Here is a 56,992-nt window from a genome sequence, read left to right as displayed (position 1 = left end):
GGGGACGGGCGCATGGCACCTCCGTGCGCGACGTGCGCGGTCAGCCGCTCGGAGCGTAGCGCGCGGAGGGGCCGGACAGCAGAGGGCGTACCGGGAGCTTGGACTACGGGGACGGCGGTTCCGGGGGCGTTCCCGGTGTCGCCTGCCGCGCCGCCGCGCGGGCCTGCATCAACGCGGCGGCCGCCGTGACACAGCCGCTGACCGCTGTCAGAAGACCGCCCATGGCAGTGATCAACGCTGCCGAGTCCGCGCCGTCGTCCTTGGAGGTGGGAGCCGTGGCGGCGACCGGCGGGACGGGCTGTACGGGCACGATCGGCGAGGGGACGGTGACGGGGGTGGGGGCGAGGCCGGGAGAAGAGGCGCCAGTCGCGTCCGGCGGCGTGGCGCCCGGCTGGGGCGCTTTCGTGAGGGGCGGACCGGTGCGGTCCGCAGGGGGCGTCTCCGTTACCGGGGCGCCCGTCGCCGGGGGTATGGGAGCCCCTTTCCCGGGGCTCGTGTTGCGGGGATTGACCAAGGCCACCCAGACGGCGGCGATCAGCAGCGTCCCCGCCAGCATGACCGCTGTCAGCGGCATCGCACGCGAGCGGGGCGGTGGCCCCGGCTGGGGTGCCGGTGCCGGCCCGTACGGCCCAGGGGGCTGTGGGGGCTGTGGGGGCGGTGCGGGCGCCGCGGGTGCCGCACGCGTCATGGCCGGCCGGGCCGGCCCGGGTAAGGCGCGCTCCAGCAGCAAAGCCACCGTCCCCGCTCCCACCGCCATCCCCGCCACCCACGCGGGAGCTCCCGGAGAGGCGTCCGGGTCCGCCCACGCGCCCACCGCGAGCGCGCCGCAGGAGACGACCGCCCCGGACAACGCGGATATCCGGCCCAGCCGGAGGCGCCGCCGTTGCCCTTCCAGGGCCGGTTCGCGTCTCATGGGCCAAGGCTAGAACGTGCCGTCACCGCTGCCCAGATACGCGGGGAACGTAGGGGAACGTAAAGGAGCGGAGCCTCACTTGGCCGTCGAGTAGATCATCCCCGCGAACTCGGCGACCTGGTTGTCCGGCAGGTGCCGGGCCACGTCCGCCTCGCTGATCATGCCCACCAGCCGCTTGTTCTCGATCACCGGCAGTCGGCGGATCTTGTGGCTCTCCATCTCGTGGAGGACGTCCTCGACATCGGCTCCGGCGTCGATCCAGCGCGGCGTCCCCTCGCAGAGGTCGCCCGCCGTGGCCTTGGCCGGGTCCTTTCCCCGGGCGAGGCACTTCACCACGATGTCGCGGTCGGTGATGATGCCGCACAGCCGCCCGTTGTCGTCGCTGACGGGCAGGGCGCCCACGTCGAGCATCTGCATCACCTGGGCGGCCCGGGACAGCGTCTCGTCACGCGTGATCCACTGGGCACCCTCGTGCATGATGTCCTTGGCTCTGGTCATGCTGACCCGCCTCCATCGACTTCCCTGTGCTTGCGCGGGCCCGGTCAGGGGGCCGCGTAGACCCGGCCCGCGAACTCCGCGATCTGCTCGTCCGTGAGGTTCTTGGCGAGCTCCGACTCGCTGATCATGCCGATCAGACGGTGGCCGTCCGCCACGTCGATCACCGGCAGTCGCTTGATCCGGTGGATCTCCATGGACTCCAGTGCCTCGGCGGCGTTCGCGTCCGCGTCGATCCAGTGCAGCGCGCCGCCCAGGGCCCCGGCCTCGACGGACGCCGGGTCGCGGCCCGTGGCCACGCACTCCACGACGATGTCACGGTCGGTGACCAGGCCCTTCAGTCGGTTGTCGTCGCCGCAGACGGGCAGCGAACCGACACCCAGCTCGCGCATCAGCTTCGCGGCCGTGAAGAGGGACTCGTGCGCCCCGACGCACCGGACACCCTCGTGCATGATGTCGCGGCACTTGAGCGGTCGTTCGCCGGCGGTACGGGCCATGGTCGGACTCCCTTCGTCGCTCTTCGTCGCTCCGGGCACGATGGGCACGACCGGCCGGTGTGCCCGGCACCTCCATCGTCTCCCTCCCCGCGCCGCCCGGCGATCGGAGGGCTGCTCCGTTCGGGTGACGCCCGGACCTGCCGCCGCTCCCCGGGCGAGTGTCAGCGGCCGGTGCGAGACTGGGATCCGGCCGGGGAAACCCGGCGGAGGTCTCGCGGAGTCCCGAAGGAGCACGCCACCATGCTCACCACGAACTTTGTCACCGGCGCCCCCAACTGGCTGGACCTCGGCAGCCCCGACACGGATGCGGCCGCCGCCTACTACGGCCGTGTCTTCGACTGGGCCTTCGAATCGGCCGGCCCCGATTCCGGGGGATACGGCTTCTTCAAGCTCGGCGGCAGGACCGTCGCCGCCCTCGGCCCCCTCACCGACGAGGCCGCGAGCTCCGCCTGGACGGTCTACTTCCTGACGCCCGACGCCGATGCCACGGCCCAGGCCGTCGAGAAGGGCGGCGGCACGGTCCGCGTGGCGCCGTTCGACGTGATGGAGGCCGGGCGGATGGGCTGTTTCACGGACCCGGGCGGCGCGGAGTTCGCCGTCTGGCAGCCCGCGGCCGTCGCCGGCCTGGAGGCGGCCTCCGACGAGGGCGCCCTGTGCTGGGCCGAGCTCCACACCGGCGACCCCACCGCCGCCAAGGCCTTCTACCGGGGCCTCTTCGGCTGGCGTTCCGAGGACATGAAGGTCCCCGGCATGACGTACACGGTCCTGTCCACGGCGGAGGGCGAGCTCCAGGACGCCTCCTTCGGCGGCGTCGTCCCCCTGCGGGACGAGTCGGAAGTCCCGCGCTGGATCCCGTACTTCGCGGTCACCGACGTCGACGAGGTCGTCACCAACACCCAGGGCGCCGGCGGCACGGTGCTGATGCCCGCCTCCGACGTCCCCGACGTCGGCCGCATGGCCTGGCTCGCGGACCCCTTCGGGGCGCCCTACGCCGTCATCAAGCCCAACCCGCCGGTCCAGGTGGCGGGCTAGAGGCCGCGCCCCGTACGTCTCCGGGGGGCCTTACACCTCCTCCCTCAGCAGCCGTACGTACACCGTCGCGAACAGCGCCCCCACCACCAGCAGCAACAGCGCCACCGCCGTGCCATAGCCGATCAGCGACTTCAGGAACGCCTGGTCGTACATGAACACCGGCAGTGTCTGGCTGCGGTTCCCCGGGCCGCCGCGCGTCATCGCCCAGATCAGCCCGAAGACCGACAGCGTCTGCAAGGTGTTGAGCATGAGGTTCGTGCCGATCGAGCGTCGCAGCAGCGGCAGGGTGATGTGCCAGAAGCGGCGGAGGCCGCGCGCGCCGTCGACCTCCGCCGCCTCCGTCACGTCCTGCGGGATCTCCGCCAGCGCCGCCGAGTAGACCAGCATCGAGAACGCCGTGCCGCGCCAGACGTTCGCGAACGACACCGCCAGGATCGGCAGGGTGAACAGCCAGTTCTGCTGCGGGAGATGGAGCAGTTCCAGCACCGCGTTGAGCGTGCCGCGCCGGTTGAAGAACGTGTACAGCAGGAAGCCCGCGACGATCTCCGGCACGACCCAGGACGCGACGACGACCGTGCCCGTCGCCGTCCGTACGGCTTTCGACGCATGCCGCATCAGAGCCGCCAGCGCGAATCCCAAGGAGTTCTGCCCGAGAAGGGAGGAAACCACGGTGAAGACCAGCGTCAGCACCACCGCGTTAAGGAAGTCCGGATCCCCGAACGCCCGGCGGAAGTTGGCGAGGCCCACGAAGGACGCGGTGGCCTGACCCGTCAGCTGGGTGTCGGTGAAGGCGAGCCACACGCAGTACGCGACCGGACCCGCCAGGAAGAGGAGCAGTAGGGCAGTGGCCGGGGCGAGGGGCAGCCAGCGCGCCGCGCGGTGCATCCGGTGCGTGGAGGCGGTCATCGCGTTGTCACACCCTGCCCGCCGCCCACGATCGACCGCAGCCGCTCGTCGTAGGTCCGCGCCGCCTTCGCCGCGTCGGCGTCGCCCGTCGTGACGGACTCCATCGCCTCCTGGACGGCGTTCGACACCCGGGGGTAGACGGGGAGGGCGGGGCGCCAGTGGGTGTCCTTGACCAGGTCGGTGAAGAATTCGATGCCCGGCATGGACGCCCGGTACTTCGCGGAGGCGGCCACGTCGTCCCGGACGGCGATCCCGCCGTCGCGCACGGTCCACTCCGTCGCGTTCTCCGGCGTCTGCATGAACGAGATCGCCCGCCAGGCGAGATCCGCTTTCGTGGACTTCGCGCTGATCGACCACGTCCAGCCGCCGGACAGGCTCACCCGGCCCGGGGCGCCGCCGTCCTGGGTGGGGAAGGCGGCGCGCCCCATGACCGACGTCCAGCGCGGCCAGGGCTTCGCCCCGGAGGCGATCCAGTACTTGCCGAGCCAGTTGCCGTCGAGGTCGATGGCGAGCCTGCCGGCGGGAAGCCACTCGGTGGTGACATGGGTGGAGATGTTGGGGTCGAGGGCGTCGGAGGGATCCGGGCCGAGCTTCTCGGCGTAGACGGTGCGGACGAAGTCCAGGGAATCCCGGAAGCCCTTGCTCCCCACGACCCATTTCCGGCTCGCCGGTACGTACAGCGGGTCCGGGCCCGTGCCGTACAGCAGCATCTCGAAGCCCTGCATCGTCGCGGCCTCGCCAGCGCCCTTGCCGGTGTAGACGTTGAGGGGGATGACCCCGGGGACGGCGCGTTTGACGGCGCGGGCGGCGTCGAGGACGTCGTTCCAGGTCCGGGGCCGCCAGTCGGCGGGGAGTCCGGCCTTGGCGAAGATCTCCTTGTTGAACCACAGGGCGCGGGTGTCGGTGCCGTCCGGCACCCCGTACGTCTTCCCGTCCGCGCCCCGCGCCGATGCCTTGGCGGACGGCACGAAGCGGTCCCAGTCCTTCCAGCCGGCCAGCTTGTCGTCCAGGGGTCTGAGATAGCCGCTGGTGATGTCGGAGTTGATGAGGAAGGTGTCCTCGCGGACGACGTCCGGGGCGGTCTTCGCGGACCGCATCATCTGCTGGATCTTGGTGAAGTAGTCCTCCTGGGAGGCCTGGACGGGCAGCAGCCGCAGCTTCTTCCCGGGGTTCTCCTGCTCGAACCGCTTCTTGATCATGGCGAGGTAGTCGTCCATGATCCGGACCTTGTTGTCCGTGCTGCGCTGGTAGGCGACCTTGACCGTGTTCGGGTCGTCGTCACCGGAACCGCTCCCGCACGACACCACGGAGGCGGCGGCGAGAGCGGTGAGGGCGACGAGGAGTACGGGGGTATGGGCGGGGGTGGTGGGGCGCACGGCTCGACCTCCTGCACCTGCGGCACCGGCACCTTCGGCGCCTGTCGAGTCGTACGTTCCCCGGCCCGCCGCGCGGCACGCGCACACGGCGGGCCCGTACGGGACGTCAGCGGCAGACCGGGCAGGGCCTCAGCGCGGCGTGGACGTCAGCCAGCGGTAGCGCAGTTCGGGCCGGCCGATCTGGCCGTACTGCGGGGCGCGGGCGGCGCGGCCGGTCTCCACGAGGTGCTCCAGATAACGCCGGGCGGTGATCCGCGAGACGCCCACGGCGTCGGCGGTCTGGCCCGAGGAGACGCCTTCGGGACCGGCGGCCCGGACGCTGTCGATGACCGCCTGAAGGGTGTCCCCGGCCAGCCCCTTCGGCAGCGCGGCGGGCTGTGGGGCACGCAGGGCGGCGAGGGCGCGGTCCACCTCCTCCTGACCGCTCGCCTCGCCGGCGGCGGCGCGGAACTCCGCGTACCGGGTGAGGCGGTCGCGGAGGGTGGCGAAGGTGAAGGGCTTGAGCACGTACTGGACGACGCCCAGCGAGACGCCCTCCCGGACGACCGCGAGGTCGCGCGCGGACGTCACCGCGATGACGTCCGCCGTGTGCCCGGCGGCGCGCAGCGACCGCAGCAGCTGAAGGCCGTGGCCGTCGGGGAGGTAGAGGTCGAGCAGCAGCAGATCGACCGGCGTCCGCTTGAGGAACTGCGAGGCGTCCCCGCGCGAGTGCGTCACCCCCGCGACCTTGAACCCCGGCACCCGGCCCACGTACAGCGCGTGCGCGTCGGCGGCGACGGGATCGTCCTCGACGACCAGCACACGGATCGCCTGCGGCGGGCTCACGGGGTCTGCCGGGCCCATTGAACCCATCGAACCCATCGGACCCGGGCTCACGGTGGTCATACGGGGACTCCTTCGGTGGTGCGGACGTGCTGAAGCGGCAGCCGGACGGTGAACTCGGCGCCGCCGGCGGGGGCGTCGGCCAGGGCGACGGTGCCGCCGTTGCGGCGGGCGGCCTGGCGGACGAGGGCGAGGCCGAGGCCGCGGCCGTGGGGGAGGGGGGTGCCGTGGTCCGGGCCCCCGGGCCCCCGGACCGCGCTTCGGGCGGTGTCCTCGAACGCCGGACGGGCCGATTTCACCGCCTTCGTCGACCAGCCGCGGCGGAAGATCTCGTCCACCGCCTCCGGCGGTACGCCCGGGCCCGTGTCGGCGACGCGCAGGAGCAGTTCGGCGCCGGACGCCCGGACCGTGACGGTGACCCGGGGCGGCCGGGTGCCGCTCGCGCCGGACGCGTCCACCGCGTTGTCGATCAGGTTGCCCAGCATCGTCACCAGGTCGCGGGCGGACAGGTCGGGCGGCAGCAGCCCGTCGTCGACGTGGCTGTCGTCGGTGAGGACGAGCTCCACGCCGTGCTCGTTGGCCTGGGCCGCCTTGCCCAGCAGCAGCGCGGCGAGGACCGGCTCGGCCACGGCGGCGACGACCCGGTCGGTGAGGGCCTGGGCGAGCTCGAGTTCGGCGGTGGCGAACTCCACGGCCTCCTCCGCGCGGCCCAGTTCGATCAGGGAGACCACGGCGTGCAGCCGGTTGGCGGCCTCGTGCGCCTGCGAGCGCAGCGCCTCGGTGAATCCGCGCACGGAGTCCAGCTCGCCCGCGAGCGCCTGGAGTTCGGTGTGGTCGCGCAGGGTGACCACCGTGCCGTGCCGCTCCCCGCCGGCCACCGGCTTGGTGTTGAGGACGACGACCCGTTCGTCGGTCAGGTGCACCTCGTCGACGCGTGGCCCGGGGGCGAGCAGCGCCTCGGTCAGCCCCGGTGGCAGCCCCAGCGCGGTGACGGGCAGGCCGATCACGTCCCCGCGCAGGCCGAGGAGTTCCCGGCCGCCGTCATTGACGAGTGCGACCCGGTGCCGCCCGTCGAGCATCAGCAGCCCCTCGCGGACCGCGTGCAGCGCGGCCTCGTGGTAGTCGCGCATCCGGCCGAGTTCGGCGGCGTTCATGCCGTGGGTGTGCCGGCGCAGCCGGGCGATCAGCAGATACGTGCCCGTGCCGCCGAACGCCAGCACGGTCAGGGCCACGCCGACGAACACCAGGACCTGGCGGCGCACCTGGGCGCTGATCGCGTCGACGGTGATGCCCGCGCTGACGAGCCCGGCGACCCGGCCGTCCTCGTCCCGTACGGGCGCGACGGTCCGCACGGACGGTCCCAGCGTGCCCGTGAACGTCTCCGAGAACGTGTGGCCCTCCAGGGCGGGCTCGGTGTGGCCGAGGTAGCGCTCGCCGATGAGGAGGGGGTCGCGGTGGGTCCAGCGGACGCCGTCGGGACTCATGATGGTCACGAAGTCGACGCTCGTGTCCCTGCGGACCTGCTCGGCGTACGGCTGGAGACGTACGGCCGGGTCCCGCTCCCGTACGGCCTCCCGTACGGAGGGGGAGGCGGCGACGGCGACGGCGGCCGCCGTCACCTGGCGGCGGGCGGACTCCACGGCCTGGTCCCGGTCGGCGAGGTACGCGAAGGTCGCGCACCCGGCCACCACGGCGGCGACCAGCGCGATCTGCGTCGCGAAGAGCCGGCCGGCCAGGCTGTGGGGGAGACGGATGCGAGGTCTGCGCATGGCCGACAGTGTGCCTGTTGGCCGGTTCATGAACGTAATGCACATAAGCGTGACCACCGTCACAGGGCCGTGCATAGTCTCCGCGACCCCACTTTTTCCTCGGGAGAACCCCACGATCCCTTTGAGGAGACCACCATGACCACCGTGAGAGCGCAGTCACCCCCGCCACCGGATGACGCGGACGGCCCGGACGGCCCGTCCGGCACCGGCGAGCAGCCGGGCGCCCGCCCGGACCGGAGCCACTATCTGTATCTCGCGGTGATCGGCGCGGTGCTCGTCGGTGTCGTGGTCGGCTTCGCCGCGCCGGGCACGGCCGTGGAGCTCAAGCCGCTGGGCACGGGCTTTGTGAACCTCATCAAGATGATGATCGCGCCGGTCGTCTTCTGCACGATCGTGCTCGGCATTGGATCGGTGCGGAAGGCCGCCAAGGTCGGCGCGGTCGGCGGACTGGCGCTGGGGTACTTCCTGCTGATGTCCACGGTGGCCCTGGCCATCGGCCTGGTGGTCGGCAACATCCTGGAGCCCGGCAGCGGACTCCACCTCACGGACGCGCTGCGGCACGCGGGCGAGGCCCAGGCCAAGGGCGCGCACGAGTCCACGTCGGACTTCCTGCTCGGCATCATCCCCACCACAATCGTCTCCGCCTTCACCGGCGGTCAGGTGCTCCAGACGCTCCTCGTGGCCCTGCTCACGGGCTTCGCGCTCCAGGCGATGGGCCCGGTCGGCGAGCCGGTGCTGCGGGGGATCGGGCACATCCAGAAGCTGGTCTTCCGGATCCTCTCCATGATCATGTGGGCGGCGCCGGTCGGCGCGTTCGGTGCGATCGCCGCGCTGGTCGGGGCGACGGGCGTGGACGCGCTGAAGTCCCTGGCCGTCATCATGCTCGGCTTTTACGTCACGTGTCTGATCTTCGTGGTCGTGGTGCTCGGGAGCCTGCTGCGGCTGGTGGCGGGGGTGAACGTGTTCGCCCTGCTGAAGTACCTGGGGCGGGAGTTCCTGCTGATCCTGTCCACGTCGTCGTCGGAGTCGGCGCTGCCGCGCCTGATCGCGAAGATGGAGCACCTGGGCGTCAGCAGGCCGGTGGTCGGCATCACGGTGCCCACGGGTTACTCGTTCAACCTGGACGGGACGGCCATCTACCTCACGATGTCCTCGATTTTCGTGGCCGAGGCGATGGGGAATCCGCTGTCACTGAGCCAGCAGATCTCCCTGCTGCTTTTCATGATCGTCGCCTCCAAGGGCGCGGCGGGCGTCACGGGCGCCGGCCTCGCCACCCTCGCGGGCGGCCTCCAGTCCCACCGCCCGGATCTCGTCGACGGGGTCGGCCTGATCGTCGGCATCGACCGCTTCATGAGCGAGGCCCGGGCCATGACCAATTTCGCGGGCAACGCGGTGGCGACCGTCCTCATCGGCACGTGGACGAAGGAGATCGACGCGGCCCGCGCCCACGAGGTCCTGGCGGGGAGGCTGCCGTTCGACGAGGCGGCCCTTGCCGACGACGGCCACGGCACGGCGCCGGAGGCGCCTGAGCCGGGGCCGGGGCCGAAGGAGGCCGTCACGGCCGCCTGACCCACAGACCACCCCCACGGCGTGGCCGCCACTCCCCAACCCGGCGGCCCCAGGCCCGGAACGGCACCGCCGGGCGCGCCGTGGGGGTTCCCCGCCGTCGCGGCGGGAGGAGGGCCCCGGGCCCGCCCGGGGCAACCCCCACCCCCCACCCTCCTCCCGCCGCGTCGGTGAGCGCCGAAGTCCTGACGCCGGTCGTCACAGCGGTTTCCTCGCTTTGCGGGCGGGATCCATGGGGATCAGCGCTGACGGCTGACGACCTCCCGACCCCGCCCCTCACGCAGTCAGCGTGATGCCCCCGCCGCCTCCGCCCTCGCGGAGTTCGAACCAGACCTGCTTGCCCACGATGTGGAGGTCGTCCCAGACCAGCGCCACGCCGGAGGCGGACGCCAGGTCACGCACCAGGGCCAGGCCCCTGCCGCGCTCGTCGCCGGCGGGGGCCTGGCCCTGTCGGCGGTACGGCCGCCGCACCGGGTCGTCGTCGCGCACGGCGACGACGACCCGGTCACCGTGCACGGTCACCTCGACGGACAGCACGGGCACGCGGGCGTGCTGCACGACGTTGGCGACGGTGTCGGACACGCAGATCCGCGCGTTCTCGATCAGCGGGTATCGCTCCACCGCGATCAGCACGGCGGTCACGAATTCGCGTGCGACGCGGGCGGTTGTGGCGGTGGCCGGGGCGGTGAACTCGTAGCGTTCGGCGGGGTGGGGATCGATCCCCGTTCGGGGGGCGAGGAGTGATGCGGTGGCCATGGTTTACCTCCAGGCGGGAGTGCGCAACTGCCGGTACGGCAGGCGCCTTTGAGTCTTCGACGGTAGGGCATGAGGTACAACGTGTGTAACTCATTCCGTCCAATCACTGGAACGAGTGGACCGCCGTCCGGACACGGGCCACACTGAGTCCCGACAGGAGGGGAACGGATGCCACCGAGAAAGGCCCCAACCGCCCGTCAGCAGCGGCTGGGTACGGAACTCCGCAGGATGCGTGAGCAGGCGGGCATGTCGCTTGTGCAGGCCTCCACCCTGCTGGGCACCGACCGCACCAACATCAGCAACGCCGAATCCGGCCGCCACGGCGTGAGCGGCGAGCGGGTCCGGGCGTGGGCCTCGCACTACGGCTGCCCGGACGCGGCCTACGTCGACGCGCTGGTCGCCATGACCGAGGAGCGCGGCAAGGGGTGGTGGGAGGAGTATCGCGACACGCTACCGGCCACCGCGCTGGACCTTGCCGAGCTGGAGCACCACGCCACCGCGTTCCGGGCGGTGCAGATTATGCACCTGCCGGGGCTGCTGCAAACCGAGGAATACGCCAGAGCAGTCTTCAGCCACGCGGTGCCAGCCCTCAGCCCTCAGATCCTTCGACGCAGGCTCTCGCACCGGATGCGACGGCGCGACGTCCTCGACCGGCCACAACCTCCGGTGTGTACGTACCTCATCCACGAAGCGGCACTCCGTCTTCGGTTCGGGAGCCAAGGCGTTCAGCGCGCACAACTCGACCACCTGTTGAAGGAATCGGAGCGCGACAACATCACGATCAAGGTGATCCCCTTCTCCGTCGGCGGCTTTCCCAGTGCCGGCAGTTCGCCGCTCTACGTGTCGGGAGTGGTGCGACAACTCGATACCGTGCACATCGACACGCCGACTGGGTCGGCCTTCCTGGGCGGGGAATCGCGGCTCACTAATTACCGGTCCGTTCTCGACCACGTCGAGGGGCTGACGCTCGGCCCGGGACAGTCCCGTGATTTCATCCGCAAGATGGCAGCGCAAGCGTAGAGGCATACAGACCATGCGACTCCAATGGCAGAAGTCATCGTTTTCCTCAGACACTCAGGGCGACTGCATCGAGCTCGCCCGCAGCGGTGGCGGCATAGTCATCCGCGAGAGCGACGCGTCGGCGGTGGTCTTACAAACCCGCAGGCGGAGCGTCGCGGCGCTCATCGAGTGGCAGAAGTCGTCATTCTCGACCGACTCGGAAGGGAACTGCGTCGAACTCCGCAGGCAGGGCGACCGCATAGCTATCCGCGAGAGCGACGCCCCCACCACCGTCCTCGCAACAACCCCGCCCCGCCTGCGGGCGCTCCTGGCCGCCCTCAAGGTCGCTGACAGCGCGCAGCCGTAGGCGCAGCCCCGGAAGACGGTGAATCCTGCTGTCCCGACCCTCACCACGGGCGGGACCGGGCTGCCCAACGGCGGCGTGGAACACCGCCCCAACCATCCGAGTGAAGGCCCACAAAACCGAGACGGCCAACTGATCGACAGGGAACGATGCCACCATGCTGGATCGCCCTCCGCTCATGCGCTGCAACCGGTGTCGCAACCCCTTGTGATGGGATGTGACGCCAGGGCAGCCACCAGGCTGGTACTGCTCAGTGTGCAACGATCCGCCGGAGCGGAAGGTCAATCAAGCCGCCGTGCCGCCGCCGTGTCCCGCAGGGTGTCCTTCCCCGGTCTTCGAGATCCGGGACGGTGTAAAGCGGCACATCTGTCACTGAGCCGGCTCCGCCCCGTCAGCCCGTGGCCTACCCGCCGCAGAACACCGCCCTGACGAGCGCGTCCAGCGCCTTCGGGAACTCTGCCGCCGGGTCGATCGCCGCATCCCCCGTGTTCACCGAAGCGGTCAGCGTCCGGCTGCCGTCGGGCGTGCTGTACATGAGCGCCCCGTAGCCCCCGGGCGGGGCGCCGTTGTGGTGGTAGACGGTGCCGTGGTCCGGGCCCAGGTCCTGGACGAACAGCCCGAGGCCGTAGTGGAAGTCGCCGCTCTTGGGGTGCGGGGTGCGCATCTCGTCCAGCAGCGGGTCCGGCAGGAGCCGGCCGCCCATCAGCGCGGAGAAGAACGTGTGGAGATCCTCGGTGGTCGAGATCATGTCACCGGCGGCGGCCAGCAAGGAGAGGTTCTGACGGGCGACGTCGACGATCTTCCACTCGCCCGCGTCCTGGTAGCGGTAGTAGCCGTGGGAGTTCGGCCCGGGGAGCTCCGTCCGGTTGCCCGGAACCATGGTGCCGCTCAGGCCGAGCGGCCGGAGGATCCGCTGCCGCATCTCCTCGGCGTACGAGTGGCCCGTGAGCCTCTCGATCAGTAGCTGGGCCAGCGTGTAGTTGGTGTTGGAGTAGCTCCAGTCCGTCCCCGGCTCGAACCGCGCGGGCTTGGACAGTGCCAGCCGTACCAGTTCCTCCGGCCGGTAGGAGTGGAACCGGTTGTCCACCCACTCCTTGCCCGTGGCGGGTATCCCCAGCACGATCATCCCGTCGGGGTAGTACTCGCCGGTGTAGTTGAACAACCCGCTGGTGTGTTGCAACAGCATCCGCACGGTGATCCGCCGGTCCAGCCCGAGCTCGGGCAGGTGGTCGGCCACCGGGGCGTCCAGCCCGATTCTGTCCTCGGCCACCAGTTGCAGTACCAGGGTCGCGGTGAAGGCCTTGGTGGAACTGCCCGTCCAGAACGAGCCGTTCACCGGCGGCTTGGCGGTCTCGCCCAGCTTGCGCACTCCGGCGCTGCCGACCCACTCGCCCCGCTCGTCGTGCACGCGCATCTGCACCCCGGCGAAGCCGGAATCGACGAACTCCTGGATGGCCTTCTGCAACTCCGGGCGGTCCTGCCCGGCAGCGGTCTCGCTGGTCATGATGGGGATCCTTTCCGGGGGTTTCAGAGGCTGCGGGCGGTGATGTCGCCGTGGGAGGTCGTGGCGCGGATGTCCAGGACGGTGGTGCCGTCGTTCTTGAGGGCGTTGCTGATGCTGCCGTAGTCGGTGCGGGCGTCCAGGGCGGCCGACGCGCCGGAGGCGACCGAGATGCTGCCGGACTGGGTGCGGAGCACGACCGTGCCGAGCATGGCCTCGGCGATGCGGATGTCGCCCCGCGTGGTGCTGATCTCCGCGGGGCCGTTGAGGCGGCCGACCTCGACGTCGCCGTCGACCGCGGTGAGGTGGAGGCTCGCGGCCTCGTCGATCTTGATCTGGCGGTACGCGCCCTCGAAGGTGACGTCGCCGAGCCGTCCGACGCCCCGGAGTTCGGCGGCGGCCGTCTTCGCGTCGACGCGGGAGCCGGCGGGCAGCTGGACCGTGACCTCGATGGCTCCGGAGGGGCCGAAGTACTGGTTCTTCGGCGCCCGGGTCTCGATCCGCAGGACGCCGTCGACGTAGGTGACCTCCGTCTGCTCCGCCGCCTTCACGTCGCGGCTCTTGGAGACGTTCGCGGGCAGGACCTCGACCGTGGTGACGGCCCGGTCGGCGGCGATGAACTGCACGCGCCCGGCGGGGATGTCGAGGACGGCGAAGACGGGGGCGGGGGTGTCGAACTTCTGCATCGTGCGCTCCTTGAGCTCGTTGTTTCCGATGACGGAAAAGCTACGTTGCGTTCAAGGATCTGGCAACGACTTCGTTGCGCAGTAACGCTATCTATGCAGGTCAAGGCATCAATTTCGTTGCAACGGTTTTGAATCTAACGCAACAACAGGCATCTCCGTCCGTTGCAATGGATTGGGAGTGAACGCTATGCTGGAGTCATCACGGACGGACCACGAAGGAGAGCCCGATGCCCGGAGGCAGACTCACCCAGCAGGAACGCCAGCAGATCGCGCTGGGGGTGGCCGACGGACTCGCCTACGCGGAGATCGCCAGGCGTCTCGACCGTCCCACCTCGACGGTCACACGCGAGGTGATGCGCAACGGCGGCCCCACCGCCTACCGCGCCGACCTGGCCCACCGCGCCACCGAACGCCGCGCCCACCGGCGCAGGCAGGCCGCGCCCCGAGGGACGGAGGTGCCGCCGCAGGCCCACGGACGCGACACCGAAGCCGTGCGGGAGTACGAGGAGGCGTTCACGACCCTCCTGATGCAACAGGGCCTGCCCAAGATGGTGTCCCGCGTGCTGACCTGCCTCTACACCACCGACGCGGGCAGCCTCACCGCGTCCGAGCTCGCCCAGCGCCTCCAGGTCAGCCCCGCGTCCGTCTCCAAAGCGGTGACGCTCCTCGACAGCCAGGGCCTCATCCGCCGGGAACGCGACGAGCGCCGCCGCGAGCGCTACCTCGTCGACAACGACGTCTTCTACACGGGGATGATCGCGGCCGCCCGCTCCAACGCCCTGCTCGCCGAGACCGCACGGCAGGGCGTCGGCATCCTCGGCCGCGACACCCAAGCCGGCGTCCGCCTCGAGAACATCGCCCGCTTCGTCGACTTCGTCAGCGAGAACATGGCCCGCGCCGCCGAGCAGGCCCGCGAGATCCTCTACATGAAGCCCGAAACGACCGCGGGCAGCGCTGCCGAGCAGCCGCAGCCGGCGGGGCCCGCGTCGGATCCTTCGACCTGATCCGACGGGCCCCACCGGCCCCACCCGGCACCGCGCCCCGCGCGCTACCGCATCAGCACCCCCGCCGCCTCACCCGTCCCCTCCGACGACGGCACCGCCACCAGCCCCAGCTCAGCCCCATCAGCCAACAACCGGTGCGCGGGCAGGATCCGCACGGTGTACCCGAACGGGCCCGTCCGGTCCAGCGTCAATGGCCCCTCGTACAGGCGCCGCCCGTCCAGCCCAACCGCCCCCGTCGCCTTCAGCGGAAACGCCGCCGCCCGGTCCAGCCGGTCGGCCGAGTCCACCCGGCCCGCGACGGCCTGCACCTCGACGTCCGAGGGGTCGAGCTCGCCCAGTGTCACGCTCACCCGCAGCGAGACCGTGGAGCCCAGCTCGGCCGTGCCGTTCAGCGGGCCGTCCGAGACGGCCTCCACATGGTCCACGGCGACGGCCGGCCACGCCGCCCGCACCCGTGCCTTCCACGCGGCCAGCTCCTGGGCCGCGATCGGGTCCAGGGACCGGTGGGCCTCGGCCGCGGGCGCGTAGAGCCGCTCGACGTACTCGCGGACCATCCGCCCGGCGAGCACCTTCGGCCCGAGCGTCGCCAGCGTCCGCCGGACCATCTCGATCCAGCGGCCCGGCAGTCCGCCCGCCGCCCGGTCGTAGAAGCGCGGGGCCACCCGCTGGGCCAGCAGGTCGTAGAGCGCGGCCGCCTCCAGGTCGTCGCGGCGGTCGTCGTCCATGGCCGCGCCGTCGGCGGTGGGGATGGCCCAGCCGAAGTCCGGCTCGTACCACTCGTCCCACCAGCCGTCCAGAACGGAGAGATTGAGACAGCCGTTCAACGCCGCCTTCATCCCGGACGTACCGCAGGCCTCCAGCGGCCGCAGGGGGTTGTTCAGCCAGACATCGCAGCCGGGATAGAGCTTCTGGGCCATCGCCATGCCGTAGTCCGGCAGGAAGACGATGCGATGGCGTACGCGCGGGTCGTCGGCGAAGCGGACGAGCTCCTGCACCAGCCGCTTGCCGCTGTCGTCCGCCGGGTGCGCCTTGCCCGCTACGACGATCTGCACCGGCCGCTCCGGGTGCAGCAGCAGCTCGGTCAGCCGCTCGCGGTCGCGCAGCATCAGCGTCAGCCGCTTGTACGACGGCACGCGCCGGGCGAAGCCGATGGTGAGGACGTCGGGGTCCAGCACCCCGTCGATCCATCCCAACTCGGCCGTCCCGGCGCCGCGCTCCCGCCAGGAGGCCCGCAGCCGCTCCCGCACCTCCTCCACCAGCTGTTCGCGCAGGGTGCGCCGCAGCTCCCAGACGGCGGCGTCGGAGATGTCGGCGACGGTGTCCCAGCGCTGGGAGCCGCCGACGGCCAGGGCGTCCTCGGCGCGTCCGGCGCCGATCTGCCGGGCGCCGAGCCGGAAGACCTCGGGGGCCACCCAGGTGGGGGCGTGCACCCCGTTGGTGACCGAGGCGATGGGCACTTCCTCCGGGTCGAAGCCGGGCCACAGCCCGGCGAACATCTCCCGGCTGACCCTGCCGTGCAGCGTGGAGACGCCGTTGGCGCGCTGGGCCAGCCGCAGGCCCATCACGGCCATGTTGAAGAGGTTGGGCTCGCCGCCGGGATAGTCCTCCCGGCCCAGCGCCAGTACTCGCTCGACGTCGATGCCGGGCAGCTCCGCGCCGTCGGCGAAGTGCCGGGAGACGAGCGCGGCCTCGAAACGGTCGATGCCGGCGGGCACGGGGGTGTGGGTGGTGAAGACCGCGCCGGCGCGGACGCACTCCAGTGCCGCGTCGAAGTCGGCGCCCTGCTCGGTCAGTTCACGGATCCGCTCCAGCCCCAGGAAGCCCGCGTGCCCCTCGTTGGTGTGGAAGACCTCCGGTTCGGGATGCCCGGTGATCCGGCAGTACGCCCGTACGGCGCGCACCCCGCCGATGCCCAGCAGCATCTCCTGGAGCAGCCGGTGCTCGCTGCCGCCGCCGTAGAGCCGGTCGGTCACCTCCCGTTCCCCGGAGCCGTTGTCCTCCACGTCCGAGTCGAGGAGCAGCAGCGGCACCCGGCCGACCTGCGCCTGCCAGACGTACGCGTGCAGACAGCGGCCGCCGGGAAGGGCGAGGGTGACCCGGGCGGGGGTGCCGTCGGGCTCGCGGAGCAGGGACAGCGGGAGCTCGTTGGGGTCGAGCAGGGGATAGTGCTCCTGCTGCCAGCCCTCGCGGGAGAGCGACTGGCGGAAATAGCCGTGGCGGTAGAGGAGTCCGACGCCGATGAGGGGAACGCCCAGGTCGCTGGCGGACTTCAGATGGTCGCCGGCGAGGATGCCCAAGCCCCCGCTGTACTGGGGGAGGGCGGCGGTGATGCCGAACTCGGGGGAGAAATAGGCGACGGCGGCCGGCAGCCCGGCGGGCTGGTCCTGGTACCAGCGCCGGCCGGTGACGTAGTCGTGGAGATCGTCGGCGGCCGCCGCCAGCCGCCGCCGGAACCGGCGGTCCTCGGCCAGGGCGGCCAGCCGGTCGGCGGAGACGGAACCCAGCAGCCGCAGCGGGTCGCCCCCGGCGGCCCGCCAGCCCTCGGGGTCGACGGACTGGAACAGTTCGCGGGTCTCGGGGTGCCAGGACCAGCGCAGATTGCGCGCCAGTTCGCTGAGCGGTCGTAGGGGTTCCGGAAGGACGGGACGCACGCTGAATCGACGAATGGCCTTCACGGATTCGACGGTAGCGGCAGGCGTCGGCACGGGAGGGGGCAATGGACCGGTTCCACCGCACCGGGGCGAGCCCGCGCGCAGACCGACTGATGTCTTCGCACTAGACGATAAGTACTAGGCGGATTTACGCCCCGCGTACAGCAGCACTGTCCAAGGCCAAAAGCCGCTACGGCCTTCGAAGGCCTTGCCCGGCGCCCGTTCCCCCGTCCGGCCCTCAACGGCGCCGTTTCGCCACATTGCACGCGATCGGACCATCGAGCAGACTCCCTACGGGTGACGGGGGAACGGCCGCCCTCCGTGCGCGGGGTCAGGGGAACTACGCACGAGTAGTTCATACAGTCCGGGCATGCCCGGGCGGACCCGGTGGGAAAGCTCACCCGGTGTACCGGGACGACCGTCCGTCGCCCTGCTGACGGCCGCCGTCCCTTCTTCCGCCCGCCCGAGTGAACGCGGACAGGAGCAGCCATGCCCGCACCCTCCCGACCGCCGACGGACCAGATAGAACAGACGGAACCCTCGCCCAAGACCCCTGAGACTCTCCAGGTGATCCCATGATCGGTCGCATCCCCGTCCTGGACCCCGGCCCGCTCGTCGACTGCGGCCGAAGGCCCGTCAAGGCCGTGGTGGGCGAGGAGTTCGAGGTCTCCGCCACGGTCTTCCGGGAAGGGCACGACGCGGTCGGGGCGAACGTGGTGCTGCGCGGGCCCGCCGGCCGGTGCGGTCCCTGGACGCCGATGCGGGAGCTGACCCCCGGCACCGACCGCTGGGGGGCGACGGTCACCCCGGACGCCACGGGCCGCTGGACCTACGCGGTGGAGGCCTGGAGCGATCCGGTCACCACCTGGCGGGAGCACGCCTCCATCAAGATCCCGGCGGGCATCGACACCGAGCTGGTCCTGGAGGAGGGCGCCCGGCTCCATGAGCGGGCGGCCTCGGGCGTCCCCAAGAACGACGGCAGGGAGGCCGTGCTGGCCGCCGTCGACGCCCTGCGCGACGCCTCGCGCCCGGCAGCGGCCCGGCTCGCCGCCGCCCTGACCCCCGAGGCCGTGGCCGCCCTGGCCCGCCATCCGCTGCGGGAGCTGGTCACCGGCTCCCGCCCGGTGCCGGTGCTGGTGGAGCGCGAACGGGCCCTCTTCGGCTCCTGGTACGAGATGTTCCCCCGCTCGGAGGGCGCGCGGCTGATTTCCGGCCGACCACCCCGGAGCGGCACCTTCCGCACGGCGGCCCGCCGCCTTCCCGCCATCGCGGCGATGGGCTTCGACGTCGTCTACCTCCCCCCGGTCCACCCCATCGGCACCACTCACCGCAAGGGCCCCAATAACGCGCTGAGCGCGGGCTCCTACGACGTGGGCAGCCCCTGGGCCATCGGCTCCCCGGAGGGTGGCCACGACGCGATCCACCCCGATCTGGGCACGCTGGAGGACTTCGACCACTTCGTTCGCCGGGCGCACGACCTGCGCCTGGAGGTGGCCCTCGACTTCGCCCTCCAGTGCTCCCCGGACCATCCCTGGGTCGGCAAACACCCCGAGTGGTTCCACCACCGCGCGGACGGCTCCGTCGCGTACGCCGAGAACCCGCCGAAGAAGTACCAGGACATCTACCCCCTGGCCTTCGACGCGGACTTCGACGGCCTCGTCACGGAAACCCTGCGCGTCCTGCGCTTCTGGATGGCCCACGACGTACGGATCTTCCGCGTCGACAACCCCCACACCAAACCGGTCGTCTTCTGGGAGAAGGTGATCTCCGAGATCGGCCGCACCGACCCGGACGTGATCTTCCTGGCCGAGGCCTTCACCCGCCCCGCGATGATGGGCACCCTCGGGGCGATCGGCTTCCAGCAGTCGTACACGTACTTCACCTGGCGCAACACCAAACAGGAACTCACCGACTATCTGACCGAGCTGTCGGGCCCCTCCGCCGCGCACATGCGCCCCAACCTCTTCGTCAACACCCCGGACATCCTCCACGCGTACCTCCAGGAGGGCGGCCGCCCGGCCTTCGAGGCACGCGCGATCCTGGCCGCGACGCTGGCCCCCGCCTGGGGGATGTACGCCGGCTACGAACTCTGCGAGAACCTCCCGGCCCACGTGGGCAGCGAGGAGTACCTGAACTCGGAGAAGTACGAACTCCGGCCCAGGGACTGGGAGTCCGCGGAGCGCGAGGGACGGAGCATCGCCCCCCTGATCACCACCCTCAACCGGCTCAGAAGGCGCCACCCGGCCCTCCGGCACCTCCGCAATCTGCGGTTCCACCACGCGGACAACGACGCGGTCATCGCCTACTCCAAGCGCTCGGGCCCCTCCTGCGTCCTCACGGTCGTCAACCTCGACCCCCACCACACCCAGGAGGCCACGGTCTCGTTGGACATGCCGGAGCTCGGCCTCGGCTGGCACGAGACCGCCCCGGTGCGCGATGAGCTCACCGGGGAGACCTATCACTGGGGCAGGGACAACTATGTGCGCCTGGAGCCGGACCGCCCGCCCGCGCACGTGTTCTCGCTGCGACCGTCCTCACAGATCGGAGGGTCACCCACACCATGATCGTCAATGAGCCCGTCCAGGACACCTTCGAGGACACTCCGGCCAAGGACCTGGATCCCGACTGGTTCAAGCGGGCCGTCTTCTACGAAGTGCTCGTCCGCTCGTTCCAGGACAGCGACGGCGACGGCATCGGCGACCTCAAGGGACTGACCGCGAAACTGGACTATCTCCAGTGGCTCGGCGTCGACTGCCTGTGGCTCCCGCCGTTCTTCCAGTCACCGCTCCGGGACGGCGGCTACGACGTCTCCGACTACACCGCGGTGCTGCCGGAATTCGGCGACCTGGCCGACTTCGTCGAGTTCGTGGACGCCGCCCACACCCGTGGCATGCGCGTCATCATCGACTTTGTCATGAACCATACGAGCGATCAGCACGACTGGTTCCAGCAGTCCCGCGCCGACCCCGACGGCCCCTACGGCGACTACTACGTCTGGGCCGACGACGACAAGCAGTACCAGGGCGCGCGGATCATCTTCGTGGACACGGAGACGTCGAACTGGACCTTCGACCCGGTGCGCAAGCAGTACTACTGGCACCGTTTCTTCTCCCACCAGCCGGACCTCAACTACGAGAACCCGGCCGTCCAGGAGGAGATCCTGGCCTCCCTCCGCTTCTGGCTGGACCTGGGCATCGACGGCTTCCGCCTGGACGCCGTGCCGTACCTCTTCGCGGAAGAGGGCACGAACTGCGAGAACCTCCCCCGGACGCATGAATTCCTCAAGCGTGTCCGCGCGGAGATCGACGCCCACTACCCGGACACGGTCGTGCTGGCCGAGGCCAATCAGTGGCCGGAGGACGTGGTCGACTACTTCGGCTCGTACGAGAACGGCGGGGACGAATGCCATATGGCGTTCCACTTCCCGGTCATGCCGCGCATCTTCATGGCCGTCCGCCGCGAGTCCCGCTACCCGGTCTCGGAAATCCTGGCGAAGACGCCGGAGATCCCGTCCCGCTGCCAGTGGGGGATCTTCCTCCGCAACCACGACGAGCTCACGCTCGAGATGGTGACGGACGAAGAGCGCGACTACATGTGGGCGGAGTACGCCAAGGACCCCCGCATGCGGGCGAACATCGGCATCCGCCGCCGCCTGGCGCCCCTGCTCGACAACGACCGAAACCAGATCGAACTCTTCACAGCCCTCCTCCTCTCGCTCCCAGGCAGCCCGATCCTCTACTACGGGGACGAGATCGGCATGGGGGACAACATCTGGCTGGGAGACCGGGACGCGGTCCGGACGCCGATGCAATGGACCCCCGACCGCAACGCGGGCTTCTCCTCCTGTGACCCGGGAAGGCTGTACCTTCCCACGATCATGGACCCGGTCTACGGCTACCAGGTCACGAACGTGGAAGCGGCGATGAGCAGTCCATCGTCACTCCTCCACTGGACCCGCCGAATGATCGAGATCCGCAAGCAGAACCCGGCATTCGGCCTGGGCTCGTACACGGAACTGCCCTCAAGCAACCCAGCGGTACTCGCCTTCCTCCGTGAACACGGCGACGACCTGGTCCTCTGCGTGAACAACTTCTCACGGTTCGCACAGCCGACCGAGCTGGATCTGCGAGCGTTCAGCGGCCGCCACCCGGTAGAGCTGATCGGCGGGGTCCGCTTCCCGGCGATCGGAGAACTCCCGTACCTGCTCACCCTGGCGGGCCACGGCTTCTACTGGTTCCGCCTGCGCCGAACGGCGCCATCTGTCTGACGGCGTCGTTTCCCGGCCGACTGGCGGGGCAGGCGCCAAGCAGGAACCGGCCCGCACCCGCGAACGAACGGGAGGGGCCGGGGTGGGACGGGCCCCGACAGGGGGCCTGGGGGCACCTCCCAGCGGTAGCTGGGGGAGTTATTTGCGGCGGCGTTCCGGGTTCGCCGCTCAGGTCACCTGGGCCGTAAATAATGCAGCCCCCAGAGGGGTCCGTCCCACCCCGGCCCCGCTCCATCGAGCACCGCACAGCGCACCAAGACGGACGATTCCGCCCGACACGTCCCGCACCACACCCTGGCCAAAGCCGTCATCCGGGACACTTTGCCCCATCCGTCGTGTGCCCCGGGGAAAGGACGCGACGCATGTCGGAAGCCGCACCGCTGCTCGCCTCGCTCGCCCCCCTGCTCACGGAATGGCTGCCCCGGCAGCGCTGGTTCGCCGGCAAGGGCCGTCCCATCGACGGATTCACGCTCGTCGCGGCGACGGAGATCCTGCCCAAGCCGCCCACCGGCACCGCCCCGGGCCTCCTCCACCTGCTCGTAAGGGCCCGCCAGCCCACCCAGGACAGCACCACCCACCCCACCGCCACCGACGACTGCTATCAACTGCTGCTCGGCGTCCAGGACGTCCTCCCGCCCCAGCTCGCCCCCGTCCGCATCGGCCGCCCGGCGGGCGGCCCCCTGCACGGCCGCACCGTCTACGAGGGCCTGGCCGACCCCCGCCTCGCGGCGCTGCTCCTGGAGCGGCTGAGGGTCCCGGGCCGCCTGGGCCCGCTCCGCTTCAGCCGCGAACCGGAGGCGAAGATCCCGCCGGACCTGACGCCCCGCCTCCTGGGGGCCGAGCAGTCCAACTCCTCGGCGGTCTACGGCGAAACGTATATCCTCAAGCTCTTCCGTCGCGTGGGCCCCGGCACCAACCCCGATCTCGAACTGCCGCGCGCGCTGGCGAAGACCGGCTGCGCCCGCGTCCCGGCACCGGCGGCCTGGTTCGAGGCGGAGCTCCACGGCGCCATGCCCATGACGCTGGGCGTGCTGCAGCCCTTCCTGCCCGGCTCCGCCGACGGCTGGCAGCTGGCGCTGGGCGCCCTCTCCGTCCAGGCCGACTTCACCGCCTCCGCACGCGCCCTCGGCCACGCCGTCGCCGAGGTGCACCTGGCCCTGGCCGAGGCGCTGCCCACGGTCGTCCTGCGCCGCCCCCAGCTGGAGCGGCTCGCGGAGGTGATGACCCGGCGCCTGGAGGCGACGGCCGAGGCCGTTCCGGCACTGCGCCCGTACCGGTGGGCGCTGGGCGAGGCCTACGACGAGCTGGCGGCGCTGGGCCGGGACGGGCACACCCGCCGCGCCCAGCGCGTCCACGGCGACCTCCACCTGGGGCAGGCGCTGCGCACGGCCGCCGACGGCCGCTGGTCGCTCATCGACTTCGAGGGGGAGCCGGCCCGCCCGCTGCCGGAGCGGTGCCGTCCACAGCCGGTCGCGCAGGACATCGCGGGGATGCTGCGTTCGTTCGACTACGCGGCGGCGGTGGGCCGCGCGGCCGGCACCGACTGGGCCGAGCGCTCCCGGGCGGCGTTCTGTGAGGGCTACGCCACCGTCCACCAGGACCCGCGCGAGGATCCCCGGCTGCTGCGGGCGCACGAGACGGAAAAGGCCGTCTACGAGGTGCTGTACGAGGCCCGGCACCGCCCCGACTGGCTGTCCGTGCCGATGTCCGCGATCCACCGCCTGGCCGGAGGCCACCGTGCGACCGGCGTTCACGCCGGCTTGACCCGTCCGCCCCGTACGCCCCCGGAGGACCACCTGTGACCGCACGACCGCCGATCCCGGCAACGTTCCTGCCGGCGCCGACACCAGCCCACAACACACCCCCCGAAACCCCCGGCAAGGGAAACGGCAAGGGAAGCAGCAGGGGAAACGGAAAGGGAAACGGAAAGGGAAGTGGAATCCGCCCCGCACCCCCCCTCGACGACCCCACCCGCGACCGCCTTCTCCACGGCACCCATCACGACCCGCACGGCGTGCTGGGCGCGCACCACGTGCCCGGCGGGATCGTCGTGCGCGCCCTGCGCCCGTGGGCGAAGGGCGTGGCGGTCGTCGCGAAGGGCCTGCGCGCGGAGCTCCTCGACGAGGGCGACGGCCTGTTCGCCGCGACCCTCCCCCTCCACAGGATCCCGCCCGACCACCGCATCCTCGTCACGTACGAGGACACGGAGCTGACGCTCGACGACCCGTACCGTTTCCTGCCCGCGCTGGGGGAGCTGGATCTCCACCTCATCGGGGAGGGGCGGCACGAGGAGCTGTGGCGGGCGCTGGGCGCCCGCCCGATGACGCACCAGGGCGTGGCGGGCACCCGGTTCACGGTGTGGGCGCCGAACGCACAGGGCGTCCGCGTCGTGGGCGACTTCAACGTATGGGACGGCACGGTCCACCCGATGCGCTCGCTGGGCGGCACGGGGGTGTGGGAGGTGTTCCTCCCGGGTGTCGGCGAGGGCGCGCTGTACAAGTTCGAGATCACCCGCCCCGACGGCTCGCGCACGCTGCGGGCGGACCCGATGGCGCGGCGCGCCGAGGTGCCGCCCGCGAACGCGTCGATCGTGGACGGGTCGCACCACGTGTGGCGGGACGCCGACTGGATGGCGCGGCGCGGGGCGCGTCCCGTCCACGAGGCGCCGTTCTCGGTGTACGAAGTACACCTCGCCTCCTGGCGTCCGGGGCTGTCCTACCGGCAGCTGGCAGAACAACTCCCGGCCTACGTAAAGGACCTCGGCTTCACGCACGTGGAGCTGATGCCGGTGGCCGAGCACCCCTTCGGGGGCTCGTGGGGCTATCAGGTGACGGGCTTCTACGCCCCCACCGCCCGCCTCGGCACCCCCGACGACTTCAAGCACCTCGTCGACGCCCTCCACCGGGCCGGCATCGGCGTGATCATGGACTGGGTGCCGGCGCACTTCCCGAGGGACGACTGGGCGCTGGCGGAGTTCGACGGGCGGCCGCTGTACGAGCACCAGGACCCCCTCCGGGCCGCCCACCCCGACTGGGGGACGCTGGAGTTCGACTACGGCCGCAAGGAGGTGCGCAACTTCCTGGTGGCGAACGCGGTGTACTGGTGCGAGGAGTTCCACATCGACGGGCTGCGCGTGGACGCCGTCGCCTCCATGCTCTACCTCGACTACTCGCGCGAGGCGGGCCAGTGGGCGCCGAACGAGCACGGCGGCCGCGAGAACCTCGACGCGGTGGCCTTCCTCCAGGAGATGAACGCGACGGTCTACCGACGCTGTCCGGGTGTCGTGACCATCGCGGAGGAGTCCACCGCCTGGGACGGCGTCACGCGCGCCACCCACCACACGGGCCCGGGCGGCTTCGGCGGGCTGGGCTTCGGCCTGAAGTGGAACATGGGGTGGATGCACGACTCGCTGGAGTACATGACGAAGGAGCCGGTGCACCGCAAGTACCACCACGGCGACATGACCTTCGCGATGGTCTACGCGTACAGCGAGAACTACGTCCTGCCGATCTCGCACGACGAGGTGGTGCACGGCAAGCGGGCGCTGGTCTCCAAGATGCCGGGGGACTGGTGGCAGCAGCGCGCGAACCACCGGGCGTTCCTCGGCTTCATGTGGGCCCACCCGGGCAAACAACTCCTCTTCATGGGGCAGGAGTTCGCGCAGGGCGCGGAGTGGTCCGAGGCCCATGGCCCCGACTGGTGGCTGCTGGACCCCTCGTACTCGGCCGAGCCCGACCACCGGGGCGTACGGGATCTGGTCCGCGACCTCAACGCCCGCTACCGGGCGACACCGGCGCTGTGGCAGCGGGACATCGTGCCGGAGGGCTTCGAGTGGATCGTCGGCGACGCGGCGGACGACAACGTCCTGGCGTTCGCCCGCTACGACGCGCAGGGCCGGCCGCTGCTGGCGGTCTGCAACTTCTCCCCGGTGGTGCGGCACGGCTACCGGCTGGGGGTGCCGGCCGGCGAGCCGGTGTGGCAGGAGGTCCTCAACACCGACGCCTCCGGCTACGGCGGCAGCGGCGTCGGCAACCCGGACCCGCTGAAGGCGGAGCCGACGCCGTGGCACGGGCGGCGGTCGAGTGTGCCGGCGGTGCTGCCGCCGCTGGCGACGGTGTGGCTGCGACCGGGGTAGGACGGATCGGGGCAGGACGGATCAGGGGCGTGCCGCGCATGAGTAAGGCGCCGTCCGGGGGAGTCGGAGCTCACCCCGGACGGCGCCTGGCCGGTGGAAGACGGCCGGAGGCTAGAAGCTGAGCTTCCAGCTGTTGACGGTGCCCTCGTCATTGGCGTACAGGTCCTGGACCTGGAGCTTCCAGGTGCCGGTGGCCGAGACGGCGGACGCGTCGACCGTGTAGGTCTCCTTGATGTCCGCCGCGGAGTCCCACGAGTCGGCGTCCTTCAGGCGCCACGTCTTGCCGTCGGGGGCGACCAGGTCGATCTGGACGTCACCGCGGTAGGTGTGGGTGATGTTGACGTCGACCTTCAGGGCCGAGGAGCCGTTGCCGCTGCGGGTCACGACGATCGGCGAGGTCACGGCCGGGCCCGCGTCCGGGATGGCCACGGGGGTGGTGTTCTCGAAGACGCTGCCGCCGCCCGAGGTGTTCACGGTCCACTTGAAGGAGGCGGTGCCGGTCTTGCCGCCCGCGTCCTTGACCGTCACCGTCACATTGCTGGAGCCGGTGGTGGTCGGGGTGCCGGAGATCAGCCCGGTCGAGGAGTTGATCGTCAGGCCGGCGGGCAGGCCGGTGGCCGAGTAGGTCAGGGCGCCGGTGGTGGAGCTCGACGCCTTGATCTGGAGGGAGACGGCCGTGTTCACGATGGACGTCTGGTCGCCGGGGGTGGTGACGGAGACGCCGGTGGAGAGCCGGCTGCCGACGTTGATGGCCGCCCAGGCATTGGCCGCGTTGTTGTACGTCTCGCTGCCGACGCCGAAGAGCTCACCGGCGGCCCACAGCGTGGCGTCGCGCGCGCCCGCGTAGTTGGTGTTGGACTGCATGCGCTGGGACAGCGCCTTGAACCAGATCTTCGCGGCGTTGTCCCGGCCGATGCCGGTGACCGGCAGCCCGTCGGAGGTGGGGCTGTCGTAGTGGACGCCGTTGATGTCCTTGGGGCCGCTGCCCTCGGAGGCCAGGTAGAACCAGTGGTTGGCCGGGCCCGACGAGTAGTGGACGTCGAGGCCGCCCAGGCCGGAGTACCACGCGTCCTTGGACCGGCCGTCGCGGCTGGGCTTGTCCTGGTAGCGCAGCGGGGTCCCGTTGCCGTTGATGTCGATCTTCTCGCCGATGAGGTAGTCACCCGGGTCGCTGGGGTTGTTCGCCCAGAACTCCACGGCGGTGGCCATGATGTCCGAGGTGGCCTCGTTCAGGCCGCCGGACTCCCCGCTGTAGGTGAGGTTGGCGGTGGCGGCGGTGACGCCGTGCGTCATCTCGTGCGCGGCCACGTCGATCGCGGTCAGCGGCTTGGCGTTGCCCGAGCCGTCGCCATAGGTCATGCAGAAGCAGGCGTCGGACCAGAAGGCGTTCACATAGCTGTTGCCGTAGTGGACGCGGCTGTACGCGCCTTGGCCGTCACCCTTGATGCCGGTGCGCCCGTGGACGTTCTTGTAGTAGTCCCAGGTGAGCTGTGCGCCGTACGCGGCGTCCACGCCCGCGGTGGCCGGGTCGTTGGTGGTGCCGTTGCCCCAGACGTCGCTGGAGTTGGTGAACAGCGTGCCGGTGCCGGACGAGCCGTGGTTGAGGTTGTACGTCTTGTGGCCGCCCCGCCCGGTGTCGGTCATCTGGTACGAGCCGGCCGAGCCGGAGGTGCCGATGGTGACCTGGCCGCTGTACTGGCTGTTGCCGGTGCCCTGCTTGACGCCCTGGAACTCGAAGAGCTTCTTGCCGCTCTTCGCGTCGGTGATGACGTGCAGCTCGTTGGGCGTGCCGTCCTCCTGGAGGCCGCCGACGACCGTCTCGTAGGCCAGCACGGGGGTGCCGTCGGCGGCCCAGATCACCTTGCGCGGGGCGCGGTCGGCCTTGGTGTCCTTCGAGCCCTTGGCCTGGGCGGACTTCACGGCGTCCTTCTCGGCGGTGGCGGCCGCGAACGAGGGGGCGGTCGTGGCGACGGCCAGCTTCGCCTTGTTCGCCTTGGCGACGGACTTGACGGTGCCGCTCCTGGCCGCGTCGACGACGAGGTCGCCGCCGAGGACGGGCAGGCCCTCGTAGGTGCGCTCGTAGCGGGTGTGCACGGTGCCGTCGGCGTCCTTGGTGACGTCGCGGACGACCAGCTGCTCCTGGGTGCCGAGGCCCAGCTTCTTGGCCGTCTGCGCCTTGGTGGCGTTGGCCTCGCGGATCAGTTCCGCGCGCTGGGAGGGCGTGAGTCTGGCCGGCTGGGCGCCGGGGGCGGCCTTGGCGATGATCTGCCGGGGCTGGCCGGTGGCGGCCGAGTCGTCGGGGCGGGCGTTGGCGGTGCCCGTCTGGGCCCCGACGGCGAGCATCGCCGTGACGGCGACGAGCGCGCCGGTGGCGACGGCGCGGCGATGGGGGGTGGGTCTCACTCTGACTCCTTCTGCGGGGCCACCACGGGGTGGGTGGGCCGATGGAACGACCGGACGGCGAACCGGCCGTCCGGGCGGAGCGCGGCAGAACACGTGGAGAGAGGGGGGAGATCGCCGTCGCGGAGGGGGTGGGGATGTGGGGGTGCTCCGCGCCAGTTGTGGTGAAGAGTGCCACCGCCCCCCGTGGCGTGTCAGGGGCGCGTCAACAAGTTGGCCGGAAACTGTTCGTTGGCCAAAGATCGGTGTCCGTATACCGGGCGTTCAGACCAGGCTGTCCCGCCAGGCCCGGTGCAGTACGGCGAAGTGGCCGCCACCCCTGGCGAGTTCGGCCGGAACGCCGTCCTCCACCACCCTGCCGCCGGCCATCACCAGCACCCGGTCCGCGATCTCCACGGTCGACAGCCGGTGGGCGATCACCACGGCCGTCCGCCCGCGCAGCACCGTGCGCATGGCCCGCTGCACCGCCCGCTCGCCCGGGATGTCCAGGGAGGACGTCGCCTCGTCGAGGATCAGCACCGCCGGGTCGGCCAGCAGGGCGCGGGCGAAGGCCACGAGCTGCCGCTGGCCGGCGGAGATCCGGCCGCCGCGCTTGCGGACGTCCGTGTCGTAGCCGTCGGGCAGGGCGGTGATGAAGTCGTGGGCGCCGATGGCCTTGGCCGCGCGCTCGATCTCCGCGCGGCTCGCGTCGGGGCGGCCGACGGCGATGTTGCCGGCGACCGTGCCGGAGAAGAGGAACGCCTCCTGCGTCACCATCACCACCCCGCGCCGCAGCTCCGGCACGGCCAGGGAGGACAGCGGGACGCCGTCGAGCAGGACCCGGCCCTCGGTGGGGTCGTAGAACCGGGCCAGCAGCTTGGCCAGGGTGGACTTCCCCGCCCCCGTGGAGCCGACGACCGCGACCGTCTCCCCGGCGCGGAGGGTCAGATCGAGACGGGGCAGCACCTCGATGCCCGCGCGGTAGGCGAAGCGCACCCCGTCGAAGACCACCTCGCGGCCCGGGCGCCCGGCCGCACGGGCGGGCAGCGCCAGGGGCGCCTCCGGCTCGCGGACGGACGGGCGCCGGGCCAGCAGGCCCGCGATCTTCTCCAGGGAGGCGGCCGCCGACTGGTAGGTGTTGAGGAACATCCCCAGCCGGTCGATCGGGTCGTACAGTCGCCGCAGATACAGCACGGAGGCGGCCAGCACCCCCAGGGCCAGGCTGCCGTCGGCGACCCGGTAGGCGCCCCACACCACGATCGCGGCCACCATGCCGTTGGCCACCAGCCGCGAGCGGACCACGTAGTGGGCCATGGCCAGCGCGGTGGCGGTGTTGGTCTCCTGGTGGACGCGGTTGAGCCCGTCGAAATGGGCGTCGTTGGCACGCTCGCGACGGAAGGCCTGCACGGGCCGGATGCCGTTCATGGTCTCGGTGAACTTCACGATGACCGCCGCGATCGCCGTGGACCGCCTGCGGTGGGCGATCAGCGAGCGGCGTCGGTAGGACCGGACGAGCAGGGACAACGGCAGGAAGGACAGCAGCGCCGCGCCCCCGGTGGCGGGGTCGAGCCAGAGCAGCATGGCGGAGACATAGAGCACGGACAGGGCGACGCCGATGAGCTCCTGGAGGCCGTCGTTGAGCAGCTCGCGGATCGACTCGACGTCGGTGGTGGCGCGGGAGATCAGCCGCCCGGAGGTATAGCGCTCGTGGAAGTCGAGGCTGAGCGCCTGGGAGTGGCGGAAGATCCGGCCGCGCAGCTCCAGCAGCGCGTCCTGGCCCACCCGGGCCGCCAGCCGGACGAACGCCATCTGGAGCAGCCCGGAGGTCAGGGCGCAGACGAGGTAGCCGACGGCGACGGCCGTGAGCGGGCCGTAGTCCTGCCGGCGGACGGCGGGCACGCCCGAGTCGATGGCGTAGGCGACGAGCAGCGGGCCCGCCTGCACGGCGGCCTGCTGGAGCAGCAGCAGGACGGCCGTGAGCCGCACCCGCCCCCGGGCGGGGGCGAGCAGGGACCGCAGCAGCTCCCGGGAGGCGCCCTTGGGGGTGGGCAGGACGTCCCGGTCGAAGGGGTCGCCGGACGGCTCCTCCGGCCGGTCGTCCTCCGCGGCCGGCCGGCCGGAGACGGTGGTGGTCATCGTGGATCGCCCCCTTCGGGCCCCGCCGGGCCGGACATCAGCGACGTGTACTCCTCATTGGTGTGGAGCAGTTCGTGGTGGGTGCCCACCGCGGCGATGCGCCCCCGGGACAGCAGGGCGACCCGGTCGGCGAGCAGCACCGTGGAGGGACGGTGGGCGACGACCAGGGCCGTCGTCGTGGCCAGCACCTCCCGCAGCGCGGCCTCGACGAGGGCCTCGGTGTGGACGTCGAGCGCGGAGAGCGGGTCGTCCAGGACGAGGAAACGGGGGTCGCCGATCACCGCGCGGGCCAGCGCGAGGCGCTGCCGCTGCCCGCCGGAAAGGCTCAGGCCCTGTTCCCCGAGCCGGGTGCGCCGCCCCTGGGGGAGCTCGTGGACGAAGTCCGCCTGGGCGACGGCCAGGGCCCGCAGGAGCCGGGCCTCCCCGGCGTCGGGCGCGCCCATCAGGACGTTCTCCGCGGCGCCGGCGGAGAACAGGGTCGGCTCCTCGAAGGCCACCGCCACCAGCTCCCGCAGCCGCTCGCGGGGCAGCCCCGTGATGTCCCGGCCGTCGAGGACGATCCGTCCGGCGGTCGGCTCGTGGAGCCGGGGGATGAGGGCGGTGAGGGTGGTCTTGCCGCTGCCGGTGGCGCCGACCAGGGCCATGGTCTCGCCGGGGCGGACGCGCAGATCGACGCCGCACAGCACGGGCGGGGCGTCCGCGGGGGCGTCGGGATACCGGAACCAGACGCCCTCCAGGCGGAGCCCGGGATCCTTCGTCCGCGCGCCGACCGTGACGGCGGAACGGGCCGGTGCCACCGCGCCCGCCGTGTTCCCGGCGTCCCCGGCGTCCAAGGCGGACGCCTCGGCCGTGTCCATGACCTCGAAGAAGCGGTCCGTGGCCGTGGCGGACTCGTTCGTGATCGCCAGCAGGAAGCCGATCGACTCCACCGGCCAGCGCAGCGCCAGCGCCGTCGACAGGAACGCGACCAGCGTCCCCGCGGACAGCTCGCCGTCCCCGACCTTCAGCACACCGAGCACCAGCGCCGCGCCGATGGCCAGTTCGGGAAGGATCACGATCAGGGCCCAGAGGGTGCCCAGCAGGCCCGCCTTGCGCAGCTCGGTGTCCCGCAGCCGCCGCGACAGCGCCAGGAACGCCCGCTCCTGGCCCCGGTGCCGGCCGAAGCCCTTGACGACGCGGATGCCGAGCACGCTCTCCTCGACGACCGTCGTCAGATCGCCGATCTGGTCCTGCGCCTTCCGCGCGGTGCGCGCGTAGCGCTCCTCGAAGACGGAGCACAGCACCACCAGCGGGGCGACCGGTGCCAGCAGCACCAGGCCCAGCGTCCACTGCTGCTGGAGCAGGATGACGCAGCCGGCGACGATCGTCACCCCGTTGACCAGCAGGAAGGTCAGAGGGAAGGACAGGAAGATGCGCAGCAGCATCAGGTCCGTCGTGGCGCGCGAGAGCAACTGGCCCGAGGGCCAGCGGTCGTGGAAGGAGACGGGCAGCCGCTGGAGGCGCGCGTAGAGCGCCGCCCGCATGTCCGCCTCGACCCGCGCCAGCGGACCGGCCACGATCATGCGGCGTACCCCGAACAGCCCGGCCTCGGCCACGCCGAGCACCAGCAGGGCCGACCCGCCCAGCCACACCCCCGAGGGGTCGCGGCCGGCCACCGGACCGTCCACGATCCACTTGAGCGTCAGCGGGATCAGCAGCCCCAGACAGGACGCCACCACGGCGGACAGCGCGCCCACCATGAGCCGCCCGCGCACCGGGCGCACATACGGCCACAGGCGCAGCAGGGACCGCACGGCGGAGTGGCGCCCGGGGCGCGGCGGCGTGCTGGACGGTTCACGGGTCACGGCCATCAGTGGGGAGGCTACGGCCCGCCACCGACATCGCTCACTCGTCTTTCAGGCGTAAGTCCTCGGTGGTGGGCGGGAGTTCGGAGCCGTCCCGTACCACTCGCCACAGCAGCACCGAGCGGGCCCGGACCGAGATCCGGCTGCCGCCCTCCCGGCGCAGGCCGGGGGCCGTGTGCTGGTCCTCCAGGGCGGTGTTGACGAGGAGTTCGTAGGATTCGGACCATGGTGGCCCGGGCAAGGTGAAGCGCAGGGCGCGCGCCCCGGCGTGCAGCACGGCCAGGAAGCTCTCGTCGGTCACCGGCGCGCCCCGCCGGCCGCGCTGGGGGATGTCCCGCCCCGAGAGGTACATGCCCAAGGTGGCGGTGGGGGCGTACCAGTCGGCCTCGGTCATCTCGGTGCCGCCCGGGGTGAACCAGGCGAGGTCGCGCAGGCCGTCCGCGCCCCTGGGCCGGCCGGAGAAGAAGGAGCGGCTGCGCAGCACGGGGTGGGCGCGGCGCAGCGCCAGCAGCCGGGAGCAGAGCCCGGCCAGGTTCCGCCAGCCGGGGTCGTCCAGCAGCGACCAGTCGATCCAGCCGGTCCCGTTGTCCTGGCAGTAGGCGTTGTTGTTGCCGCCCTGGGTGCGGCCCATCTCGTCGCCCGCGACCAGCATCGGCACCCCGGTGGACAGCAGCAGGGTGGTCAGCAGATTGCGCGTCTGGCGGCGGCGCAGGGCGGTGACGCGCGCGTCGGTCGTCTCGCCCTCGACGCCGCAGTTCCAGGAGCGGTTGTCGCCCGTGCCGTCGCGGTTGCCCTCGCCGTTGGCCTCGTTGTGCTTGCGTTCGTAGCTGACCAGGTCGCGCAGGGTGAAGCCGTCGTGCGCGGTGACGAAGTTGACGGAGGCGTACGGGCGGCGGCCGCCCCAGGCGTAGAGGTCGCTGGAGCCCGACAGCCGGTAGCCGAGGTCCCTCACGTCCGGCAGGGCGCCGCGCCAGAAGTCGCGCACGGCGTCGCGGTAGCGGTCGTTCCACTCGGTCCACAGCGGGGGGAAGGCGCCGGCCTGGTAGCCGCCGGAGCCCACGTCCCAGGGCTCGGCTATCAGCTTGACCCGGCGCAGCACGGGGTCCTGGGCGATGACGGCGAGGAAGGGGGAGAGCATGTCCGGCCCGTCGACGGCGCGCATGGTCCGGACCAGTGCCGCCGCGAGGTCGAAGCGGAAGCCGTCGACTCCCATCTCCGTCACCCAGTAGCGCAGCGAGTCGGTTATCAGCCGCAGGACGTTCGGCTGGACGACGTGGAGGGTGTTGCCGCATCCGGTGTAGTCGGCGTAGCGCCGGGGGTCGGGCTGGAGCCGGTAGTAGCGGCGGTTGTCGATGCCGCGCAGCGAGAGCGTGGGGCCGAGTTCGCCGCTCTCGGCGGTGTGGTTGTAGACGACGTCGAGGATGACCTCGATGCCGGCCGCGTGGAGGGCCCGTACCATCCGTTTGAACTCGCCCACCTGCTGGCCGCGCGTCCCGGAGGCCGCGTAGCCGGAGTGGGGGGCGAAGTAGCCGATGGAGTTGTAGCCCCAGTAGTTGGCGAGGCCCCGTCGCAGCAGATGGTCCTCGTGGGCGAACTGGTGGACGGGCAGCAGTTCCACGGCCGTCACGCCCAGCCGCCTCAGATGCCCGACGGCCGCCGGGTGCGCCAGGCCGGCGTAGGTGCCGCGCAGCTGTTCGGGGATGTCCGGGTGGCGCATGGTGAAGCCCTTGACGTGCAGTTCGTAGATGACCGAGTCGGGCCAGGGGGTCTTGGGGCGGCGGTCGTCGGACCAGTCGTCGTCATCGGCGACGACCACGCCCTTGGGGACGTGGGGGGCCGAGTCCCGCTCGTCGCGGACGGTGTCGGCGACGTGCTGCTGCGGCCAGTCGCGCACATGGCCGTACACCTCGGCGGGCAGCCGGAAGTCGCCGTCCACGGCCCGGGCGTAGGGGTCCAGGAGGAGTTTGGCGGGGTTCCAGCGGGCGCCGGTCCAGGGGTCCCAGCGGCCGTGGACGCGGTAGCCGTAGCGGTGGCCGGGGAGTACGCCGGGGACGAAGCCGTGCCACACCTCGTGCGTCAGCTCGGTCAGCGGGTGGCGGGTCTCGTGCCCGTCCTCGTCGAACAGGCACAGCTCCACCGCCTCGGCCCCGCCCGCCCACAGCGCGAAGTTCGTGCCCGCCACGCCCTCCGCGGCGTGAGCCGCGTCCTTGAACCGTGCCCCGAGCGGCTCAGGGGCACCCGGCCACACGGGTGACGGCTCCGGCTCCGGCGCCCGGGCCCGCCGCGTACGGCCGTTGACGCCGGTCGCGGGGGCTCCCGGGGCCGCCGGGGGCGCCCCGCCGTGCCCGGCCGTCCCGGGGCGCGGCGCCCGTTCCGCAGGGCCGCCGCTCAACTCACCCTGGTGCCGTGCCTCTTGCTCGGATGCGCTCGACACGTTGTCGCCTCCGGCGGCTCTCTGGTAGCGCGCCGGGCACCCGGGATCCCGGGACCGGGTGTCTGGCGATGGGGTCCTTCTCCCCGTTCTTCCCGCATCCACGCATGCGCTCACACGTGTGATCGGCCGCAGCAAGCGAGTGCAGGGACGTTTCCCCGGGGGAGGCCCGTCGTTGGGCCCGGTGTGACACTTGCCCTCTCGCGTGCCGTACGGGGCCTGGCCGTGCTGGCGTCCCTGCTCGCGCTCGCCGGGTGCGCCACCGTCACCCCGGAGGCCGCGCTCACGGACGACGCGCGCCCGGTGGTGCGCGAGCTGATCCACATCAGCCCGCCCGACCGGGCGCGCGACGTGGTGTCGACGGAGCCCTTCGAGGTGCGGGTGCCGCGCGGGCGGCTGGAACGGGTGACCGCCGCCGCGTCGCACGGCGGCGAACGGCTGGCCGTGCCGGGCCGGATCTCCGCCGACGGCCACACCTGGCGGCCCGCCGCCGTGCCGCTCACGCTCGCCTCGCGCTACACCGTGGACGCGGTGGCCGTGGACGCCTCCGGGCGGCGCACGGCCCGGCACACCAGCTTCACCACCTATGTGCCGGAGCACCGGTTCATCGGCTACTTCTCCCCGGAGCCGGAGAGCGTCGTCGGCACCGGGATGATCGTTTCCTTTGGCTTCAGCCGGCCGATCAGCGACCGGGCCGCGGTCGAACGCGCCGTCCGGGTCACCTCCTCGCCGCCCGCCGAGATCTCCGGGCACTGGTTCGGCGCCACCCGGCTGGACTTCCGGCCCCGGACGTACTGGCGGCCCGGCACCCGGGTGACGCTGGACCTCCGGCTGCGCGATGTCCGGGGCGCGCGGGGGGTGTACGGGATCCAGCGCAAGACGGTCGGTTTCACGGTCGGCCGGAGCCAGCTGAGCCGGGTCGACGCGGCCGGGCACACGATGCGGGTGGTCCGGGACGGCAGGATGCTCGCGACCGTGCCCATCACGGCGGGCGGCCAGGGCAACGACACCTACCGCGGCAAGATGGTCATCAGCCAGAAGTTCGCGATGACCAGGATGAACGGGGACACAGTCGGCTTCGGTGGCGAGTACGACATCTCGGACGTCCCCCACGCGATGCGGCTGACCGGCTCGGGGACGTTCCTCCACGGCAACTACTGGGCGCCGCCGGGGGCCTTCGGCACCCGGAACACCAGCCACGGCTGCATCGGGCTGCCCGATGTCCAGGGTGGCGGACCGTCGACCCCGGCGGGCTGGTTCTATGACTCCTCCCTGGTCGGGGACGTGGTGGAGGTGGTCGGCTCCCCGGAGCGGGTGGTCGCTCCCGACAATGGCCTGGGTGGCTGGAACATGACGTGGGAGGAATGGAGGGCGGGCTCGGCGCTGAGCTGAATCCACCGCCGGATTCCCCCGGCGGAAACCGGCCCGAACGCCGGTTTCCGGACCGCCCGCCCAGCCCTTTCAACCGGCCTTTGAACACCAGTTTGACCTGGCTGGATTCAGGCGCTTCACTTCGGTCACCGCATTCACCACAGGCGCACGGTTCGTATCACCGCTCCCATTTGGGACTGAACGGTGACATTCACGAGGTCAGCGTTGTCGGTGGCGTGTGGTTATCTATCGACAAAGCGCGTGGGTGCGCTCAGGGGTGCCGCGTGGCCGCGGGCCGTGCGAGGGGAGACGATCCGTTGTGAACGTGCATCCGATATCGGGGAGCCGGATGCGCCGAGGCGCGCTGCCGGCCCTGCTGCTCGGAGCGGTGCTGACGCTGGTCAGCGGCTGTAGCGGCGACGGCGACGGCAAGAACGGCGGAAAGGTTCCCGACGGCCCCTCACAGGCCGTCGTGAACATCGCGCCCAAGGACGGCTCGGGGAACGTGGCCACCAGCGGCGCCCTGAAGGTGACCGCCGAGAAGGGCGCCATCAGCTCCGTCAAGGTGGCCGACGACAAGGGCCACACCGTCGACGGCAAGATCGCCGACGGTGGCGCCGTGTGGGAGCCGACGACCCATCTGGCCGCCTCCACCAAGTACACGGTCGACGCGATCGCCAAGGACAAGGAGGGGCGTACGTCCGCGAAGCACGCGGCGTTCACGACCCTCACCCCGGACAACACCTTCGCGGCCTATTTCACGCCGGAGGACGGCAGCACGGTCGGCGTCGGCATGCCGGTGTCGCTCAATTTCAGCCGTGGCATCACCGACCCCAAGGCCGTCGAGAAGGCCATCAAGGTGACCGCCGAGCCCGCCGTGGAGGTCAAGGGCCACTGGTTCGGCAACGACCGCCTCGACTTCCGGCCCGAGAACTACTGGGCGGCCGGCACCAAGGTGACGATGACGATGGACCTCAACGGCGTCCAGGGCCGTGAGGGCGTCTACGGCACCCAGAACAAGACGGTGAAGTTCACCGTCGGCCGCTCCCAGGTGAGCACGGTCGACGCCGAGACCCACCAGATGGCGGTCGTGCGCGACGGCAAGCCGCTGAAGACCGTCCCGATCTCCGCCGGCGGTCCGGGCCACTCGACCTACAACGGTCAGATGGTCATCAGCGAGAAGCTCGAAGTGACCCGCATGGACGGCCGCACCGTCGGCTTCGGCGGCGAGTACGACATCCCGGACGTGCCGCACGCGATGCGCCTGTCCACCTCGGGCACCTTCCTCCACGGCAACTACTGGTCGGGCTCGGGCACCTTCGGCTCCGAGAACGTCAGCCACGGCTGCGTGGGCCTGGAGGACCAGCGGGGCGCGGGCGACCCGTCGACGCCGGCCGCCTGGTTCTTCAACAACTCCCTCATCGGCGATGTCGTCATCGTCAAGAACTCCCATGACAAAACGATCCAGCCGGACAACGGTCTCAACGGCTGGAACCTGTCCTGGGCCGAGTGGGGCAAGGACAGCGCCGGCAAGGACAGCTGACGTCCGGATCTGAACGATGCCGCGGCCCGGCGCACTGGTTCACAGTGCGCCGGGCCGCTTTCTGTTAGCCACCGCTAACCTGCAGTCATGACTGTGCATCTTGAGGTAGCCGAGGGCGTCGGGACCGTGCGGCTGGACCGGCCGCCGATGAACGCGCTGGACATCGCCACCCAGGACCGGCTCCGTGAGCTCGCGGACGAGCTGACCCGCCGCGACGACGTGCGGGCCGTCGTCATCTGGGGCGGGGAGAAGGTGTTCGCGGCCGGCGCGGACATCAAGGAGATGCGGCACGTGAACCACGCCGCCATGGTGGCCCGCTCGCGCGCCCTCCAGGACTCCTTCACCGCCGTCGCCCGCATCCCCAAGCCCGTCGTCGCCGCCGTCACCGGCTACGCCCTGGGCGGCGGTTGCGAGCTGGCCCTCTGCGCCGACTTCCGGATCGCCGCCGACAACGCCAAGCTCGGTCAGCCCGAGATCCTGCTGGGCCTGATCCCGGGCGCCGGCGGCACCCAGCGGCTCGCCCGGCTCATCGGGCCCTCCAAGGCCAAGGACCTCATCTTCACGGGCCGCCAGGTCAGGGCCGACGAGGCGCTCGCCCTCGGCCTCGTCGACCGGGTGGTCCCGGCGGCCGAGGTCTACGAGCAGGCGCACGCGTGGGCCGCCCGGCTCGCCACCGGGCCCGCCATGGCGCTGCGCGCGGCCAAGGAGGCGGTGGACTCCGGGCTGGAGACCGACATCGACACCGGCCTCGCCATCGAGCGCAACTGGTTCGCGGGCCTGTTCGCCACCGAGGACCGCGAGATCGGTATGCGCAGTTTCGTGGAGGACGGTCCGGGCAAGGCCAAATTCGTCTGAGCCGCCTGGGGTTGGCCCGGTGCGCCCGGTGAGCGGCGCTCCGGGCCATGCCTCTTGTGGGGGAATTCCCGGGGCTCCGTGACACCGGGTACGGGGCCCCGGCGCTCACCCTCGGCGATCTTTTGCGCACAGGATGTCGGCGCAGGTCAGTCCGGGTGCGGTGGATGGTCCGGGGCCGCTGGCATATGTCGCCCCCGGACCTCGGAACGAGGTGCTCCGGTGAACCGAATCCCCAGGTTCCACTCCCTGGCGCTCCGGCGACGGCCATGATGGGGGTCATGGCGGGCCTGGAGGGAATGGAGCAGTCGCGGCAGCGGGCCGTTACGGCGGCCCCCGCGCGGTGGACCCCGATGGTAGAGGACGAGCTGACACGCAAGGCCTTCGAGCTGTTCGGTGATCCGGCCCTCGGCGAGGTCCGGCTGCCTTCGCGCCCCCAATCCGCCGCCGCCGCCCGCCGGCTGACCCAGGCGGTGATGCTGCGTCACTGGGGCCTGTCGGCCCAGCTCGCCGAGCACGCCGTGCTGCTGGTCTCCGAGCTCGTGGGCAACGCCGTCCGGCACACCGGGGCGCGCCACTTCGGGCTGCGGATGGCGCGGCGGCGCGGCTGGGTGCGCGTCGAGGTGCGCGACCCCTCCCGGGGGCTGCCGTGCCTGCTGCCGGTGCGGGAGACGGACGTCAACGGGCGCGGGCTGTTCCTGGTGGACAAGCTCTCCGACCGCTGGGGGGTGGATCTGCTGGCGCGCGGGAAGACGACCTGGTTCGAGATGCGGGTCGGGGAGCGCGGCGAGCGCTGACGCACGGGTTCCCGCGCACGCGAAGAGGCCCCCTTCCGTCGTCCTGCGACGGGCCGGGGGCCTCTTCGGGTGGCCGCGGGGAAAATGGGGTGTGCCCCCGCGGCGAATGACGACCTGGCCCGGGTCAATGGGGGTCGTTGGCCTCGACTATGTCACGCGTGGTGTGCCGGGACCAAAGTGAGGCCAGGGCAATCCAAGGTGACGTGTGACACTGACCTTGAAATCCATGAATGAAATGCCGGTGCGGCTTATCTTTATGCGGCGATGTCGTGGTCCTTGCGGACCGTCGCCCCCACGGGTCTGATGTCCCCATGACGGCCCCCTATCCCCCCACCCACTGGATCCCGGCGAACAGGGCGAACTACACGGTCGCCGGCCGCCCCCGCGCGTACCCCGTGGAGTTCGTCGTCGTGCACGTCACCCAGGAGACCTTCCAGGACGCGCGGAGAATCTTCCAGGACGCGCGCTCCAAGGTCTCCGCCCACTACATGGTGGCCTCCCAGGACGGCTACATCGCGCAGTTCGTCCGCGAGAAGGACGTCGCCTGGCACGCCGGGAACTGGGACTACAACACCCGCAGCATCGGCATCGAGCACGAGGGCTGGATCGACCGCCCCGAGTACTTCACCGACGCCCTCTACCGCTCCTCCGCGAAGCTCACCGCCGCCGTCTGCGACCGCTATGGCATCCCCGCGACCCGCGAGCACATCATCGGCCATGTCGAAGTGCCCGGATCCACCCATACCGACCCAGGTCCGCACTGGGACTGGGACCGTTATCTGGAGTTGGTGACCGGCGGCTAATCTGTGCCGGTCCACCAAGCACCAAGGGGAGGCCCACATGGCCAGCATCGAGGAAGCCCGTACGGCTTTCGCCCGTTTCGACGTCGACGGTGACGGGTTCATCACGGCCGAGGAGTACAAGAGCGTGATGGCTCAGCTCGGCGACCACAACGTCACCGTGACCGTGGCCCAGGCCATCATCAACAAGAAGGACGGCAACGGCGACGGCGTCCTGTCCTTCGAGGAGTTCTGGGCCTCCATGGACCACTGACCTGCCGCGTCACCTTGTGGCCGGGTGCCGGGTCAGCGCCAGCCCCTGCGCTGCGCGCCCGCCCGGCGCCGCCGGTCGTTGCACAGCAGACAGCGGCCCCAGCCCGGCGGCAGCGGATCCTCCCGGTCCCCGGCCAGCGGGTCGACGGGCCCCTTGGGATGCTCCGCGCACCCCGTGGCGCCCACCCCCGCGCCCAGCGCCCCGGCCGCCGCCAGCGCCCTGCGCAAGGCGTCCAGGAGCTGGTCGGCCTCATGGGGCGAAGGGGCGGCGTCGAGGGAGAAGGCGATGTCCGAGGCGGTGTTCAGCGCGCTCTGGAGTTCGCGCAGGTCTGCGTAACTCATGCTCGTGAGCCTACGCGCCACCACTGACACCGGCCCCCCGCCGCCCGCCGCGACGGCGCGCGGCCTTGCCGCCGCCCCGCGCCGCTGCTAGGAATACCGCTGACATCCCGTTGTGCGAACGCACAGCGCATTCACCCCCGTTGTCACCACGCGTGGCCGTCTGCCGCCGGGTCCGCCAGGCGGCGCAGGGAGGGGAAAACGGATGGGCTCCTTCGCCCGCCCCGCGTTCTTCTGGGCCGGCGCCGCCGCCTGCACCGCGGGCGCCCTGCTCCACCTCCCCATGTATCTCCACGCCCGCCACATGGGCTACCGCATGGCCGGAATGTCCGTCGACGCCCCCATGCTCACCGGCATGCTGCTGATCGTCACCGGCGTGGCCGCCGTCGTCCACGGGCTGCTGCCCCGGCGGTCGGGCGCCCTGCGCCGGCAGGTCGCCTCCGTACGCGTCCGGGCCGTCGACGACGCCCCGCTGCGCCCGGCCCACGTCGCGCTCCTGGCGGTCCTCTCCCTCGCGGTGACCATCGACGTGATGAAACCGATGACGCTGTCGTTCGTCGTGCCCGGCGTCGCCAAGGAGTACGGGCTGGCCTCGCCGCTGAACCCCGGCGGCGACGTCCCCGTCTCCTGGCTGCCGCTGTCCGGCATCGCCGGCACCATGACCGGCTCGTTCCTCTGGGGATGGCTGGGCGACCGCATCGGGCGGCGCGGCTCCATCCTCCTGGCCGGAGTGCTGTTCGCCACCACCGCCGTCTGCGGCGCGATGCCGAGCTTCAGCTGGAACGTCGTCATGTGCTTCCTCATGGGCACGGCGGCGGGCGGGCTGATCCCCATCGCCTTCACCCTGCTCGTCGAGACCGTCCCCCAGCGCCACCGCGGCTGGCTGATGGTGCTGATCGGCGGGAACGTCACCGTCGCCTACATCCTCACCAGCTGGCTGGCCGCCACCCTCACCCCCACCTACAGCTGGCGGATCCTCTGGCTCGTCGGACTGCCGACCGGGCTGCTGCTGATCGCCCTCAACCACTGGATCCCCGAGTCGCCCCGCTACCTCCTGGCCACCGGCCGCACCGAGGAGGCCCGCCGCGTCCTGGCCCGCTACGGCTCGACCGTGCGGGACGCCGTACGGACACCGCCCACGACGGAACCCGCCCGGGAACCGGCCCGCTCCGGCTACCGCGGACTGTTCGCCGCCGCCTTCCGGGGCCCCACCCTCGCCCTGACCGTCCTCGCCGTCGGCGCCGGGCTGATGTCCTACGGCTTCCAGATGTGGCTGCCCACCAACCTCGGCCGCCTCGGCATCACCGAGGTCTCCTCCGACCGCGTCCTGCGCGACAGCGCCCTGATCAGCCTGCCCCTCAACGTCCTGACCGCCCTGCTCTACGGGCTGTGGAGCAGCAGACGCACCGTGATCGCGCTGGCCGCGCTGACCGCCGCGGCCCTCGTCGCCCTCGCGGTGCTCGCGGAGACCACCGCCGGGCACGGACTGACGCTGCGGCTGCTGCTGCTCGTCCCGCTGTGGGGCATCAGCGCGACCGCCGCCGTCCTGGCCGCCTACAGCTCCGAGGCCTACCCCACCCCGCTGCGGGCCCTGGGCACCAGCTGGGCCGCGGGCACCAGCAAGGCCGGCGGCGTGGCGATCCTCGCCCTGTCGGTGGCCGCCGTGGCGGTGCCCCCGCTCGGGGTGACGGCCCTGCTGGGGGCCGTACCGCTGGCCCTCGCGGCGGTCGCCTTCGCCCTCTACGGCCCCGAGACCCGGGGCCGCCGGCTGGACGAGATCGTCACCGAGCAGGTGCCCGCCCGTGCCTGACGGCCGCCCCCACCGGCGTTGGCGGACGGCCGACAATGGGGGCATGCCGGGCCAGGAACCGCTCTCCTCCGCGCTGTTGCCCTATCTGCGACGGGCGAAGGACCTGATCGACCGCTCCTACGCCGACCCGCTCGACCTGGCGACGCTGGCCGCCGAGGCGGGCTGCTCGCGCTTCCACTTCCTCCGCTCCTTCCAGGCGGCCTTCGGCGAGACCCCCGGCCGCTATCTGACGCAACGTCGTATCGAGCGGGCGCGCGACCTGCTGCGCGCCACCAGCCTGACGGTCGCGGAGATCTGTCACCTCGTCGGCTACTCCAGCGTTGGCTCGTTCAGCTCCCGTTTCTCCGAGGTGATGGGCGTCCCGCCCACCCGCTACCGCGAGCGGATCGCCCGCGAGGGCGGCCCCCCGCCCATCCCCGGCTGCTACCTGTTCATGTGCGCCCGGCGGGCCGGCGGAAGCGGAACGCAGCTCCGCAATCCAGGAGATGTCACCGCCGGGAAGCCGTCGATAGCGTCTGATCACAGCTCACCGGCGGAAGGAAATCCATGAGCACGCGTCTGTCGCACGTCACCGTCCCCGTCCTCGACCAGGACTCCGCGAAGGCCTTCTACACGGAAAAGCTGGGCTTCGAGGTCCGCGACGACATGACGCTCGGCGAGCTGCGCTGGCTCACGGTCGGCCCCAAGGACCAGCCCGACGTGGTGCTGGTGCTGCGCAAGGTGGGGCCGCCCGAGTACGACGAGGAGACCGCCGGCCAGCTGCGGGACCTCGTCGCGAAGGGCGTGATCGGGGTGGGGGTGCTGCACGTCGACGACGTCCGCGCCCTCCACCGGAGGCTCAGGGCGGCGGGCGTGACGTTCGTCCAGGAGCCCGTGAAGCGGCCGCACGGCACCGAGGCCGTCTTCCGCGACGATTCCGGCAACTGGTTCAGCCTCACCGACGCCCGCGGCTGAACCGGACACCGGAAGGAGCACCGAGAAGAGAGCAGGCCCAGCCATGGCTCACCAAGCACAACCGGCCCCGGACGGCGGGGCGTTACCGGACCGGCCCGGCGCCGGAAACCCCTGGGTGGTGCTCGTCGCCGTCGCCCTCGGCACCATGATGGAGGCCCTCGACGGCACGGTCGTCGCGGTCGCCAACCCGGTCATCGCCGTCGACCTCGACACCGAGCTCACCACCCTCCAATGGGTCACCAACGGCTATATGCTCGCCGTCGCCTGTGCCCTGATCACCGCCGGCAAGCTGGGCGACCGCTACGGGCACAAGAAGGTCTTCCTCATCGGGATGACGGGCTTCGCCGCCACCTCCGTCCTCGCGGGGCTCTCCCACGGCATCGGCATGCTGATCTTCTGGCGGGTGCTCCAGGGCATCAGCGGCGCGGTCCTCGCGCCCAGCGGACTGGCGGTGCTCAAGACCTCCTTCCCCCAGGACAAACTGAAGATCGCCATCGGCGTCTGGAGCGGCGTCGGCGCCCTCGCGCTGGCCGCCGGCCCCTTCATCGGCGGCGTCACCGTCGACCAGCTGGGCTGGCGCTGGGTGTTCTTCATCAACGTCGTGGTGTGCGCCGCCGCCCTCGCCCTCGGCGGCCCGGCGATCCGCGCGGTGCGGCCCGAGGGTGCCGACCGGGCCTTCGACACCCCCGGCGTCCTGCTGCTCACGGGCACCCTGTTCGCCCTGGTCTGGGGCATCATCCAGGTGCCCGGCCACGGCTGGACCGCCTTCCGCTCGCTCGGTTCGTTCGCCGCCGCGCTCGTCATCGGCGCCGCGTTCGTCCTGCGCGAGCGCCGCGCCCGCGAGGCGCTGCTGCCACCGGCGCTCTTCCGCATGCGGGCCGTCTCCACCGGCACGGCCACCCTGCTGATCGGGGGCTTCGCCACCTTCGGCGCCTCGTTCTACCTCGCCCTGTACCTCCAGCAGGTGCACGGCTTCTCCCCGATGCGGGCCGGGCTCGGGCTGCTGCCCTTCACCGTGCTCTTCGGGGTCGGCGCCCCTCTCGGCGCGGCCCTGGGCCAGCGGTTCGGGCCCAGGGTGCCGCTCGCCGCGGGCATGGTCCTCATCAGCGCCGCCCTGCTGGGCCTGTCCCGGATGACCGAGGACTCCTCGTACCAGGCCATGTGGCCGTTCCTCGCCCCGCTCGGCGTGGGCATGGGCATGATCGCGCCCACGGCCATCGAGATGATCGTCGGCAGCGCCCACGACGAGTTCGCCGGAGTCGCCTCCGGCCTCCAGCAGACCGCCCTGATGCTGGGCGGCGTCCTGGGCACGGCCGTCCTCGGCTCGCTGATCTCGTCCCGGGTCTCCGGGGCGCTGCCCGGACACCTCGCCGACGAGGGCGTCGGCGGCGCCCTGGCCCAGGCGCTGCGCCGGATGACGGAGGTCGTCGCGCAGGGCGTGGTGCCCGTGCCCGACGGCACCGCGCGCCCCGCCGCCGAGGCGGCCGTCCGCGCCGGGCACGCCGCCTTCATGGACGGCTTCCACACGGCGATGCTCGGCGGCGCGGTCGTCGTCCTCGTCGGCGCGGCCGTCGCCCTGCTGGCCCCCCGGCCGGCGACCGCGCCCGCCGGGGACGTCGCGCCCACGCACTGAGCGCCTCTCCGCGTACTTCAACCGACGATTAGGAGAACCCCGTGATCTCGCACATCGGTACCGTCGACGTCTTCGTCAACGACCAGGACAAGGCCGTCGACTTCTTCGTCAACACCCTCGGCTTCGAGCTCCGCGAGGACCTCAGGTTCGGCCCCATGCGGTGGATCGAGGTGGCCCCCGAGGGCTCCCAGACCCGCATCGTGCTGTGCACCAAGGACTTCCCCGTCTACCGCGAGGGCAACATCGGCCGCTTCACGGACATCCAGTTCGTGACCGAGGACATCAAGGCCACCCACGACGAGTTCGTCCGGCGCGGGGTGCGGTTCACCCACGACCCCCAGCAGATGCCGTTCGGCGGCTCGACCGCGACCTTCGCGGACCCCGACGGCAACGAGTTCAACCTGGTGCAGCCGGCCGGCTGAGCGGGCCGCCGGGCCGCCGGGCCCCATGAACGTGCTGCCGCCGCCTTCCCCCGGGGCCGGCGGCAGCACCATGTGCACGGCTACGAGGCGGCGGCGACACCCACCCGCGTGAAGTCCGCCCCCGGCCACAGGCCCCGGACCGTGCTCTCCAGGATCATCAGCGCCATGATGGGGAAGGCGAGGTCGGAGGCCGCGTAGAGCCGGTGGGCGCTCTGGACCTCGAAGACGCCGTTGCCGAAGGACGCCATGTCGAAGGCCCTGTCGGGGCCCGCGCACCGTTCGACCAGCCCGGCGATGTCCGCGACGAACGGCTCCGCGTTGTCCGTCCGGCCGTCCGCGTTCGCGTTCGCCATGCTCGCCAGCATGATCTCCCCGCACCGCCGCCCGTCGCCCGTCGCGAGCCCCGCGAAGAACCCGGCGATCAGCTCCCGCACCCGGTCGGGCAGCCGGACGCTGTAGCCCGCGTCCAGGATCACGGCCGCGCGGCCCTCCGGCAGCAGATACACATTGCCCGGGTGCGGATCGCAGTGCACGAACCCGTCCACGAACATCATCTTGTGCGCGGCCGCCAGCACGGCAGAGGCGAGCCGCGCCCGCACCGGATCCGGCAGGGTCCCGGGCGTCCGGGTGTCCAGCCCTGGGATGTAGTCGAAGACGAGGCACGTCGGCCGGGACCACTCGGGGCGCAGCCGGGGCACTTCGACGGCGGGGACGTCCGCGAGGTTCGCGCGGAGTGTGGTGATGTTGGCGGCCTCCTGCCGGAAGTCCAGCTGGCCGAGGACGGCTTGGCTGACGTAGCCGACGAGGTCGGCCATCGGCATTCCGCGGAGTGCCGGAAGCCGTTCGGCGCGGCGGGTGAGCGCGCGGATCAGCGCCAGGTCGGCCCGCATCGTCCTGTCGATGCCGGGGCGCTTCAGTTTCAGCGCCACGACCTGGCCGTCCGGCAGCACGCCCCGGTACACGCAGGCGATGCTGCCGCCCGCCACCGGCTCGGGGTCGAGCCGCGCCAGGAACGGCGGGACCGCCCGCCCGTACGCCGCGCGCAACGCCCGCGTGGCGGAGGGGTGGGGGAGGGGGCGTACGGAGTCGTGGAGGCGGGACAGCTCGTCGCACAGGGCGGCGGGGAGCATGTCGCGGCGCGCGCCCGCGATCTGGGCGAATTTTATGAAGGTGGGGCCCAGGGATTGGATGCGGTGGGTCAGGCGGCGGTAGAGGTAGTGGTGGGCGGCTTGGCGACCGCGCAGTGCTCGCACAGCGAGCAGGGCCGGGAGGGTCACCGTCACCTCCACGAGGCCCGTGAGGGCCAAGGCACCTACGCGCAGGGCGAGGAGGTGAGGGGGGACTCGGTCCATGAGGGCTCCTTCGGTTGGTGGCCCCTGTCAAACTCCACCGGCCGGCACTGCGGCTAGCCGAACGTGAACGACGAACGCAGCGCGCCCACCAGGACAGACCGGGGCGTCGCCCTGATCACCCCGTCGCGCACAGCGCACAACGCCGGCGCGCGCCACTGCCCGAGGCGGCCCGCCCAGTGCGACTGGACGGTCACCGCGTGGGCCCGGCGCCGCCGCCGTGCCGCGTACGCGCGCAGCGCGGCCGGGACGTCGTCGGCCCCGGCCCCGGCGAGCGCGCGGGCCAGGACGACCGCGTCCTCCAGCGCCTGGCAGGTGCCCTGCCCCATGGCCGGCGCGGCGGGGTGCGCGGCGTCCCCCACCAGGGCCACCGCCCCCCGGCCCCAGCGCCGCAGGGGCGCGCGGTCGTGGATGGCGGTGACGGTGACGGCCGCCGGGTCGGTGGCCCGCAGCACGTGGGGGAGCGGGTCGTGCCACGCGGCGAAGTGCCGCTGGAGGAACGGCAGGCACGACGGGCCCGCCCTGGCCCCGCCCTCGGGCACGGCGAAGGCCGCGAACCAGTACATCCGTCCCTCCGGCAGCGGGAACAGCCCGAACTGCCGTCCCGCGCCCAGCGCCAGCAGCGCCGGATGGCCGGGGCAGGAGTACGTGGCGACGCCCCGGGCCACCGCGTAGCCGAGGTAGCGCAGATCGCCGCCACCCGTGTCCCCGGGGGCGCCGAAGAGGGCCGCGCGCACCCGGGAGCGGATGCCATCGGCGCCGATCAGCAGATCGCCCTCCACCTCGGTGCCGTCCGCGAGCCGGGCGGCCACCACCGCGCCCTCCTGCCGTACGCCGACGCAGCGCGCCCCGAAGCGGATCGCGTCCGGGGGCTGGAGGTCGTACAGGGCCCGGAGCAGCGCGGCGCGCGGCAGTGCCCGTCCGTTGCCCCCGCACCGGGCGTCCAGCACCCCGGGCGGCAGGAACAGCAGCGTGCCGCCGCGCGCCGTGCGCATCGCCAGGCCCGCCGAGGGCGCGCTGTCGGCCCGTACGGGTCCGTCGGCGCCGAGCTCGGCCAGTGCGGAGAAGGCGTTGGGCCACAGGGTCAGGGCCGTGCCGGCGTCGGCGTTGTCCGGGGCGCGTTCCAGCAGCAGGACCTCCAGCCCGGTACGGCGCAGCAGGGCGGCGGTGGCCAGGCCCGCCGGCCCCGCCCCGACCACCAGGGCGCGTCGTGCTCTCACGCGGGCCACATGGAGGCCCAGCCGCCCTCCCGGCCGGGCCCCGGGGCCAGCAGGTCGGGGATCTTCGCCACGTCGAACACGCCCCAGTGCTCGGCGATCCGGCCGTCCCGGAAGCGGAAGGTGTTGGAGCCGCCGATGGCGAAGGCCCGGCCCGTGGGCGGCAGCCCCATGAACGCGCCCGTGTGCTCGAAGTGCAGCAGGATCGCCTGCGCGAGGATGTCGCCCTCGCACACCGAGGTGAGCACCTCCACCCGGCGTGTCGTCAGGGCCTCGGCCGCCTGGCCGAAGCGGTGCGCCACGCCTTCTCGTCCCGGGGGATCCCAAGGCGGGGCGAAATGGTCGACGAAATCGGGGGTGAGGACCTCCGAAATAGCGGAGAAATCGTGTGTGAACAGAACCGCGCCCCGGAATTTGCGGACGGTTTCCTCGTAGGCGGATTTCCTGCCGCTGTCGGCCGCAGTAATCCGTGTCACGCCGTGGCCCGCAGCAATTCGGGGGGCAGCAGTCCGAGCTGTTCCAGGAGATACAGGCCGTCGGCCACGCCCCAGTGCTCGACCACGGCGCCGTCGACGACGCGCAGCTGGCCCAGCAGGGGGACGCGCACGGCGCGCCCGGTGGCCGGCACGCCCAGGTACTCGCCCTTGTGCGTGGCCTCGACCGTCAGCCGGGTGGCCACGAGGTCCCCCTCCGCGACCATGGCGTGGACGGTGAGCCGCAGGTCGGGGAAGGCGTTCATGAAGCGGCCCATCTCGGCGGCGACGCCGGTGCCGGGCAGCGGCTCGCCGTCGCGGCCGTAATGGACCATGTCCGGGGACCAGAACCGCGTCATCCCCGCCAGGTCGCCCCTGTTCCAGGTGTCGATCAACTCCCGTACCAGCGCCTTGTTCGCCTGCTCGGTGGACTCGGTGGACCCCATGCCGGCTCCTTCCGGTTCGCAGAAAGGCTAGTGGGATTCCCGTGGGGTCACTTCTCCCAGATTGCGGTGCGGATCGCCAGGCCCTTCGGGGTTGACGGCCCGGAGGGCCGTGGAAACAATTCCGCAGGGACATCGGAGGGTTGTCGTCATGACCGTTCTCGATCGATTCTCGAGCCCACCCGCCGAGGGCGCGGACGGGCTGTACAGCCAGACCTGGTTTCCGCTGTGCCTGTCCGAGGATGTACCCGCCGGCGCGGTCCTGGGCGTGGAGTTCCTCGGCGGCAAGGCCGTGGTCTTCCGGGGCCGCGAGGGCGGCCCCGCCCGGGTGCTGAGCGGCTACTGCGTCCACGTCGGCGCGGATCTGTCGGTGGGCGAGGTGGTGGGGGAGCGGCTGCGGTGCCGTTTCCACGGCTGGCAGTACGACGGCGGCGGGGTGTGCGCCGCCACCGGCATCGGTGACCCGGTGCCGCCCCGGGCCCGGCTGTTCCGCTTCCCCGCGGTCGAACGGCACGGCGTCGTCTGGGCGTTCAACGGCGAGGAGCCGCTCTTCGGCGTGCCCGGCCTGCCCTACCGGGAGGACGAGCTGACCGTCCGCCGTTCCGTCCTGCCCGAGCTGCCCGTCGAACCCTGGCTGGTCCAGGCCCACACCATGGACCTCCAGCACCTGTGCCTGCCCCACGAGTTCGTCCTCGACGACGACCCCAACGACTCGGTGCGGATCGGCGCCCACTCGGTCGGCTTCGACCTGCGGGCCCGGATGCGCGACGGCGAGCGCTTCGACGTCCGCGTCGACATCCACGGCACCAATATCTTCTGGCAGACCGGCACCCTCGACGGCCGCTGGTTCTTCTGGCTCGCCCCGCTGAACATCCCCGGCCCCGGCCGCTCCCGGGCCGTCTTCGTCTACGGCGCCCGCCCGGAGGACGGCGAGGACCCCAAGGAGACCGAGGCCTTCCTCGACCGGGCCCGCACGGCCATGATGAACCTCTTCGACGACGACACGCCCGTCCTCGGCACCATCCGCTTCCGCCCCGGCCACCTCACCCACGGCGACCGCACCCTCGCCCGCTACCTCGACTACGTCCGGGCCTACCCTCGGGCCAACCCCGCCCGGGATCACCTCACATGAGCCTCACATGAGCGCGAAGGGGGCCGCCGTGACCACCACGCGCCCGCTCGGCCGTCCCGTTCCCGGCGAGGGCCTGGACGGGACGTACAGCCAGAGCTGGTTCCCGCTGTGCCTGTCCACCGAACTGCCCCCGGGGCGGGTGCTGGGCGCGGACTTCCTCGGCGGCCGGGTGGCGGTCTTCCGGGGCGAGGCCGGCAGGCCCGCCCGGGTCGTCAGCGGCTACTGCGCCCACCTGGGCGCCGACCTGTCCGTGGGAGACGTGGAAGGGGAACGACTGCGATGCCGGTACCACGGCTGGCGGTACGACGGCGGCGGCGCCTGCACGGCGACCGGTACGGGCGAGCCGGTGCCGCCGCGTGCGCGGCTCTTCTCTTTTCCCTCGCGGGAATCACATGGCATCGTCTGGGCCTTCAACGGGCGGCGGCCCTTGTTCGAGGTGCCCGGCCTCCCCGTCCCCCCGGATGAGCTGCTCCTGCGGCACACCGTCCTCGACGAGGCCCCCGTCGACCCCTGGCTGGTGGCGGCCCAGACCATGGACGTCCAGCACTTCCTCCTCCAGCACGAGTTCGCCCTGGACGACGGCGCCGACCCCAACGACGCCGTCACCGCCACCGCCCACTCCATGGGCTATCCGCTGCGCCTGACCACCCCCGACAAGCACCGGCTCGACCTGCGCGTCGAGATCCACGGCACCAACGTCTTCCGGCAGACCGGCACCCTCGACGGCCGCTGGTTCTGCTGGCTCACGGCGCTGCGCTCCATACGTCCCGGGGTCTCCCGCCCGTATTTCGTCCTCGGCGCGCGGCGGGCGGAGGGCGGCGCGGACGAGGCGGCGGACGCGGCGTTCCTGGACCGGGCCATGGGCGTGATGATGGGGATGCTCGCCGACGACGCCCCCGTGCTCCTCACCCTCCACTTCCGCCCCGGCCTGCTCACCCGCAGCGATCGCGCCCTGGCCCGCTTCCTGGAGTACGTCCGCCGCCACCCCCGGGCCCACCCCGCCCGCGAGGACATCAGCCGAGAGGCTCCGGCGTGAACCGCACCGGGAGCGACTCCAGGCCGCGCAGCACGCCCGTGGGCCGCCAGCGCAGCGGGCCCGCCGTCTCGTCCAGCGCGATGCCGGGCAGCCGCCGCAGCAGCGTCCCCACCGCTATCCGCCCCTCCATCCGGGAGACGGGGGCGCCCACGCAGAAGTGGATGCCGTGCCCGAAGCCCAGGTGGGAGCGGTCGCCGCGGGTGATGTCCAGCCGGTCGGGGTCCGGGTAGCGGGCCGGGTCGCGGTGGGCGGAGGCCACGCCCACGGTGACGATCGCGCCCCTGGGCACACGTGTGCCGCCGATCTCCAGGTCCTCCGTGGCGACCCGCAGCATGGCCCGCTCCACCGGCCCGTCGTAGCGCAGGAACTCCTCGACGGCCGCCGGCAGCAGCTCCGGCCGGGAGCGCAGCAGCTCCAGCTGGTCCCGGTGGCGCAGCAGCGCCAGCATGCCGTTGCCGATCAGGTTCACCGTCGTCTCGTGCCCGGCCACCAGCAGCAACCCGGCCGTGGAGACCAGCTCCTGCTCGGTCAGCCGGCCCTCCTCGGTGGAGGCCACGACGAGCGCGCTCAGCAGGTCCGGCTGGGCCTCGGTGTCGTCCCCGGCCGAGCGCAGCGCGCGGCGGCGCTCGCCGACCAGCGCGGTGAAGTACTCGCGCAGCAGCCGGTTCGCCTCGTGCGGCGGCATCGCCGCGCCCTCGGTGTAGTTGGGGGTGAGCGCGGCCGTGCTCCACTGCCGGAACGGCGCCCGGTCGGCCTCCGGCACGCCGAGGAGTTCGCAGATCACGGTGATGGGCAGCGGGAACGCCAGCGCCGTGATCAGGTCGGCGGTGCCGTGCGGGGCGAAGGCGTCGATCAGATGGTCGGTGATCTCCTGGACGCGCGGCAGCATGGCGTCCACCCGGCGCGGGGTGAACGCCTTGGCGACCAGCCTGCGCATCCGCGTGTGGTCGGGCGGGTCGCTGTTGAGCATGTGCGGCTCCGAGCCCTCCCCGCCCTCGGGGTAGAGCCCGGAACGGCGCAGCGCCTCCCACGCGTGCTCGGGGTCGCGGGAGAGCCGGGGGTCGGCGAGGGCGGCGCGGGCGTCCTCGTAGCGGGTGACCAGATGGTGCTCGATGCCGTTGGGGTCGCGGATCGGCTGGACGGGGGCCTCGGCGCGCAGCCGCGCGTAGACGGGGTAGGGGTCGACGCGGGACTCCGGCGCGTACACCTCGTGGGGCTCGGACACGGTCCCTCCGTCAGACTCGGGGCCGGGGGTTGGGGCAGACGACGTCGGTCTTCGGCAGGGTGCCGTCGACCAGGTAGGCGGTGGCCGTCCCGTCGGCGCCGGGGTTGCCGTAGAAGGGGAAGACCCGGTGGTGGGCGGTGTCGGCGACGGTGACCAGCCGGGAGTTGTGCCGCAGCACCTCGCGCATCCGCACGGCGGCCGCGTGCGGCGTGGACATGTCCTCGGCGGACTGGACGAGCAGGATGCTCCGGGCGCGGTTGCCCGCCCCCAGCCGGGTCAGCGGCTCGCCGGGCGGCACCGGCCAGAACGCCGTCGCCTTGATCCCCGACAGGGCCGCCCCCGTGAACGGGTACTCCCGCGCCGCGCGGGCCATGTCCCGCTCGTACGGGCCCAGCCGGCGCGGCCAGGCCCAGTCGCCCGCGAGGATGGCCAGCTGGGCCACCGTGCCGCTCTCCTCCTTCGGCTGCCCGAACATCGTCGCCAGGAACGACAGGGTCGCGGGGGCGAGCGGGGCGCCGTGCACGGCGGAGCGCAGGATGTCGCCCAGGTGCTCGTAGTTGAGGTCGCTGTTGAGCATCCCCACGACGATCAGCCGGGCGAGGGTGCGGTCCAGCGGGAAGCCGTTCACCGTCACCGTCTCGTCCGCGTCGACCCGGGCCAGCAGCCGGTCGTAGGAGGCCCGGACCTCCGGGGGCGTGGCGCCCAGCGACAGCTCGTCATGGTGCCGGGCGGCCCAGCGGGTCCAGCGGCCCAGCGCCCGTTCGCCGTTGGGCGGGAAGTCGGTGAACAGCCCGCGCCACACCCAGTCCGGGCTGCACAGACTGTCCAGGACCACCCGGTCGGCGTACTCGCCGAACATCTGCGTCCACACCGCGCCCAGATAGGTGCCGTACGAGTAGCCCAGGTAGGACAGCCGCTCCTCGCCCAGCGCGCCCCGGATGACCTCCATGTCGCGGGCGATGTTCCGCGAGTTCGCGAACGGCAGCACGTCCAGGGCGTGTTCGGCGACCTTCGCCGCGACCTCCGCCTGGAAGCGGACCTCGTGGGCGAAGTCTCGGGGCTGGTGGAAGACCCAGAAGCGCTCCTCCGGCTCCAGCCCGCACACCACCGGGCTGCTGCGGCCCATGAACCGGTGGTCGAACGCCACCACGTCGTAGCGCGCCAGCACCTCCTTGGGCAGCGCCCGCGCCAGCTGCGCGCCGAGCAGCGTGCCCCGGTTGCCCAGGTCGTCGCCGGGCCCGATCAGCAGGACGCCGCGCCGCCGCTCGGGCGCCGCCGCCGGGGCCCGCACCAGGCCCAGGGTCAGGGTGCGGCCGGTGGGGTCGGCGTAGTCCAGCGGTACGGTCAGCTCGGCGCACTCCAGGCCGGCGAGGGCCTCCTCATCGGCCGGATACCAGGACGGGGACTGTTTCTGGAAGTCCCGGATCGCGTCGGTACGCAGGTCGGGGTCGTTCATGAGGTGTCCCTCCCGTGACCGGCGGTGAAGGTGAGGTCCGTGTCGGGCAGCTTGCCGGTGAGCAGATACTCGGCGACCGTCCCGTCGACGCCGGGGTGGCCGTGGAAGGGGAACACCCGGTGGGCGCCGGTGCCGGCCGCGGTGATCAGCCGGGAGTCGTGCGCCAGCAGCTCCCTCATGCGCGCGGCCCCGCGCGCGGGGGTGAACATGGCGTGCTCGGAACGTACGAGCAGCAGGCTCTCGGCGTGGTTGTCCCGCCCGAAGACGGTGACGGGCTCGCGGCGCCCGTCGAGCTCCCGGGGCCAGAAGGCACCGGCCTTGGGCGCGGCCATCGCCGGCCCGATGAAGGGGTGCCGTGCGGCTGCCGCCGCCATGTCACGGCGGTAGCGGGCGGGGTCGCGCGGCCATGCCGCGTCGCCGCCGAGCACCGCGAGCTGGGCGACGGCCCCGCTCTCCTCCTTGCCGCGCCCGAACATCGCGCCCAGTGCCCGGCGCGACCGCTCCGAGGCCTGCCCGCCGTGGACGGCGGCGCGCAGTACGTCGCCGAGGAAGCCCCAGGACAGGTCGTCGCTCAGCAGCACCATCGTGAGCAGCCGCAGCATCGTGCCGTCGGCGGGCAGGCCGGCCACCTCGATGTGGCCTTCCCGGTCCGCGCGTGCGGTGAGCCGCGTGACCGCTTCGCGTACGGCCGCGGCGGTCGTGCCCAGCGCGAGCTCCTCGTGGCGTCGTGCGGCCCACGCCGCCCACCGGCCGAGCGCGGCCTCGCAGCTCGCGGCGTAGTCCAGGAACATCCGCCGCCACACGGAGTCCGGGTCGATCACGCTGTCGAGGACGACCCGGTCGGCGTGCCCGCCGTACAGCTGGGTCCACACCGCGCCGAGGTAACTCCCGTAGGAGTAGCCGAGGAAGGAGATCCGCTCCTCGCCGAGGGCGCGGCGGATCGCGTCGATGTCATGGGCGATGGCCCGTGAGGTGAGATGGGGGAGGAGATCACCGGCCTCGCGGAAGCAGCGTTCGACGATGTCGCGTTGGTAGCGGGCCTCGGTGTCGGCGTCCTCGGGGGTGTGGAAGATCCACAGCCATTGGCCGGGAGCGAGTCCGCAGGAGAGGGGGGCGCTGCGGCCGCTGAAGCGGTGGTCGAAGCCGACGATGTCGTACTGGTCGAGTACGGCCGCGGGTAGTCCGGCGACCAGCGGGGGGACGAGCAGGGTGCCCCGGTTGCCGGGGTCGTCGGGGGCGACGAGGAGGGTGCCGAGGCGGCGGGTGGGGGTGCGGGCGGGGTGGCGGGCCAGCGCGAGGTCCACGGCCCGGCCCTCTGTGTCGGCGTGGTCCAGCGGGACGGCGACGGTCGTGGACTCGAGGCCGGCCAGGGCGTCTTCATCGGCGGGGCGCCAGGTGGGGTGCACGGGTTCCCCTTTCGGTTGGGTTTGCCCCGGTCCCGCCCTTTCTCCCCCAGCTACCGCTGGGAGGTGCCCCCAGCCTGGGGCTCCGCCCCAGACCCCGCGCCTCAAACGCCGACGGGGCTGAATTCAGGGGGTTCGAGGGGGCGGAGCCCCTTCGGAAACGGTGAAAGGGCGGGACCGGGGCACTCTCAAGGCCTGATCGCGTAGAGCGCGTTGAGCGGCGTAGGAGGCGGCAGCTGCCGCACCGACCGCAGCCCTGCGCCGGCGCACAGCGCGCGCAACTCCCCCGCCGGCAGTCCCAGCATCCCCGGCGCCCTCCCCTTCGCGGCCAGCGACACCGGCACGCTGTAGAGCACGCTCGCCCCGTACAGCAGCGCCGCCGCCGCGCCCTGGTTGTCGGCGGCGCGCTCCGCGCCCGCGCTCTCCAGGAGGAGCAGCACCCCGTCGTCGGCGAGGGCGGCCCGGACCGCGCGGAGTGCCGCCGCCGGGTCAGGGGCGTCGTGGAGCACGTCGAGGGCGAGGACGAGCGCGTGGTCGCCCGTACCGGGAAGCAGGTCGGCGGCGTCGCCGTGGACGAACTCCACGCGGTCGGCCACCCCGGCGTCCGCGGCCTCCCGGCGCGCCCGGTCGACGTGGAGCCGCAGCCGGTCGTAGCCCGTGCAGCGGGCGCGGGGGAAGGCCCCGGCGATCAGTACGAGGGCGTGGCCGCCGCCGCTGCCCAGGTGGGCCACGCGGCCGCCGTCCGCCAGGCGTCCGGCCAGGCCGTCGACCGCCGGGATCCACTGGGGGAGCAGCAGGGTGCCCAGCCAGCTGGCGCTCATCCGCCACATCGTGCGGTAGAGGGCTTCGGGGTACGCCTCCTGCGGGACGCCGCCGCCCGAGCGGAACGTCTCGGCGACGGGCTCCAGCATCCCGGCGAGCGCGGGCACGAGCCCGGCCGCGCCGCCCAGGAAGAACGGGGAGTCGTCGCGTGCCAGTACGGCGGCGTGCTCCGGGGACAGGGAGAAGACGGGGTCCTCGTCGGTGGGGTCCTCGCCGGTGTGCCGGACGACGTCCAGATAGCCAGCGCTCGACAGGCCGAGGAGCCATTCGCGGACGGGACGCTCGTCCAGGCCGGCACGGGCGGCGAGCTCCGCGCTCCCCGCCGGGCCGCCGTCGGCGAGCGCGCGGAAGAGGCCCAGACGGTCGCCCAGGGCGCACAGGACGCTGGTCATCCCGCCGCTGACGTCGTCCAGGAAGCGGCCGGCGAACGCTTGCACGGCAGTGCTGTCGCATCCGTCCATGGCGCCCGACTGTAGTGAACGGCCCGGAAGGTCGCCTTCTCCCAGGTTGCTCACGCCGGTGGCGGACCCATTGCTACCATGAAGTGTAGTAATGGGGGCGGAAGCTGAGGGTGCGTCATGAAGGGCAAACGGAATTACGGGCAGTTCTGCGGACTCGCCGCCGGGCTCGACGCCGTCGGCGAGCGCTGGGCGTTGCTCATCGTCCGCGAGCTCCTCATCGGCCCGGCGCGCTTCAACGAGATCCTGGGCAACCTGCCCGGCCTCGGCCCCAATCTGCTCTCCGACCGGCTGCGGGCGCTCGCCGCGCGCGGGGTGCTGGAATCGGCGGCCGTGCCCGGCGACGGGCGGGGCAGGCGCTACCGCCTCACCGCGCGCGGCGAGCAGCTCAGGGAGCCCCTGCTGGCGCTGGCCCGGTGGGGCATGGCGTTCCTGGGCGAGGAGGCGCGCGGCGGCGCCGTCCGCGCCACCTGGGGCATCCTGGCCGTCCAGGCGATGATCCACGGACGTCCGGTGCCCGGTGCCGACGAGAGCTACGAATTCCGTGTGGCCGACGAGACGTTCCACATCGAGGTGGCCGACGGGCGCGCCGTCACCCGGCGCGGGCCCGCCGACGCCCCGGCCCTGGTCGTCGTCACGGACGCCGAGACGTTCGTGAGCATCGGCGCCGGGATGC

The 56,992-nt window shown here is 72.1% G+C and carries 48 protein-coding genes (2 of these 48 cut by a window edge); 23 read left to right on the top strand and 25 right to left on the bottom strand.

Going from position 1 to position 56,992, the window contains the following annotated elements; translation table 11 throughout:
- The 4 genes from AB0E98_RS08265 to AB0E98_RS08250 all read right to left on the bottom strand — a co-directional run.
- On the bottom strand, window positions 1-14 hold the 5' end (the start) of the coding sequence (locus AB0E98_RS08265; protein WP_361699885.1) for a carbohydrate ABC transporter permease. It extends 835 nt beyond the left edge of the window; the window shows 14 of its 849 coding nt (coding positions 1-14); the start codon lies at window positions 12-14; the stop codon falls past the left edge of the window.
- Between the two features lie 89 nt (window positions 15-103).
- Window positions 104-913 (bottom strand): hypothetical protein, encoded by an 810-nt coding sequence (locus AB0E98_RS08260; protein WP_361699883.1) that lies wholly within the window; start codon window positions 911-913, stop codon window positions 104-106.
- A 75-nt stretch (window positions 914-988) separates the two neighbouring features.
- The gene (locus AB0E98_RS08255; RefSeq protein WP_361699880.1) at window positions 989-1,411 is read right to left on the bottom strand and encodes a CBS domain-containing protein; all 423 of its coding nucleotides are present in this window, start codon (window positions 1,409-1,411) and stop codon (window positions 989-991) included.
- Window positions 1,412-1,455: 44 nt separating this feature from the next.
- On the bottom strand, window positions 1,456-1,905 hold the full coding sequence (locus tag AB0E98_RS08250; protein ID WP_361699877.1) for a CBS domain-containing protein: 450 nt from the start codon (window positions 1,903-1,905) through the stop codon (window positions 1,456-1,458).
- A 240-nt stretch (window positions 1,906-2,145) separates the two neighbouring features.
- On the opposite strand from AB0E98_RS08250, the gene AB0E98_RS08245 reads away from it, so the two are divergent.
- On the top strand, window positions 2,146-2,937 hold the full coding sequence (locus AB0E98_RS08245; RefSeq protein ID WP_361699875.1) for a VOC family protein: 792 nt from the start codon (window positions 2,146-2,148) through the stop codon (window positions 2,935-2,937).
- 30 nt (window positions 2,938-2,967) lie between these two features.
- Here the strand turns inward: AB0E98_RS08245 and AB0E98_RS08240 are convergent, their stop codons facing one another.
- The 4 genes from AB0E98_RS08240 to AB0E98_RS08225 form a co-directional block, all read right to left on the bottom strand.
- Window positions 2,968-3,843 (bottom strand): sugar ABC transporter permease, encoded by an 876-nt coding sequence (locus AB0E98_RS08240; RefSeq protein ID WP_361699872.1) that lies wholly within the window; start codon window positions 3,841-3,843, stop codon window positions 2,968-2,970.
- Window positions 3,840-5,219 carry an extracellular solute-binding protein gene (locus AB0E98_RS08235; RefSeq protein WP_361699869.1) on the bottom strand — a complete coding sequence of 460 codons (1,380 nt, stop codon included), beginning with the start codon at window positions 5,217-5,219 and terminating at the stop codon, window positions 3,840-3,842. The genes AB0E98_RS08240 and AB0E98_RS08235 overlap by 4 nt, the downstream gene beginning before the upstream one ends.
- 129 nt (window positions 5,220-5,348) lie before the next feature.
- Window positions 5,349-6,062, bottom strand: coding sequence for a response regulator (locus AB0E98_RS08230; RefSeq protein WP_361700527.1), 714 nt, complete (start codon window positions 6,060-6,062; stop codon window positions 5,349-5,351).
- A gap of 38 nt (window positions 6,063-6,100) precedes the next feature.
- Window positions 6,101-7,810 carry a sensor histidine kinase gene (locus AB0E98_RS08225; RefSeq protein WP_361699866.1) on the bottom strand — a complete coding sequence of 570 codons (1,710 nt, stop codon included), beginning with the start codon at window positions 7,808-7,810 and terminating at the stop codon, window positions 6,101-6,103.
- Window positions 7,811-7,945: 135 nt separating this feature from the next.
- Between AB0E98_RS08225 and AB0E98_RS08220 the strand changes: the two genes are divergently transcribed.
- Entirely contained in the window at window positions 7,946-9,379 is a 1,434-nt protein-coding gene (locus AB0E98_RS08220; RefSeq protein ID WP_361699863.1) for a cation:dicarboxylase symporter family transporter, read from the top strand.
- A gap of 273 nt (window positions 9,380-9,652) precedes the next feature.
- Here AB0E98_RS08220 and AB0E98_RS08215 read toward each other — a convergent pair whose 3' ends face one another.
- On the bottom strand, window positions 9,653-10,132 hold the full coding sequence (locus tag AB0E98_RS08215) for an ATP-binding protein (protein WP_361699860.1): 480 nt from the start codon (window positions 10,130-10,132) through the stop codon (window positions 9,653-9,655).
- Between the two features lie 168 nt (window positions 10,133-10,300).
- Here AB0E98_RS08215 and AB0E98_RS08210 point away from each other — a divergent pair, with 168 nt between their 5' ends.
- On the top strand, window positions 10,301-11,152 hold the full coding sequence (locus tag AB0E98_RS08210) for a helix-turn-helix transcriptional regulator (RefSeq protein ID WP_361699857.1): 852 nt from the start codon (window positions 10,301-10,303) through the stop codon (window positions 11,150-11,152).
- A gap of 13 nt (window positions 11,153-11,165) precedes the next feature.
- Window positions 11,166-11,498, top strand: a complete 333-nt coding sequence (locus AB0E98_RS08205; RefSeq protein ID WP_361699854.1) for a DUF397 domain-containing protein — start codon at window positions 11,166-11,168, stop codon at window positions 11,496-11,498.
- A 400-nt stretch (window positions 11,499-11,898) separates the two neighbouring features.
- Here AB0E98_RS08205 and AB0E98_RS08200 read toward each other — a convergent pair whose 3' ends face one another.
- Together AB0E98_RS08200 and AB0E98_RS08195 are read right to left on the bottom strand one after the other, a co-directional pair.
- Window positions 11,899-12,999, bottom strand: coding sequence for a serine hydrolase domain-containing protein (locus AB0E98_RS08200; protein WP_361699851.1), 1,101 nt, complete (start codon window positions 12,997-12,999; stop codon window positions 11,899-11,901).
- Between the two features lie 23 nt (window positions 13,000-13,022).
- Complete coding sequence (locus AB0E98_RS08195; RefSeq protein WP_361699849.1) at window positions 13,023-13,682, bottom strand: DUF4097 family beta strand repeat-containing protein; 660 nt, start codon at window positions 13,680-13,682, stop codon at window positions 13,023-13,025.
- Window positions 13,683-13,909: 227 nt separating this feature from the next.
- Between AB0E98_RS08195 and AB0E98_RS08190 the strand changes: the two genes are divergently transcribed.
- Entirely contained in the window at window positions 13,910-14,686 is a 777-nt protein-coding gene (locus AB0E98_RS08190) for a helix-turn-helix domain-containing protein (protein WP_361699846.1), read from the top strand.
- A gap of 44 nt (window positions 14,687-14,730) precedes the next feature.
- On the opposite strand, the gene glgP is transcribed toward AB0E98_RS08190, so the two are convergent.
- Window positions 14,731-17,361: an alpha-glucan family phosphorylase gene (glgP, locus tag AB0E98_RS08185; RefSeq protein WP_361699843.1), complete on the bottom strand. Its 2,631-nt coding sequence runs from the start codon at window positions 17,359-17,361 to the stop codon at window positions 14,731-14,733.
- Between the two features lie 551 nt (window positions 17,362-17,912).
- Between glgP and AB0E98_RS08180 the strand changes: the two genes are divergently transcribed.
- From AB0E98_RS08180 to glgB, 4 genes are all read left to right on the top strand, one after another.
- The gene (locus AB0E98_RS08180) at window positions 17,913-19,901 is read left to right on the top strand and encodes an alpha-1,4-glucan--maltose-1-phosphate maltosyltransferase (protein WP_361699840.1); all 1,989 of its coding nucleotides are present in this window, start codon (window positions 17,913-17,915) and stop codon (window positions 19,899-19,901) included.
- Window positions 19,898-21,604: a maltose alpha-D-glucosyltransferase gene (treS, locus tag AB0E98_RS08175; protein WP_361699837.1), complete on the top strand. Its 1,707-nt coding sequence runs from the start codon at window positions 19,898-19,900 to the stop codon at window positions 21,602-21,604. The genes AB0E98_RS08180 and treS overlap by 4 nt, the downstream gene beginning before the upstream one ends.
- A gap of 362 nt (window positions 21,605-21,966) precedes the next feature.
- The gene (locus AB0E98_RS08170) at window positions 21,967-23,406 is read left to right on the top strand and encodes a phosphotransferase (protein WP_361699834.1); all 1,440 of its coding nucleotides are present in this window, start codon (window positions 21,967-21,969) and stop codon (window positions 23,404-23,406) included.
- Between the two features lie 137 nt (window positions 23,407-23,543).
- Window positions 23,544-25,739: a 1,4-alpha-glucan branching enzyme gene (glgB, locus tag AB0E98_RS08165; protein WP_361700525.1), complete on the top strand. Its 2,196-nt coding sequence runs from the start codon at window positions 23,544-23,546 to the stop codon at window positions 25,737-25,739.
- Between the two features lie 111 nt (window positions 25,740-25,850).
- On the opposite strand, the gene AB0E98_RS08160 is transcribed toward glgB, so the two are convergent.
- From AB0E98_RS08160 to glgX, 4 genes are all read right to left on the bottom strand, one after another.
- Window positions 25,851-28,142, bottom strand: a complete 2,292-nt coding sequence (locus AB0E98_RS08160) for a M4 family metallopeptidase (RefSeq protein WP_361699831.1) — start codon at window positions 28,140-28,142, stop codon at window positions 25,851-25,853.
- A gap of 261 nt (window positions 28,143-28,403) precedes the next feature.
- Window positions 28,404-30,254 carry an ABC transporter ATP-binding protein gene (locus AB0E98_RS08155; protein ID WP_361699828.1) on the bottom strand — a complete coding sequence of 617 codons (1,851 nt, stop codon included), beginning with the start codon at window positions 30,252-30,254 and terminating at the stop codon, window positions 28,404-28,406.
- Window positions 30,251-32,104: an ABC transporter ATP-binding protein gene (locus AB0E98_RS08150; protein ID WP_361699825.1), complete on the bottom strand. Its 1,854-nt coding sequence runs from the start codon at window positions 32,102-32,104 to the stop codon at window positions 30,251-30,253. The genes AB0E98_RS08155 and AB0E98_RS08150 overlap by 4 nt, the downstream gene beginning before the upstream one ends.
- Window positions 32,105-32,138: 34 nt before the next feature.
- A complete protein-coding gene (gene glgX, locus AB0E98_RS08145; RefSeq protein WP_361700522.1) occupies window positions 32,139-34,346 on the bottom strand; it encodes a glycogen debranching protein GlgX in 2,208 nt (735 codons plus the stop codon).
- 369 nt (window positions 34,347-34,715) lie between these two features.
- Here glgX and AB0E98_RS08140 point away from each other — a divergent pair, with 369 nt between their 5' ends.
- From AB0E98_RS08140 to AB0E98_RS08115, 6 genes are all read left to right on the top strand, one after another.
- Window positions 34,716-35,921, top strand: a complete 1,206-nt coding sequence (locus AB0E98_RS08140; RefSeq protein WP_361699822.1) for an Ig-like domain-containing protein — start codon at window positions 34,716-34,718, stop codon at window positions 35,919-35,921.
- A 328-nt stretch (window positions 35,922-36,249) separates the two neighbouring features.
- Entirely contained in the window at window positions 36,250-37,443 is a 1,194-nt protein-coding gene (locus tag AB0E98_RS08135; RefSeq protein WP_361699820.1) for an Ig-like domain-containing protein, read from the top strand.
- Between the two features lie 87 nt (window positions 37,444-37,530).
- Window positions 37,531-38,298 (top strand): enoyl-CoA hydratase-related protein, encoded by a 768-nt coding sequence (locus tag AB0E98_RS08130; RefSeq protein WP_361699817.1) that lies wholly within the window; start codon window positions 37,531-37,533, stop codon window positions 38,296-38,298.
- A 278-nt stretch (window positions 38,299-38,576) separates the two neighbouring features.
- Complete coding sequence (locus AB0E98_RS08125) at window positions 38,577-39,092, top strand: ATP-binding protein (protein ID WP_361699814.1); 516 nt, start codon at window positions 38,577-38,579, stop codon at window positions 39,090-39,092.
- Window positions 39,093-39,403: 311 nt separating this feature from the next.
- Entirely contained in the window at window positions 39,404-39,895 is a 492-nt protein-coding gene (locus AB0E98_RS08120) for an N-acetylmuramoyl-L-alanine amidase (protein ID WP_361699811.1), read from the top strand.
- A 37-nt stretch (window positions 39,896-39,932) separates the two neighbouring features.
- Window positions 39,933-40,145 carry an EF-hand domain-containing protein gene (locus AB0E98_RS08115; RefSeq protein WP_361699809.1) on the top strand — a complete coding sequence of 71 codons (213 nt, stop codon included), beginning with the start codon at window positions 39,933-39,935 and terminating at the stop codon, window positions 40,143-40,145.
- A 32-nt stretch (window positions 40,146-40,177) separates the two neighbouring features.
- Here AB0E98_RS08115 and AB0E98_RS08110 read toward each other — a convergent pair whose 3' ends face one another.
- Window positions 40,178-40,486 (bottom strand): hypothetical protein, encoded by a 309-nt coding sequence (locus AB0E98_RS08110; protein WP_361699807.1) that lies wholly within the window; start codon window positions 40,484-40,486, stop codon window positions 40,178-40,180.
- A gap of 202 nt (window positions 40,487-40,688) precedes the next feature.
- Between AB0E98_RS08110 and AB0E98_RS08105 the strand changes: the two genes are divergently transcribed.
- Genes AB0E98_RS08105 through AB0E98_RS08085 form a run of 5 tightly spaced genes read left to right on the top strand, consistent with a single transcriptional unit; the run spans window position 40,689 to window position 45,302 of the window.
- The gene (locus tag AB0E98_RS08105) at window positions 40,689-42,293 is read left to right on the top strand and encodes an MFS transporter (RefSeq protein ID WP_361699805.1); all 1,605 of its coding nucleotides are present in this window, start codon (window positions 40,689-40,691) and stop codon (window positions 42,291-42,293) included.
- A gap of 43 nt (window positions 42,294-42,336) precedes the next feature.
- On the top strand, window positions 42,337-42,843 hold the full coding sequence (locus AB0E98_RS08100; RefSeq protein WP_361699804.1) for an AraC family transcriptional regulator: 507 nt from the start codon (window positions 42,337-42,339) through the stop codon (window positions 42,841-42,843).
- On the top strand, window positions 42,840-43,247 hold the full coding sequence (locus AB0E98_RS08095) for a VOC family protein (protein ID WP_361699803.1): 408 nt from the start codon (window positions 42,840-42,842) through the stop codon (window positions 43,245-43,247). The genes AB0E98_RS08100 and AB0E98_RS08095 overlap by 4 nt, the downstream gene beginning before the upstream one ends.
- A 43-nt stretch (window positions 43,248-43,290) precedes the next feature.
- Window positions 43,291-44,880, top strand: coding sequence for an MFS transporter (locus AB0E98_RS08090; protein ID WP_361699801.1), 1,590 nt, complete (start codon window positions 43,291-43,293; stop codon window positions 44,878-44,880).
- A 41-nt stretch (window positions 44,881-44,921) separates the two neighbouring features.
- Complete coding sequence (locus AB0E98_RS08085; protein ID WP_361699799.1) at window positions 44,922-45,302, top strand: VOC family protein; 381 nt, start codon at window positions 44,922-44,924, stop codon at window positions 45,300-45,302.
- Window positions 45,303-45,382: 80 nt separating this feature from the next.
- Here the strand turns inward: AB0E98_RS08085 and AB0E98_RS08080 are convergent, their stop codons facing one another.
- The 4 genes from AB0E98_RS08080 to AB0E98_RS08065 are packed head-to-tail and all read right to left on the bottom strand — an operon-like array spanning window position 45,383 to window position 48,787.
- On the bottom strand, window positions 45,383-46,654 hold the full coding sequence (locus AB0E98_RS08080) for an AarF/ABC1/UbiB kinase family protein (protein WP_361699797.1): 1,272 nt from the start codon (window positions 46,652-46,654) through the stop codon (window positions 45,383-45,385).
- Between the two features lie 53 nt (window positions 46,655-46,707).
- Window positions 46,708-47,871 carry an FAD-dependent monooxygenase gene (locus AB0E98_RS08075; RefSeq protein ID WP_361699795.1) on the bottom strand — a complete coding sequence of 388 codons (1,164 nt, stop codon included), beginning with the start codon at window positions 47,869-47,871 and terminating at the stop codon, window positions 46,708-46,710.
- Window positions 47,868-48,344 (bottom strand): ester cyclase, encoded by a 477-nt coding sequence (locus tag AB0E98_RS08070; RefSeq protein ID WP_361699793.1) that lies wholly within the window; start codon window positions 48,342-48,344, stop codon window positions 47,868-47,870. Before AB0E98_RS08070 ends, AB0E98_RS08075 begins: the two co-directional genes overlap by 4 nt.
- The gene (locus AB0E98_RS08065) at window positions 48,341-48,787 is read right to left on the bottom strand and encodes an ester cyclase (protein ID WP_361699791.1); all 447 of its coding nucleotides are present in this window, start codon (window positions 48,785-48,787) and stop codon (window positions 48,341-48,343) included. Before AB0E98_RS08065 ends, AB0E98_RS08070 begins: the two co-directional genes overlap by 4 nt.
- A gap of 148 nt (window positions 48,788-48,935) precedes the next feature.
- On the opposite strand from AB0E98_RS08065, the gene AB0E98_RS08060 reads away from it, so the two are divergent.
- Both AB0E98_RS08060 and AB0E98_RS08055 read left to right on the top strand, forming a co-directional pair.
- On the top strand, window positions 48,936-49,916 hold the full coding sequence (locus tag AB0E98_RS08060) for a Rieske 2Fe-2S domain-containing protein (RefSeq protein WP_361699789.1): 981 nt from the start codon (window positions 48,936-48,938) through the stop codon (window positions 49,914-49,916).
- 28 nt (window positions 49,917-49,944) lie between these two features.
- A complete protein-coding gene (locus tag AB0E98_RS08055) occupies window positions 49,945-50,952 on the top strand; it encodes a Rieske (2Fe-2S) protein (RefSeq protein ID WP_361699787.1) in 1,008 nt (335 codons plus the stop codon).
- On the opposite strand, the gene AB0E98_RS08050 is transcribed toward AB0E98_RS08055, so the two are convergent.
- From AB0E98_RS08050 to AB0E98_RS08035, 4 genes are all read right to left on the bottom strand, one after another.
- Window positions 50,930-52,177, bottom strand: a complete 1,248-nt coding sequence (locus AB0E98_RS08050; RefSeq protein WP_361699785.1) for a cytochrome P450 — start codon at window positions 52,175-52,177, stop codon at window positions 50,930-50,932. The two genes, AB0E98_RS08055 and AB0E98_RS08050, sit on opposite strands and share 23 nt — an antisense overlap.
- 10 nt (window positions 52,178-52,187) lie before the next feature.
- Window positions 52,188-53,633, bottom strand: a complete 1,446-nt coding sequence (locus AB0E98_RS08045; protein WP_361699783.1) for an alpha/beta fold hydrolase — start codon at window positions 53,631-53,633, stop codon at window positions 52,188-52,190.
- Entirely contained in the window at window positions 53,630-55,039 is a 1,410-nt protein-coding gene (locus tag AB0E98_RS08040; RefSeq protein WP_361699781.1) for an alpha/beta fold hydrolase, read from the bottom strand. Before AB0E98_RS08040 ends, AB0E98_RS08045 begins: the two co-directional genes overlap by 4 nt.
- A 185-nt stretch (window positions 55,040-55,224) precedes the next feature.
- Window positions 55,225-56,319, bottom strand: coding sequence for a class I SAM-dependent methyltransferase (locus tag AB0E98_RS08035; protein WP_361699779.1), 1,095 nt, complete (start codon window positions 56,317-56,319; stop codon window positions 55,225-55,227).
- A 117-nt stretch (window positions 56,320-56,436) separates the two neighbouring features.
- On the opposite strand from AB0E98_RS08035, the gene AB0E98_RS08030 reads away from it, so the two are divergent.
- Window positions 56,437-56,992, top strand: partial view of a winged helix-turn-helix transcriptional regulator gene (locus AB0E98_RS08030; RefSeq protein ID WP_361699777.1) — the 5' portion only. It continues 173 nt past the right edge of the window; 556 of the gene's 729 nt are visible here — the first part of the coding sequence; its start codon is at window positions 56,437-56,439; its stop codon lies beyond the right edge, outside the window.

This window comes from Streptomyces sp. NPDC037389 (assembly GCF_040636475.1).
Lineage (GTDB): Bacteria > Actinomycetota > Actinomycetes > Streptomycetales > Streptomycetaceae > Streptomyces > Streptomyces hesseae.
The sequence above is the reverse complement of the archived record's forward strand: the minus strand, read 5'-3'. Positions and strand labels throughout refer to the sequence as shown.

What these genes read in the sequence shown, in the direction of transcription:
- AB0E98_RS08115 (WP_361699809.1), top strand. Translation starts at nt 39,933, where the DNA reads ATGGCCAGCATCGAGGAAGCCCGTACGGCTTTCGCCCGTTTCGACGTC.
- AB0E98_RS08180 (WP_361699840.1), top strand. Translation starts at nt 17,913, where the DNA reads ATGATCGGTCGCATCCCCGTCCTGGACCCCGGCCCGCTCGTCGACTGC.
- AB0E98_RS08090 (WP_361699801.1), top strand. Translation starts at nt 43,291, where the DNA reads ATGGCTCACCAAGCACAACCGGCCCCGGACGGCGGGGCGTTACCGGAC.
- AB0E98_RS08150 (WP_361699825.1), bottom strand. Translation starts at nt 32,104, where the DNA reads ATGGCCGTGACCCGTGAACCGTCCAGCACGCCGCCGCGCCCCGGGCGC.
- AB0E98_RS08200 (WP_361699851.1), bottom strand. Translation starts at nt 12,999, where the DNA reads ATGACCAGCGAGACCGCTGCCGGGCAGGACCGCCCGGAGTTGCAGAAG.
- AB0E98_RS08120 (WP_361699811.1), top strand. Translation starts at nt 39,404, where the DNA reads ATGACGGCCCCCTATCCCCCCACCCACTGGATCCCGGCGAACAGGGCG.
- AB0E98_RS08130 (WP_361699817.1), top strand. Translation starts at nt 37,531, where the DNA reads ATGACTGTGCATCTTGAGGTAGCCGAGGGCGTCGGGACCGTGCGGCTG.
- AB0E98_RS08195 (WP_361699849.1), bottom strand. Translation starts at nt 13,682, where the DNA reads ATGCAGAAGTTCGACACCCCCGCCCCCGTCTTCGCCGTCCTCGACATC.
- AB0E98_RS08105 (WP_361699805.1), top strand. Translation starts at nt 40,689, where the DNA reads ATGGGCTCCTTCGCCCGCCCCGCGTTCTTCTGGGCCGGCGCCGCCGCC.
- AB0E98_RS08190 (WP_361699846.1), top strand. Translation starts at nt 13,910, where the DNA reads ATGCCCGGAGGCAGACTCACCCAGCAGGAACGCCAGCAGATCGCGCTG.
- AB0E98_RS08230 (WP_361700527.1), bottom strand. Translation starts at nt 6,062, where the DNA reads ATGGGCCCGGCAGACCCCGTGAGCCCGCCGCAGGCGATCCGTGTGCTG.
- AB0E98_RS08060 (WP_361699789.1), top strand. Translation starts at nt 48,936, where the DNA reads ATGACCGTTCTCGATCGATTCTCGAGCCCACCCGCCGAGGGCGCGGAC.
- treS (WP_361699837.1), top strand. Translation starts at nt 19,898, where the DNA reads ATGATCGTCAATGAGCCCGTCCAGGACACCTTCGAGGACACTCCGGCC.
- AB0E98_RS08245 (WP_361699875.1), top strand. Translation starts at nt 2,146, where the DNA reads ATGCTCACCACGAACTTTGTCACCGGCGCCCCCAACTGGCTGGACCTC.
- AB0E98_RS08135 (WP_361699820.1), top strand. Translation starts at nt 36,250, where the DNA reads ATGCGCCGAGGCGCGCTGCCGGCCCTGCTGCTCGGAGCGGTGCTGACG.
- AB0E98_RS08240 (WP_361699872.1), bottom strand. Translation starts at nt 3,843, where the DNA reads ATGACCGCCTCCACGCACCGGATGCACCGCGCGGCGCGCTGGCTGCCC.
- AB0E98_RS08035 (WP_361699779.1), bottom strand. Translation starts at nt 56,319, where the DNA reads ATGGACGGATGCGACAGCACTGCCGTGCAAGCGTTCGCCGGCCGCTTC.
- AB0E98_RS08045 (WP_361699783.1), bottom strand. Translation starts at nt 53,633, where the DNA reads ATGAACGACCCCGACCTGCGTACCGACGCGATCCGGGACTTCCAGAAA.
- AB0E98_RS08100 (WP_361699804.1), top strand. Translation starts at nt 42,337, where the DNA reads ATGCCGGGCCAGGAACCGCTCTCCTCCGCGCTGTTGCCCTATCTGCGA.
- AB0E98_RS08220 (WP_361699863.1), top strand. Translation starts at nt 7,946, where the DNA reads ATGACCACCGTGAGAGCGCAGTCACCCCCGCCACCGGATGACGCGGAC.
- AB0E98_RS08205 (WP_361699854.1), top strand. Translation starts at nt 11,166, where the DNA reads ATGCGACTCCAATGGCAGAAGTCATCGTTTTCCTCAGACACTCAGGGC.
- AB0E98_RS08225 (WP_361699866.1), bottom strand. Translation starts at nt 7,810, where the DNA reads ATGCGCAGACCTCGCATCCGTCTCCCCCACAGCCTGGCCGGCCGGCTC.
- AB0E98_RS08170 (WP_361699834.1), top strand. Translation starts at nt 21,967, where the DNA reads ATGTCGGAAGCCGCACCGCTGCTCGCCTCGCTCGCCCCCCTGCTCACG.
- AB0E98_RS08260 (WP_361699883.1), bottom strand. Translation starts at nt 913, where the DNA reads ATGAGACGCGAACCGGCCCTGGAAGGGCAACGGCGGCGCCTCCGGCTG.
- AB0E98_RS08155 (WP_361699828.1), bottom strand. Translation starts at nt 30,254, where the DNA reads ATGACCACCACCGTCTCCGGCCGGCCGGCCGCGGAGGACGACCGGCCG.
- AB0E98_RS08125 (WP_361699814.1), top strand. Translation starts at nt 38,577, where the DNA reads ATGGCGGGCCTGGAGGGAATGGAGCAGTCGCGGCAGCGGGCCGTTACG.
- AB0E98_RS08095 (WP_361699803.1), top strand. Translation starts at nt 42,840, where the DNA reads ATGAGCACGCGTCTGTCGCACGTCACCGTCCCCGTCCTCGACCAGGAC.
- AB0E98_RS08080 (WP_361699797.1), bottom strand. Translation starts at nt 46,654, where the DNA reads ATGGACCGAGTCCCCCCTCACCTCCTCGCCCTGCGCGTAGGTGCCTTG.
- AB0E98_RS08110 (WP_361699807.1), bottom strand. Translation starts at nt 40,486, where the DNA reads ATGAGTTACGCAGACCTGCGCGAACTCCAGAGCGCGCTGAACACCGCC.
- AB0E98_RS08215 (WP_361699860.1), bottom strand. Translation starts at nt 10,132, where the DNA reads ATGGCCACCGCATCACTCCTCGCCCCCCGAACGGGGATCGATCCCCAC.
- AB0E98_RS08210 (WP_361699857.1), top strand. Translation starts at nt 10,301, where the DNA reads ATGCCACCGAGAAAGGCCCCAACCGCCCGTCAGCAGCGGCTGGGTACG.
- AB0E98_RS08250 (WP_361699877.1), bottom strand. Translation starts at nt 1,905, where the DNA reads ATGGCCCGTACCGCCGGCGAACGACCGCTCAAGTGCCGCGACATCATG.
- AB0E98_RS08065 (WP_361699791.1), bottom strand. Translation starts at nt 48,787, where the DNA reads ATGGGGTCCACCGAGTCCACCGAGCAGGCGAACAAGGCGCTGGTACGG.
- AB0E98_RS08255 (WP_361699880.1), bottom strand. Translation starts at nt 1,411, where the DNA reads ATGACCAGAGCCAAGGACATCATGCACGAGGGTGCCCAGTGGATCACG.